Annotated in this window: 50 protein-coding genes (1 of these 50 running past the window's edge); 24 read left to right on the top strand and 26 right to left on the bottom strand. The window is 60.0% G+C overall.

Annotated features, from left to right (window positions below; all coding sequences use genetic code 11):
* From msrA to ACYQ1A_RS17275, 3 genes are all read left to right on the top strand, one after another.
* Positions 1–442, top strand: the 3' portion of a protein-coding gene (msrA, locus tag ACYQ1A_RS17285; RefSeq protein ID WP_062222246.1) for a peptide-methionine (S)-S-oxide reductase MsrA. It extends 101 nt beyond the left edge of the window; only the last 442 of its 543 coding nucleotides appear in the window; its start codon lies beyond the left edge, outside the window; the stop codon is at positions 440–442.
* A 146-nt stretch (positions 443–588) separates the two neighbouring features.
* The gene (gene dapD, locus ACYQ1A_RS17280; protein ID WP_053935812.1) at positions 589–1,410 is read left to right on the top strand and encodes a 2,3,4,5-tetrahydropyridine-2,6-dicarboxylate N-succinyltransferase; all 822 of its coding nucleotides are present in this window, start codon (positions 589–591) and stop codon (positions 1,408–1,410) included.
* A 120-nt stretch (positions 1,411–1,530) separates the two neighbouring features.
* A complete protein-coding gene (locus tag ACYQ1A_RS17275; protein ID WP_499363905.1) occupies positions 1,531–4,356 on the top strand; it encodes a M16 family metallopeptidase in 2,826 nt (941 codons plus the stop codon).
* Positions 4,357–4,513: 157 nt separating this feature from the next.
* Here ACYQ1A_RS17275 and rpoS read toward each other — a convergent pair whose 3' ends face one another.
* The 5 genes from rpoS to apaG form a co-directional block, all read right to left on the bottom strand.
* On the bottom strand, positions 4,514–5,482 hold the full coding sequence (gene rpoS, locus ACYQ1A_RS17270) for an RNA polymerase sigma factor RpoS (RefSeq protein ID WP_499363904.1): 969 nt from the start codon (positions 5,480–5,482) through the stop codon (positions 4,514–4,516).
* Between the two features lie 7 nt (positions 5,483–5,489).
* Positions 5,490–6,371: a peptidoglycan DD-metalloendopeptidase family protein gene (locus ACYQ1A_RS17265; RefSeq protein ID WP_499363903.1), complete on the bottom strand. Its 882-nt coding sequence runs from the start codon at positions 6,369–6,371 to the stop codon at positions 5,490–5,492.
* 322 nt (positions 6,372–6,693) lie between these two features.
* A complete protein-coding gene (locus ACYQ1A_RS17260; protein WP_499363902.1) occupies positions 6,694–7,365 on the bottom strand; it encodes a protein-L-isoaspartate(D-aspartate) O-methyltransferase in 672 nt (223 codons plus the stop codon).
* A complete protein-coding gene (gene surE, locus ACYQ1A_RS17255) occupies positions 7,350–8,093 on the bottom strand; it encodes a 5'/3'-nucleotidase SurE (RefSeq protein ID WP_499363900.1) in 744 nt (247 codons plus the stop codon). The genes ACYQ1A_RS17260 and surE overlap by 16 nt, the downstream gene beginning before the upstream one ends.
* Positions 8,094–8,208: 115 nt before the next feature.
* A complete protein-coding gene (apaG, locus tag ACYQ1A_RS17250) occupies positions 8,209–8,592 on the bottom strand; it encodes a Co2+/Mg2+ efflux facilitator ApaG/CorD (protein ID WP_062225123.1) in 384 nt (127 codons plus the stop codon).
* A gap of 119 nt (positions 8,593–8,711) precedes the next feature.
* Between apaG and rpe the strand changes: the two genes are divergently transcribed.
* Entirely contained in the window at positions 8,712–9,401 is a 690-nt protein-coding gene (gene rpe / locus ACYQ1A_RS17245; RefSeq protein WP_499363899.1) for a ribulose-phosphate 3-epimerase, read from the top strand.
* 2 nt (positions 9,402–9,403) lie between these two features.
* Positions 9,404–10,066: a phosphoglycolate phosphatase gene (locus ACYQ1A_RS17240; protein WP_499363897.1), complete on the top strand. Its 663-nt coding sequence runs from the start codon at positions 9,404–9,406 to the stop codon at positions 10,064–10,066.
* 79 nt (positions 10,067–10,145) lie between these two features.
* On the opposite strand, the gene ACYQ1A_RS17235 is transcribed toward ACYQ1A_RS17240, so the two are convergent.
* A complete protein-coding gene (locus ACYQ1A_RS17235; protein WP_499363895.1) occupies positions 10,146–10,646 on the bottom strand; it encodes a dihydrofolate reductase in 501 nt (166 codons plus the stop codon).
* 12 nt (positions 10,647–10,658) lie between these two features.
* Positions 10,659–11,285: a LysE family translocator gene (locus tag ACYQ1A_RS17230; RefSeq protein WP_499363893.1), complete on the bottom strand. Its 627-nt coding sequence runs from the start codon at positions 11,283–11,285 to the stop codon at positions 10,659–10,661.
* A 239-nt stretch (positions 11,286–11,524) separates the two neighbouring features.
* On the opposite strand from ACYQ1A_RS17230, the gene ACYQ1A_RS17225 reads away from it, so the two are divergent.
* Both ACYQ1A_RS17225 and serB read left to right on the top strand, forming a co-directional pair.
* Complete coding sequence (locus ACYQ1A_RS17225) at positions 11,525–12,253, top strand: UPF0149 family protein (RefSeq protein ID WP_499363892.1); 729 nt, start codon at positions 11,525–11,527, stop codon at positions 12,251–12,253.
* 34 nt (positions 12,254–12,287) lie between these two features.
* Positions 12,288–13,127 (top strand): phosphoserine phosphatase SerB, encoded by an 840-nt coding sequence (gene serB / locus ACYQ1A_RS17220; RefSeq protein ID WP_499363891.1) that lies wholly within the window; start codon positions 12,288–12,290, stop codon positions 13,125–13,127.
* Between the two features lie 77 nt (positions 13,128–13,204).
* Here the strand turns inward: serB and ACYQ1A_RS17215 are convergent, their stop codons facing one another.
* Positions 13,205–15,601: a penicillin-binding protein 1A gene (locus ACYQ1A_RS17215; RefSeq protein ID WP_499363889.1), complete on the bottom strand. Its 2,397-nt coding sequence runs from the start codon at positions 15,599–15,601 to the stop codon at positions 13,205–13,207.
* A gap of 55 nt (positions 15,602–15,656) precedes the next feature.
* Positions 15,657–17,666 carry a tetratricopeptide repeat protein gene (locus ACYQ1A_RS17210; RefSeq protein WP_499363887.1) on the bottom strand — a complete coding sequence of 670 codons (2,010 nt, stop codon included), beginning with the start codon at positions 17,664–17,666 and terminating at the stop codon, positions 15,657–15,659.
* A 345-nt stretch (positions 17,667–18,011) separates the two neighbouring features.
* Between ACYQ1A_RS17210 and ACYQ1A_RS17205 the strand changes: the two genes are divergently transcribed.
* Together ACYQ1A_RS17205 and ACYQ1A_RS17200 are read left to right on the top strand one after the other, a co-directional pair.
* The gene (locus ACYQ1A_RS17205) at positions 18,012–19,070 is read left to right on the top strand and encodes a glycosyltransferase family 4 protein (protein WP_499363886.1); all 1,059 of its coding nucleotides are present in this window, start codon (positions 18,012–18,014) and stop codon (positions 19,068–19,070) included.
* Positions 19,067–20,314 carry an O-antigen ligase family protein gene (locus ACYQ1A_RS17200; RefSeq protein ID WP_499363884.1) on the top strand — a complete coding sequence of 416 codons (1,248 nt, stop codon included), beginning with the start codon at positions 19,067–19,069 and terminating at the stop codon, positions 20,312–20,314. The genes ACYQ1A_RS17205 and ACYQ1A_RS17200 overlap by 4 nt, the downstream gene beginning before the upstream one ends.
* Positions 20,315–20,392: 78 nt before the next feature.
* On the opposite strand, the gene ACYQ1A_RS17195 is transcribed toward ACYQ1A_RS17200, so the two are convergent.
* From ACYQ1A_RS17195 to ACYQ1A_RS17185, 3 genes are read right to left on the bottom strand one after another with little or no spacing between them, the layout of a single operon-like run.
* On the bottom strand, positions 20,393–21,136 hold the full coding sequence (locus ACYQ1A_RS17195; RefSeq protein WP_499363883.1) for a transmembrane-type terpene cyclase: 744 nt from the start codon (positions 21,134–21,136) through the stop codon (positions 20,393–20,395).
* Positions 21,137–21,138: 2 nt separating this feature from the next.
* Positions 21,139–22,302 (bottom strand): oxygenase MpaB family protein, encoded by a 1,164-nt coding sequence (locus ACYQ1A_RS17190; protein ID WP_499363882.1) that lies wholly within the window; start codon positions 22,300–22,302, stop codon positions 21,139–21,141.
* Between the two features lie 12 nt (positions 22,303–22,314).
* Positions 22,315–22,500, bottom strand: a complete 186-nt coding sequence (locus ACYQ1A_RS17185; protein WP_499363881.1) for a hypothetical protein — start codon at positions 22,498–22,500, stop codon at positions 22,315–22,317.
* A gap of 86 nt (positions 22,501–22,586) precedes the next feature.
* Here ACYQ1A_RS17185 and ACYQ1A_RS17180 point away from each other — a divergent pair, with 86 nt between their 5' ends.
* The 7 genes from ACYQ1A_RS17180 (at position 22,587) to ACYQ1A_RS17150 (ending at position 31,591) form a co-directional block, all read left to right on the top strand.
* Positions 22,587–25,370, top strand: coding sequence for a hybrid sensor histidine kinase/response regulator (locus ACYQ1A_RS17180; protein ID WP_499363879.1), 2,784 nt, complete (start codon positions 22,587–22,589; stop codon positions 25,368–25,370).
* A 64-nt stretch (positions 25,371–25,434) separates the two neighbouring features.
* Positions 25,435–27,078 (top strand): phospholipid carrier-dependent glycosyltransferase, encoded by a 1,644-nt coding sequence (locus tag ACYQ1A_RS17175; RefSeq protein ID WP_499363877.1) that lies wholly within the window; start codon positions 25,435–25,437, stop codon positions 27,076–27,078.
* A complete protein-coding gene (locus tag ACYQ1A_RS17170; RefSeq protein ID WP_499363876.1) occupies positions 27,075–27,446 on the top strand; it encodes an SMR family transporter in 372 nt (123 codons plus the stop codon). The genes ACYQ1A_RS17175 and ACYQ1A_RS17170 overlap by 4 nt, the downstream gene beginning before the upstream one ends.
* Before the next feature lie 9 nt (positions 27,447–27,455).
* Positions 27,456–28,580, top strand: coding sequence for a DegT/DnrJ/EryC1/StrS family aminotransferase (locus ACYQ1A_RS17165; protein ID WP_499363874.1), 1,125 nt, complete (start codon positions 27,456–27,458; stop codon positions 28,578–28,580).
* An 88-nt stretch (positions 28,581–28,668) separates the two neighbouring features.
* Positions 28,669–29,613 (top strand): glycosyltransferase, encoded by a 945-nt coding sequence (locus ACYQ1A_RS17160; protein ID WP_499363873.1) that lies wholly within the window; start codon positions 28,669–28,671, stop codon positions 29,611–29,613.
* The gene (locus tag ACYQ1A_RS17155; RefSeq protein WP_499363872.1) at positions 29,610–30,551 is read left to right on the top strand and encodes a formyltransferase; all 942 of its coding nucleotides are present in this window, start codon (positions 29,610–29,612) and stop codon (positions 30,549–30,551) included. Before ACYQ1A_RS17160 ends, ACYQ1A_RS17155 begins: the two co-directional genes overlap by 4 nt.
* Positions 30,548–31,591, top strand: coding sequence for a bifunctional UDP-4-keto-pentose/UDP-xylose synthase (locus ACYQ1A_RS17150; RefSeq protein ID WP_499363870.1), 1,044 nt, complete (start codon positions 30,548–30,550; stop codon positions 31,589–31,591). The genes ACYQ1A_RS17155 and ACYQ1A_RS17150 overlap by 4 nt, the downstream gene beginning before the upstream one ends.
* A gap of 223 nt (positions 31,592–31,814) precedes the next feature.
* Here the strand turns inward: ACYQ1A_RS17150 and ACYQ1A_RS17145 are convergent, their stop codons facing one another.
* From ACYQ1A_RS17145 to ybaK, 4 genes are all read right to left on the bottom strand, one after another.
* Positions 31,815–32,327: a surface-adhesin E family protein gene (locus tag ACYQ1A_RS17145; protein ID WP_499363869.1), complete on the bottom strand. Its 513-nt coding sequence runs from the start codon at positions 32,325–32,327 to the stop codon at positions 31,815–31,817.
* 95 nt (positions 32,328–32,422) lie between these two features.
* Positions 32,423–34,171, bottom strand: a complete 1,749-nt coding sequence (locus ACYQ1A_RS17140; RefSeq protein WP_499363868.1) for an ArnT family glycosyltransferase — start codon at positions 34,169–34,171, stop codon at positions 32,423–32,425.
* A gap of 57 nt (positions 34,172–34,228) precedes the next feature.
* Positions 34,229–34,780, bottom strand: coding sequence for a cob(I)yrinic acid a,c-diamide adenosyltransferase (locus tag ACYQ1A_RS17135; protein WP_062223087.1), 552 nt, complete (start codon positions 34,778–34,780; stop codon positions 34,229–34,231).
* Positions 34,781–34,803: 23 nt separating this feature from the next.
* Positions 34,804–35,301: a Cys-tRNA(Pro) deacylase gene (ybaK, locus tag ACYQ1A_RS17130; RefSeq protein ID WP_499363866.1), complete on the bottom strand. Its 498-nt coding sequence runs from the start codon at positions 35,299–35,301 to the stop codon at positions 34,804–34,806.
* Positions 35,302–35,396: 95 nt separating this feature from the next.
* Here ybaK and ACYQ1A_RS17125 point away from each other — a divergent pair, with 95 nt between their 5' ends.
* A complete protein-coding gene (locus ACYQ1A_RS17125) occupies positions 35,397–36,851 on the top strand; it encodes a protein adenylyltransferase SelO (protein ID WP_499363923.1) in 1,455 nt (484 codons plus the stop codon).
* 154 nt (positions 36,852–37,005) lie between these two features.
* Entirely contained in the window at positions 37,006–38,481 is a 1,476-nt protein-coding gene (locus ACYQ1A_RS17120) for an inorganic phosphate transporter (RefSeq protein ID WP_499363864.1), read from the top strand.
* A gap of 84 nt (positions 38,482–38,565) precedes the next feature.
* Here ACYQ1A_RS17120 and ACYQ1A_RS17115 read toward each other — a convergent pair whose 3' ends face one another.
* The 3 genes from ACYQ1A_RS17115 to ACYQ1A_RS17105 form a co-directional block, all read right to left on the bottom strand.
* On the bottom strand, positions 38,566–40,545 hold the full coding sequence (locus ACYQ1A_RS17115; protein WP_499363862.1) for an AsmA family protein: 1,980 nt from the start codon (positions 40,543–40,545) through the stop codon (positions 38,566–38,568).
* Positions 40,546–40,782: 237 nt separating this feature from the next.
* A complete protein-coding gene (gene mdoH / locus ACYQ1A_RS17110) occupies positions 40,783–43,230 on the bottom strand; it encodes a glucans biosynthesis glucosyltransferase MdoH (protein WP_499363860.1) in 2,448 nt (815 codons plus the stop codon).
* Positions 43,231–43,460: 230 nt separating this feature from the next.
* Positions 43,461–44,966, bottom strand: a complete 1,506-nt coding sequence (locus ACYQ1A_RS17105) for a glucan biosynthesis protein G (protein WP_499363858.1) — start codon at positions 44,964–44,966, stop codon at positions 43,461–43,463.
* A gap of 332 nt (positions 44,967–45,298) precedes the next feature.
* Here ACYQ1A_RS17105 and ACYQ1A_RS17100 point away from each other — a divergent pair, with 332 nt between their 5' ends.
* Positions 45,299–45,958 carry an AbiTii domain-containing protein gene (locus ACYQ1A_RS17100; RefSeq protein ID WP_499363857.1) on the top strand — a complete coding sequence of 220 codons (660 nt, stop codon included), beginning with the start codon at positions 45,299–45,301 and terminating at the stop codon, positions 45,956–45,958.
* A gap of 100 nt (positions 45,959–46,058) precedes the next feature.
* On the opposite strand, the gene ACYQ1A_RS17095 is transcribed toward ACYQ1A_RS17100, so the two are convergent.
* Positions 46,059–46,358: a hypothetical protein gene (locus tag ACYQ1A_RS17095; protein WP_499363855.1), complete on the bottom strand. Its 300-nt coding sequence runs from the start codon at positions 46,356–46,358 to the stop codon at positions 46,059–46,061.
* A gap of 45 nt (positions 46,359–46,403) precedes the next feature.
* On the opposite strand from ACYQ1A_RS17095, the gene ACYQ1A_RS17090 reads away from it, so the two are divergent.
* Complete coding sequence (locus tag ACYQ1A_RS17090; RefSeq protein WP_499363854.1) at positions 46,404–46,652, top strand: hypothetical protein; 249 nt, start codon at positions 46,404–46,406, stop codon at positions 46,650–46,652.
* A 129-nt stretch (positions 46,653–46,781) separates the two neighbouring features.
* Here ACYQ1A_RS17090 and ACYQ1A_RS17085 read toward each other — a convergent pair whose 3' ends face one another.
* Positions 46,782–48,395 carry a methyl-accepting chemotaxis protein gene (locus ACYQ1A_RS17085; RefSeq protein ID WP_499363852.1) on the bottom strand — a complete coding sequence of 538 codons (1,614 nt, stop codon included), beginning with the start codon at positions 48,393–48,395 and terminating at the stop codon, positions 46,782–46,784.
* Positions 48,396–49,098: 703 nt separating this feature from the next.
* On the opposite strand from ACYQ1A_RS17085, the gene ACYQ1A_RS17080 reads away from it, so the two are divergent.
* A complete protein-coding gene (locus tag ACYQ1A_RS17080) occupies positions 49,099–49,821 on the top strand; it encodes a PEP-CTERM sorting domain-containing protein (RefSeq protein WP_499363850.1) in 723 nt (240 codons plus the stop codon).
* Between the two features lie 72 nt (positions 49,822–49,893).
* Here the strand turns inward: ACYQ1A_RS17080 and ACYQ1A_RS17075 are convergent, their stop codons facing one another.
* The 3 genes from ACYQ1A_RS17075 to ACYQ1A_RS17065 form a co-directional block, all read right to left on the bottom strand.
* Positions 49,894–50,772, bottom strand: coding sequence for a transporter substrate-binding domain-containing protein (locus tag ACYQ1A_RS17075; protein WP_499363848.1), 879 nt, complete (start codon positions 50,770–50,772; stop codon positions 49,894–49,896).
* Positions 50,773–51,010: 238 nt separating this feature from the next.
* Positions 51,011–51,217, bottom strand: a complete 207-nt coding sequence (locus ACYQ1A_RS17070) for a hypothetical protein (protein WP_499363847.1) — start codon at positions 51,215–51,217, stop codon at positions 51,011–51,013.
* A gap of 156 nt (positions 51,218–51,373) precedes the next feature.
* A complete protein-coding gene (locus tag ACYQ1A_RS17065) occupies positions 51,374–51,994 on the bottom strand; it encodes a hypothetical protein (protein ID WP_499363845.1) in 621 nt (206 codons plus the stop codon).
* Between the two features lie 485 nt (positions 51,995–52,479).
* On the opposite strand from ACYQ1A_RS17065, the gene ACYQ1A_RS17060 reads away from it, so the two are divergent.
* Together ACYQ1A_RS17060 and ACYQ1A_RS17055 are read left to right on the top strand one after the other, a co-directional pair.
* Positions 52,480–53,250, top strand: a complete 771-nt coding sequence (locus tag ACYQ1A_RS17060) for a class I SAM-dependent methyltransferase (RefSeq protein ID WP_499363844.1) — start codon at positions 52,480–52,482, stop codon at positions 53,248–53,250.
* Between the two features lie 65 nt (positions 53,251–53,315).
* Entirely contained in the window at positions 53,316–54,635 is a 1,320-nt protein-coding gene (locus ACYQ1A_RS17055; RefSeq protein WP_499363842.1) for a S41 family peptidase, read from the top strand.
* 186 nt (positions 54,636–54,821) lie between these two features.
* On the opposite strand, the gene ACYQ1A_RS17050 is transcribed toward ACYQ1A_RS17055, so the two are convergent.
* Entirely contained in the window at positions 54,822–55,352 is a 531-nt protein-coding gene (locus tag ACYQ1A_RS17050; RefSeq protein ID WP_499363840.1) for a riboflavin biosynthesis protein RibA, read from the bottom strand.
* A 260-nt stretch (positions 55,353–55,612) separates the two neighbouring features.
* Positions 55,613–56,356 carry a 3-oxoacyl-ACP reductase family protein gene (locus tag ACYQ1A_RS17045; protein WP_499363838.1) on the bottom strand — a complete coding sequence of 248 codons (744 nt, stop codon included), beginning with the start codon at positions 56,354–56,356 and terminating at the stop codon, positions 55,613–55,615.
* Positions 56,357–56,485: 129 nt separating this feature from the next.
* Here ACYQ1A_RS17045 and ACYQ1A_RS17040 point away from each other — a divergent pair, with 129 nt between their 5' ends.
* A complete protein-coding gene (locus ACYQ1A_RS17040) occupies positions 56,486–57,406 on the top strand; it encodes a LysR family transcriptional regulator (RefSeq protein ID WP_499363837.1) in 921 nt (306 codons plus the stop codon).
* Positions 57,407–57,671: the final 265 nt, after the last annotated feature.

The raw sequence follows: 57,671 nt of genomic DNA, 5'->3' as shown, positions 1-57,671 counted from the left end.
GGGCGGCCATGTCGACCATCCTGATTACAAAGCCGTCTGCACCGGCGAAACCGGCCATGCCGAAATCCTGAAGATCGAGTTTGATCCGGCCGAAGTCAGCTTTGAAGATTTGCTGGATGTGTACTTCACCATACACGACCCAACCACGCTGAACCGCCAGGGCGATGACATTGGCACGCAGTACCGCTCGGAAATCTTTTATCAGAACGCCGAGCAGGAACAGATTGCGCGCCAGAAGATAGAAGAACTGACCAAGGCCGGTGAATTCTCCAGCCCCATCGTCACCAGGCTGAGCGCTGCCCCGACCTTCTGGCCGGCCGAAGATTATCACCACAACTACTTTAACCAGCACCCCAACCAGCCTTACTGCATGGCGGTGGTGTCGGCCAAAGTACGCAAGCTGCTCAAGCACTTCCCCAAGCAAGTGGTTGAAAGCAAGTAACAAGCACCCGGCACGCGGGCCATGCTCATGGGTCGCGTGCCGCTGCGCTTCGGTTATACTCCGGGTTTTCCCTGGCGCGGCTCGACGCGCTGGCGCTTCATTGTTTTATCTATTTATTCCCCACGTTCAAGAGAGACAGGACCACCATGAGCAACCTGCAAACCGTCATCGACGCTGCCTTTGAGAACCGCGCTGAAATCACGCCGGGCAATGTGTCCGCCGAAGTGCGCGACGCCATCAACGAAGCCATCAACGGTCTGGATAAAGGCCAATGGCGCGTGGCAGAAAAAGTCGATGGCCAATGGCAGACCAATCAATGGCTCAAGAAAGCGGTGCTGCTGTCTTTCCGTATCAATGACAACGTCGTGCTGGATGGCGGTTGCACCCAGTACTTTGACAAGGTGCCGAGCAAGTTTGCCGACTACACCGAGGCGGACTTCCGCGCCGGTGGCTTTCGCGTGGTGCCTAACGCCGTGGCGCGTCGCGGTTCATACATCGCCAAAAACGTGGTGCTGATGCCGTCCTACGTCAACATCGGCGCCTTTGTTGACGAAGGCACCATGGTCGACACCTGGGCCACCGTCGGCTCGTGCGCCCAGATCGGCAAGAACGTGCACTTGTCCGGTGGCGTGGGTATTGGCGGCGTACTCGAACCGCTGCAAGCCGGCCCGACTATCATCGAAGACAACTGCTTTATCGGCGCGCGTTCAGAAGTGGTTGAAGGCGTGATCGTTGAAGAAGGCTCGGTCATTTCGATGGGCGTTTACATCGGCCAGTCCACCAAAATCTATGATCGCGAAACCGGCGAAGTCAGCTATGGCCGCATCCCGGCGGGTTCGGTGGTGGTTTCGGGCAATCTGCCGTCCAAAGACGGCAGCTACAGCCTGTACTGCGCCGTGATCGTGAAAAAGGTCGATGCCAAGACCCGCGGCAAGGTCGGCATCAATGAACTTTTGCGTGGCATCTAAGCCATAGCTGGCGGGCCGCCCTTCACCGTGCGGCCCCAAGCTTGTGCGTCGCCGCAGGGGCACGCGGCCGACGCAGAGCTGCATTACAGCTTTGTCGGTCCATAACAACCATGGTGTCTTATGCCCCTCTTGCACAAGCTCTTTGCCGGCAGCCTGCTGGCCGCCAGCCTTTCTGCCTTCGCGCTACCTGCGCTGACTGATTTCCCGCAAGACCATAGCGATGTAAAACCGGATCCAGCCGTCACTTTCGGCAAGCTCGATAACGGCATCCGCTACGCCATCCTGCCCAATAGCGAACCCAAAGGCCGCGCCAGCCTGCGCTTGCTGGTCAAAGCCGGCTCGATGAACGAGACCGACGATCAACAAGGCCTGGCCCACTTTCTGGAGCACATGGCGTTCAAGGGCAGCACCCATTACGCGCCCGGCACGCTGGTCCAGTATTTTCAGCGCCTGGGCATGGGCATGGGCAGCGACGCCAACGCCAATACCGGCTTTGAGCGCACCGTTTACGAGCTCGAACTACCCGACACCAAACCCGAAACCATGACGGAAGGCTTGCAGGTGTTTGCCGATTTCTCCGGCGGCCTGTTGCTCAAGCCCGACCAGATCGATGGCGAACGCGGCGTTATCCTCAGCGAAAAACGAGCGCGTGATTCGGTGTCTTATCGCGCTTATATCGCCGAGTCCAAACATCTGCTGCCCGACACGCTGCTGATCAAACGCATGCCGATCGGCCAGGCCGACGTGATTCAAAAAGCGCAACGCGAGCGCTTTGCCGACTTCTATAACACCTGGTATCGCCCCGATCGGATTACCGTGGTGGCCGTGGGTGACTTCAACCCCAAATCGACCATTGCGCTGATCAACAAGGAATTCGGCGGCATCAAACCGCGCGCGCCTGCCCGTGGCGATTATGACTTCGGCAAGGTAACGCCCCCAACCGGCGTTGACATCGGCTACCACTACGATGCCGAGGCTCCCGCCACCAATATTTCGATCGAAGCACTGCAGCCCTTCCCCGGTCTCGACCAGACGCAGATCCGCCTGAATGATGTGCGCATGCAGCTGGCACTCGACATCGTGTCGCGCCGACTGGATATCCTGGCGCATAAGGACGACGCCATCATCAGCGCCGGATATATAGGCGTAAACGACCTGATGACCGAGACGCGCGTGTCCAGCCTGGAAGTCACCACCAAGCCGGAGAACTGGCAGGCGGCGTTGGCCCTGGCCGAGCAGCAATTGCGCCAGGCCTATCAATATGGCTTTACCGCCGATGAGTTGCGCGTTGCCGTTGCCAATATGCGCACCTCGCTGCAACAAGCGGTCGATACCGCCCGCACGCGGCGCTCGCCGCAACTGGCGGGGGCCCTGACCGACGCGTTGAATGACCAGAATGTCTTTACCTCACCCGAACAAGATCTGGCGCTGTTAACCCCGTTGCTGAACAGCATCACGCCCGATCAGGCGCTGACCGCCTTCCGCGGCGCATGGACCGGCGGGCGCAAGCTGTTTGTGAGCGGCAATCTCAAACTGGATCAGGCGCAAGCGCAGATCGGCGAAGCATGGAAAACCAGCGCCGCCACGGCCGTCGCCGCCCCGGCCAAAGATGCGGCGGTGGAATTCCCCTACACCCGGTTTGGCACGGCCGCCGGCAAGATCACCACGCAGAAACAAGTGGACGATCTGGCCATCACGCAACTGACTTTCGCCAATGACGTGCGCGTCAATATCAAAAAGACGCCGTTTGAGGCCAACACCATCCGCATCAACGCACGTGTGGGCGCGGGCTTGCTGACCGAACCTGCACAGCAGCAACCGGGTCTGGCCTATCTGGCCAACCTGGCCTTCCGTTCTGGTGGCCTCGACAAGCTGAGCTGGGATGATCTGCAAACCGCATTGGCGGGCAAGCAAGTGGGTCTGGAATTTGGCGTGGGCACCGATGCACTGGAGTTCAGTGCGCGCACCAACGCGGAGAACCTCAAGCTGCAACTGCAATTGATTGCGGCCTATCTGACCCACGCCGGTTATCGCCCGGAAGCGCTGTCGGCAGCGCGCAAAGCCATTGCCCAGAACGCCATTTCGCTGGAGCACACGCCCGAAGGCATGCTGCGCTCACGCATTCCGCGTGAACTGGCCAGCAACGACCCGCGCTTTGGCATTCCGTCGCAAGAGCAGGCCAGCATGCGCACCCTGGCCGAACTGAAAGCGTGGCTGGATCCCCAATTGCAGCACGGCCCGCTGGAAATCTCGTTGGTCGGCGATCTGGACCCACAACAAGTGATTGCCGCGCTGTCCGAGACGTTGGGCGCCCTGCCCGCACGCGAGGTCAAGCCCGACTACACCGAGGCCCGCAAAGTCAGCTTTCCGTCGCCACTGACCGAAACTCTCAAGGTCAGCACGCAGATCGATCGCGGCGTGGTGTTTATGGTGTGGCAGACGCCGGATGCGCGTGACGTTAATGTGGCGCGGCGCTTCAACCTGCTGAGCGAGATCCTGCGTAACCGCCTGTGGGACACCATCCGCACGCAAATGGGCAGCTCGTATAGTCCAAATGCCTTTTCGCAACTGAGCGACACCTTTACCAATTACGGCATGCTGGGCGTGATGATTACGGTGGAACCGGGCGCGGCGCAGAAGGTGGCAGACGCGGTCAAGGGCATCGCGGCGGAATTGCAGAAGACCGGCATCAGCGATGACGAACTGGAACGTGCACGCGCGCCGGTGCTGACCGATATCCGCGACTCGGCGCAAAGCAACGGCTACTGGCTGCATGTGGTGCTGGATGGCTCGCAAGAACATCCGCAACGGCTGGATTGGGCGCGGACGCGTCTAAGCGGCTACGAGCACATCAGCAAGGCCGAGGTCACCGCTGTTATTCAGCAATACCTCAACCCAGCCAAGGTCTCGACCTTTATCGTGCAACCGGTGGCGCAAGCCGACTGAGGCCCGCTTGCTGGCGCCCCGGCCCGCGCTATAGGCGTGGGGCGTGGGGCGTGGCAGGCAAGGCCCAAGGGACAGATACAAAAAAGCCGGAGCATGTCTCCGGCTTTTTTTCGTACCGATCAGGCGATGTTCACCCGAGCGTGGCGATTTACTCGCCTTATAACACGATGTCGCGCGATACCCCATAGCGACGCAGGATGCGCCGCAACTGTTCCAGCGCCTCGATCTGGATCTGCCGCACCCGTTCGCGGGTCAGATTGAGATTGGCCGCCAGGTCTTCCAGCGTGCAGATCTCATAGCCATTCAGACCGTAGCGGCGCTCGATTACCATGCGTTGCTTGTCGTTCAACTGCTTGAGCCACTCACGCACATAACGCTCGATTTCGGCGTTCTGCAGCAAGGTCTCGGGACCGTCGTGCTGGTCATCAGGGATGGACTCACCGATGGTCAGCATCGGGTCGATATCCAGCGGAGCATCCAGCGAGGCCACGCGCTCGTTCAAACCCATGATCCGCCGCACATCTTCCACCGGCTTACCCACCAGCGCGGCAATATCCTCGACCGCAGGCTCATGCCCCAGATGCGCTTCCAGATGGCGTTGCGCACGCAGGTACACATTGAGCTCCTTGATCACATGCACCGGCAGGCGGATGGTCCGCGACTGGTTCATGATGGCGCGCTCGATGCTCTGGCGTATCCACCACGTGGCATAGGTCGAAAAGCGGAAACCACGCTCCGGGTCGAACTTTTCCAGCGCATGCATCAAACCGATATTGCCCTCTTCGATCAGATCGAGCAGGGTCATGCCACGGTTGATGTAGTGCTTGGCGATGTTTACGACCAGGCGCAAATTGTGCTCGATCATTTTTTGCCGGGCTTCAAAATCACCCTGCACCACGCGACGAGCCAGCGCACGTTCCTGGTCCGGCGTTAACAGCGGGCTGTGGCCAATTTCATTCAGATAAATCTGGGTCACGTCGCCGGTGCTTTCGTAGCTGGTGTTATCCGCTTCTTCAGCCGCGACGGCTTCGGCTTCGGCTTCTTTCTCGCCTTCACCTTCAATCAGCTCGAGGTCTTCCTCTTCGAGCATTGCTTCGTCTTCCAGGATATCGATTTGATCGTTCATGATTTATCTAGTGGATGTATTTGGCAGGATCGACCGGTTTGCCAAATCTGCGAATTTCAAAGTGCAGTTCAACCCGGTCGGCATCGGTGTTGCCCATCTCCGCGATCTTTTCACCCTTCTTGACGATGTCGCCCTCCTTGACCAGCAATTTGCTGTTATGTGCATACGCACTGAGGAATTCAGCGTTGTGTTTGATGATGATCATTTTGCCGTAACCGCGGAGACCGCTTCCGGCATAAACCACCTTACCAGACGCTGACGCAACCACAGACTGCCCCAATTTACCGGCAATATCAATACCCCGACTTTCCTCGCTGAAAGGTTTATCGCTATTGCCTGCGGTCGGTTTCAACCAGTCGCTGACCTCCGCATCCCCCGCTACAGCGGCCGAAGCCGCGCTGGCTGGTGCTTTCTCGTTACCGTTTGTTACATTGCCGCCAGCTTGCGGCGCTGCAACAATCGCTGTCGAAGCGGGTAAACTTTGATTGGAATTTTGTGGTTTCGGCGCAACTGCCGGGCCATCCGCAGCAGCGGCTATGCCACTGGCATTCTGCGCGCTAAAGGGCAATTTGACTGCCTTGGGGTAATGCGCGTTCGTGGCAATTGCAGGCGTGACCTGATTAGCGGCAGGGCTGCTGGTTATTGCACCGTTGCCCCCTGCGGGCGCGGCGGCCACGGCAACATCTTGTTTCAATGCATGAACTTCGACACCTGCCGGTGCATTGTCGTCACCTGGCGGCGTGGCCCCCGGCGCACCCGAAGCGCTCAGCTTGAGCGTCTGGCCCACCTTGATGCCATTGATGTCTTGCAGATTGTTCCATGCCGCCAGATCGCGATAAGCCACGCCATGATCCAGCGCAATGCGGTACAGGGTATCGCCCTTCTTCACCACATACGTGCCGCCCGGTGCGCCGCTGTCGGCGGCCGCCGTGCTGGCACTGCGGATAGGCGCGGCACTTGCAGCGGGGGCCGCTGCGGCAGACTGGTTGCGGTCGACAATCGGAGCGGGCGCGTCCGGCGTGCTGGCGCAGGCAGCCAGCAAGGTGGACAACAAAGCGGGAACCATCAGACGCTGCCAACTCACGAAAATCTCCTTGTTCTTGGTCATTGCTGTGCTTGTTCTCTGTACGTGTTTTAGATAAGGGTTCGGCCGGAAAACCGGCCGCTGAATGAGATTTGGGCGTACCACAGGCCGGATGGCCGCGCAGCGCTCAGGCCACGCCGGGCAAAAGCGGCACAAAGCGCACTTTTTCCAGCTTGCTTTCGAGGGGGCCCTCCGGCGTCATCTCGATCACGCGCAGTTCTTGCGTGTCGGTGCCAACCGGAAACACCAGGCGCCCGCCCGGCTTGAGCTGGGCAATCAACGCCTCGGGCACCACCGGCGCGGCGGCGGTCAGCATGATGGCGTCAAACGGGCCGGATTCCGCCAGACCCCGACTGCCATCGCCATGCCGCAGCCGCGTATTGAGAACGCCCAACGCCGCCAAACGTTCCCGCGCGTGCTTGGCCAGGCCACCGATGCGTTCGATTGAATATACGGTTTTAAAGAATTGCGCCAGCACCGTGGTCTGATAACCGCAACCGGTACCGATTTCCAGCACCCGCTCGCGCTGAGGCACGTCGATGGCCAGCTCGGTCATGCGCGCCACAATATAGGGTTGGGAGATGGTCTGGTTGTGTCCGATGGGCAGCGAATTATCGTCGTAGGCTTTGTGCGCGAAAGCCTCATCGACAAAGGCGTGGCGCGGCACTTCGCCCATTACGTTCAGGACATCGGCATCGCTGATGCCCTGCGCCTTCAGGCGTTCGATCATGCGGGCCCGCGTGCGCGCCGAGGTCATGCCGTTGCCCGGCAAGGCGTTGAAGTTCATGCGCATAGCCATGTCGCCACCGCATCCAGTTCTGACCATGCAGTCAGGTCGATCGACAACGGCGTAACCGAGACATAGCCTTGGTTGATCGTATGAAAATCGGTGCCCTCGCCGCCCACCGCCGCATCCCCGACCGGGCCTACCCACCAGATAGGCTCACCGCGCGGATTCTGCGCCTTGATCACCGCAGACGATTTATGCCGCCGTCCCAGCCGCGCCATTTTTTTGCCCTTGATCTGGTCATAAGGCAAATCCGGCACGTTGACGTTGAGCAAAACCGGATGCGCAAACGGATTGCGCTCGATGTGCTGCACCAGCTCCAGCGCAATCTGCGCCGCGCCCTCAAAATAAGCCGGATTGCGCGACGCCAAAGAAAACGCAATGGCTGGCACGCCCAGCAGATAGCCCTCGGTGGCCGCAGCGACGGTGCCGGAATAAATGGTGTCGTCGCCCATATTGGCGCCGTGATTGATGCCGGACACCACCAGATCGGGCAAGGTATCCATCAAGCCGGTTGCGGCCAGGTGCACGCAATCGGTGGGCGTGCCATTGACGTATAAAAAACCGCCAGGAGCCTGGCGCACCGTCAACGGCCGATCCAGTGTCAAAGAATTGCTGGCGCCGCTACGTTCGCGTTCCGGCGCGCAGACCATAATCTCGTAATGTGAACCTAGTGCACGGGCCAGAGCGGCAATGCCCGGCGCGAAATACCCGTCGTCATTTGATACCAATATGCGCATGTGGCCTCCACTGCTGCCGTATTCTAGCCGCATGCCCTGGCCGGGTGAACTGCCTTCCCGTGAGCGTTGCAATATCCGTCGTGACTGGCAAAAACCATGGTGTTTTCTGCAGATTTCAGTGCAAGGTGCGCGGAATCGACAGCACAAATTGCGGAATCCGCGCATCAAACACCGTGCCGTCGTGCGCGCGCATCTGATAACTACCGCGCATGGTGCCCACCGGGGTATCGAGCGTGGCGCCACTCATATATTCAAATGATTGCCCCGGCTGCAAGACCGGTTGCTCGCCGATCACGCCCATGCCGCTGACTTCCTGCACGCGTCCGTCCATATCGGTAATGAGCCAGTGGCGCGCAATCAGCTGCACCGGCACCTCGCTGCGGTTGGTGATGGCAATGCGATAGGCAAATACATAGTGGTGTTCGGCCTCATCGGATTGTTCCGGCACATAGTGCGCCACCGGCACAATCTCGATTTCATAACTGCTGGTTTTGCTCATGGCATCAATCCACAGAACGGCAAGTGGCGCAATCTTAGCAGCCCTCACCCCGGGCGGTACGCCAGGATGCGCTACAATCGCGGCATTGCGTCAAACACTAGACCTCTGGAGATCATCCCATGCCCGAATACCGCATCGCCCCCAGCATTCTCTCCGCCGATTTTGCCCGCCTGGGCGAAGAAGTGCGCAATGTGTCCGCCGCCGGCGCCAGCCTGATTCACTTTGATGTGATGGACAACCATTACGTCCCCAACCTGACTATCGGGCCCCTGGTGTGCGAGGCGATTCGTCCATATACCGATCTGCCCATCGATGTGCATCTGATGGTCAAGCCGGTTGATCGCATCATCCCGGACTTTGCCAAGGCCGGCGCCAATATCATCACCTTCCACCCGGAAGCCTCTGATCATATTGATCGCTCGCTCTCGCTGATCCGCGAGCACGGTTGCCAGTCCGGCCTGGTGTTTACCCCGGCCACCTCGCTGGATTATCTCGATTACGTGCTGGACAAGGTCGATATGGTGTTGCTGATGTCGGTCAACCCCGGCTTTGGCGGGCAGAAATTTATCCCCGCAATGATGGACAAAGCCCGCGCCGCGCGCGCCAAACTGGATAAATACAAAGAACAAAGCGGTCGCCATATCGCGCTGGAAATCGACGGCGGCGTCAAGGTCGACAATATCGGCGAACTGGCTGCCGCGGGCGTCGACACCTTTGTGGCGGGCTCGGCTATTTTTGGTCACCCCGATTACAAGGCCATCATCGCCGAGATGCACAAGCAGATTGAACTGCACACCCAAGCGCAATAACCATGAGCATCAAAGCCTACGCATTTGATCTGGACGGCACGCTGGTCGATTCGATCACCGATCTGGCCCGCGCCGCCAATGCCGCACGCGCCGACCTCGGCCTGGCCGCACTGGCAGAAGACGTGGTGGAAAGCTTTGTCGGCGACGGCGCGGCCTCGCTGGTGGCGCGCACGGTGGCGAACGATATCAACGCCGAATTCAGCGGCAGCGCGCAACAACAAGCGGGGCTGCAGGCGTTTAACCGGCACTATCTGGCCGGTTTGAGCATAGCCACGCGCTTCTATCCCGAAGTGCAAGCCACGCTGGCTACGCTGCACGAACGCGGCTACCCGCTTGCCATCGTCACCAACAAGCCGGAGCGGTTTACCCTGCCCTTGCTGCGCGAACTGGGTGTGCGTGAGCATTTTGATCTGGTCATCAGCGGCGACACGCTGGCCGAGCGCAAGCCGTCGCCGCTGCCCTTGTTGCACGTGGCGGAACAGTTTGGCGTTAATCCGGGCGAATTGCTGATGGTGGGCGATTCGATCAACGATGCGCTGGCAGCGCAAGCGGCCGGTTGCCCGGTGGTGGTGGTCAGCTACGGCTATGGCAGCGATGTGGAGCAGTTTAATGCTGACCATATCGTGCAGCGCTTCAGCGAGTTACTGGAATTCGTCGACGCCTGAACCGCGCGCGCCAGCGACAGGCATAAAAAAACCGGACAACCCTGCAGGGGGTGCCCGGTTTTTTTTAATGATCGGCGCGTTACGCTTTGCGATATTCGACAAAGGCGTAATGCACGCCGCTAGCGGCGTCGACGTGTGCTTCGCGACTGACCTCACGCCAGACGCCACGATCAAACGCCGGAAAATGCGCGTCGCCTGCGGGGCTGGCCGCTACTTCAGTCAGATACAGCACGTCGGCTTGCGCCAGCGCCTGGCTATAGATCTCGCCCCCGCCTATCACAAAAATCGCGCTTACCTCCGATGCCGCCGCCACAGCGGCGTCGATACTGGCAAACGCTTCGGCGCCGTCGGCCGCCCAACCCTGCTGCCGCGTTACCACCAGGTTGCGCCGCCCGGGCAAGGGGCGACCCAGCGAATCCCAGGTCTTACGGCCCATCAAAACCGGCTTGCCCAGCGTGAGCGCCTTGAAGCGCTTCAGGTCGTCCGGCAAACGCCAGGGCAGGCGGTTTTCAATGCCTATCACGCCATTGGCACCCACCGCAGCGATCAAGGCCAGTTCCGCTTGTTGCTTTGTGCTCATCTGCCGTGTTCCTTAGCGATCCGCAACCATCAAGGCACTGCCAGCAGCAACAAAAAAGCTGCCCGACAACTTGCGGAAGATCATCAGATTACGTTGCCGACCCAACCACGGCGAAACACGATGGCCGAGCATGGCATAGGTACTCATTGCGCCAAAATCGACCACCACCCACGTGGCCGCCAGCACCGCAAACTGCGCCAACTGGCCCTGGGCCGGATCAATAAAATGCGGAAACAAAGAGCCAAAAAACACCAGGTCTTTGGGATTGGAAATGCCGATCTTGTAGCCGGTGGTATACAGCTTCCACAGCGACATGCTGGCGCTGGCGCTGTCCGCTTGCGGCATGGCCATCACGCCGCGATCACGCCAGGCGCTGATACCCAGCCAGATCAAATAAGCCGCACCAGCATATTTGATGACCGCGAAAGCGGTATGCGAGGCCAGGATAATTGCGCCCAGGCCCGCCGCCGAAATACTCATCAAGGTAAACGAGGCGCTCATGCCGCCCAATACCGTCATGACGGTACGGCGCCCGCCATGCTGCACGCCATGCGTCATGCAGATCAGCGCCGACGGGCCGGGCACGCCAATGATCAGCGTGATGACGCCAAGATAAACCAACCAAAGAGACCAGCTCATAATCCCACTCCGCCAGCGCCGTACGCGCCGGATTCAATGCCGCCACCATGGCGGGTCGAGGATTGTCGCGTATTGAACGGGGTGGCGGCAATGCCCGGATTCCCGCACCCGCCGCCAGCAGCGGCCGGCCACCGGTCCAGCAGCGGGCGGCCACCAGTCCAGCAGCGGCGCGCCGGGAAAGTGGCAAGCCGCAAACGGGCAGGTACAATGGCGGCCGCAACCTTGATCCTGGAAATCGCATGAGCGCCCTACCGCAAGTCCAACCGCTGGACGACACCGAAATTGACCGCCTCGACACCTTTCTGATGTGCCCGCGCACGCCCGACGCCACCATGGACATCGAAATGCTCGATGGCTTTCTGGTGGCGCTGACCGTCGGCCCGGAAGCCGTGCCCGAGGAAGAATGGCTGCCGGCCATTTTTGATAATCAGCCGCCCGAGTTTTCTGATCAGGTCGAAGCGGACGACATCCTCGGCCTGATACGCCGCCACGCGGCGGTGATTGCCGATGCCTACTCCGCCAGAAACCGCAATCGCGCCACCGAAGAGCCGCTGTACTACCCGCTGGTGCTGCAAGACGAAGGCCTGGACGAAAAATGGCAAGAAACCGTCGGCGCGTATTGGGCGGCGGGCTTTCAGTCCGGCATCGGCGCGCGGCTGGATGCCTGGGCCGAATTGATGGATGCGGACGGTGAGTTTGTCGAGAACGTCTACAAGATCAGCGCGCTGCATCAAGATGCCAGCGACGCCGAAGGCGACGACGACACCGGCATCGAACCGCTGACCATCGGCCAGCGCGAACAACGCCTGGCTGAACTGCCATGGCTGGTGGAAGACATCATGTACACCTGGCTGGAAAAGAAATTCGGCCAGGTCGAACAAGTGGTCAACACCGAACCCAAGGTCGGCCGCAATGATCCCTGCCCCTGCGGCAGCGGCAAAAAATTCAAGAAGTGCCACGGCGCCTGAGCGCTGGCCGTTACCCATCGACAAAGTGAGCGTTATGCATCGTCTTGTGATCCAGGCCCCGGAAATCGCCACCCAGAACCTGAAACAACTGGCGCGCTTATCCGGCGCCGGTGAAATCCAGGCCATCCACCAACAGGCTTTCCGTTTGATTGGCGCTGACATCAGCAACCAGGAAGCCGTGGCTGATTTTTGCGAATCGGCACAACTGGATTGGGCCTTTATTCCGGAAGACCTGAGCGTGCGCGATATCGGTCTGGTGGTGATGGATATGGACTCCACGCTGATCACCATCGAGTGCATCGACGAAATCGCCGATATGGTGGGCATCAAGCCGCAAGTGGCCGAGATTACCGCGGCCGCCATGCGCGGCGAGCTCGATTTCAAGGCCAGCCTCACCCGGCGCGTGGCCTTGTTGGCTGGGCTGGAGGTGGGCGCGCTGCAACGGGTGTACGACGAGCGACTGCAGCTGATGCCGGGCGCCGAGAAGATGCTCAAAGGCTTTCAGCAAGCGGGCGCGCAAACGCTGCTGATCTCGGGCGGCTTTACGTATTTCACCGACAAGCTCCAGCCGCGCCTGGGCCTGACCCATACCATTGCCAATGTGCTGGAAGTGGCCGACGGCAAACTCACCGGTCGGGTGCAAGGCGATATCGTCGACGCTGACCGCAAACGCACCGAACTGCTGCGCCTGCGTGATGAGCTCGGCCTGGCCGCCCACCAGGTGGTGGCGATGGGCGATGGCGCCAATGATTTGCCCATGCTGCACGCCGCCGGCTTTGGGGTGGCCTGCCATGCCAAACCCAAGGTGCAAGCCGAAGCACCGTACTGCATCAATTACGTCGGGCTGGATGGCGTGCTGAATTACTTTCTGTAATGGCCACACTGCAATAAAAAAGGGTGACTCGATGAGTCACCCTTTTTTGCATCAGCACCAGGCTGCGCGCGCAGTGTTTATTTAAACAAATCCAGTATCTTGCTGCGATCTTCGGCCACATCCGAGGCGGCCGCCGGATCGCTGGCATCCTCATCGCTGGGCTCACCCACATCAACGCTAGCGACAAAGCCATTGCCCGGCGTTTTATCGGCAAAGTACAACTCGCCATTGATCACCGCCACGTCGTCAGGCGGCTGCGCTTCATACATCGGTACGTTGCGCAGTGCTTTATCCATAAACGAAATCCACAGCGGCAGCGCCAGTTGCGCGCCAAATTCGCGACTACCCAGGCTGCGCGGCTGGTCGTAGCCCAGCCAGGTAACCGCGACCAGGCTGTGCTGGTAGCCGGCAAACCAGCCGTCAACAGCATCGTTGGTGGTACCGGTTTTACCGGCCAGATCGGTGCGTTTGAGGATATTGGAATTGGCCGCCGTACCATGCTGCGCCACGCTTTGCAGCAAGCTGTCCATGATGTAGGCATTGCGTTCACTGATAATGCGCGGCGCATCTTTGCCCGCCATAGTCGGCTTGGCCTGCGAAATCAAGGTGCCGCGGGCATCGGCCACCTGCGCAATCAACCACGGCGCCACGCGATACCCACCGTTGGCAAACACGGCATAACCATTGGCCAATTGCAGCGGCGTGACCGCCCCCGCCCCCAGCGCCATGGTCAGATAGGCCGGGTTTTTGGCCGGATCAAAGCCGAACTGCGCGGCGTACTGCTGGGCATATTGCGGAGTGATGTAATTAAGCGTGCGGATCGCCACCAGGTTCTTTGACTTCTGCAAACCACGGCGCAAGGTGATCGGGCCTTCCGGCTCGTCATCGTCTTTGGGGTCCCATTGCTGGTTGCCGGTTTGTTCGGCGGTCAGACTGAAGGGCGCATCGTTGACCAGCGTGGCCGGGCCCAGGCCTTTTTCCAGCGCGGCCGAATAAATAAACGGCTTAAAGGTTGAGCCCGGCTGACGCCATGCCTGAGTCACATGGTTGAACTTGTTGCCGTCGGCCTCAAAACCACCGACCAGCGCACGGATGGCGCCATTATCAGGCGCAACCGCAATCAGCGCGCCTTCGACTTGCGGCAACTGGCTGATCTGCCACTCGCCCTTGGCGTCCTTGTTGATCCGCACCACCGAACCAACCTGAATGCGCAACCTGGCGCTGGCGTTGGCGCTGAGTGCTTTGGCGGCAAACTTGAGTCCATCACCGCTTAGCTCCACCGCATCACCTTCGCTCGGCTGCACCAGCAGCTTCTTCGACGTGGCCTGCAACACCACCGCGGCCAGCAGATCGCCGTTGTCCGGATATTGTTCCAGCGCGTCGTCTATGGCTTGCTGTCGGTCTTCGGCGGCGTCGGGCAATTGCACCAGACCTTCCGGGCCGCGATAACCGTGGCGGCGGTCATAATCCATTACCCCGGCGCGCACGGCTTTATAAGCGGCATCCTGATCCACCGAATTAATCGTGGTGGTGACTTCATAGCCGTGGGTATAGGCATCGTCCTTGTATTGCGCATACAGCGTCTGGCGCACCATCTCGGCCACATATTCGCCATGCACGGCAAACTGGTTGCTACTGGCCACCACGCGCACCGGTTCGGCCACGGCAGCCTGGTATTGCGCCTGGTTAATGTAGTTGAGCTCAAGCATGCGCTTGAGGATGTATTCCTGACGGATTTTGGCGCGCTTGTAGTTATTGACCGGATTGTTGGCCGACGGCGCTTTGGGCAGGCCGGCCAGCATGGCGGCCTGGGCCAGATCGATCTGGCGCAGGTCTTTACCAAAATAAACGCGCGAGGCGCTGGCAAAGCCATAGGCGCGCTGGCCGAGGTAAACCTGATTCATATACAGCTCAAGAATCTGGTCTTTGCTCAGCGCATGTTCGATCTTGTACGCCATCATCACTTCGTACAGCTTGCGCGTGGCCGTTTTCTCGCGCGTCAAAAAGAAGTTGCGCGCCACCTGCATGGTGATGGTGCCGCCGCCCTGGGTAGCCGCGCCGTGGGTCACGTCCGCCACCAGCGCACGCATCACGCCCACGTAATCAACGCCGCCGTGTTCATAAAAGCGACTGTCTTCGATTGCCAGCACGGCTTGTTTCATCACTGGCGGGATATCAGCAAACTTGACCACGCTACGGCGTTCTTCGCCAAATTCGCCAATCAATACGTGGTCAGCGGTGTATACGCGCAGCGGGACCTTGGGCTGGAAGTTGGTCAGCACATCCAGCGGCGGCAGTTTGGGCACCAGCAGCACGCCCACATAAGCAACGATCAAGCCGCCAAGGGCGATCAGGGCGGCCAGCAAACCAACAATAATGGCCAGAAAACCGGCCTGGCGGCGTGGCGCGGTAGCGCGCGATTGTGCGGGGTGTTGCGGCATCTTGTGCGTAATGAGCCTGGAAGACGGAGGCATGATCATACCGGCCTCTGTGCACCCTGTCAGAAACCGGCATCACCACGCCATTGGATTACGAGAAGCGTTGTTGCAGCATCAGGGCCAGCCGCTTGATCACGGCATCCCAGTCACGGCGCAAGGGCTGGCGCAGCAATTGCATATTCGGGTACCACGGGCTGTCATCGCGTTTTTCCAGCCAGCGCCAGTCGGTTTTATGTTTTGGCAATAATACCCAGCACTCCTTATCCATGGCGCCCGCCACGTGCGCGGCGGCAGTGTCGACGCTGATCAACACATCCAGTTGCGCCAGCAAGGCGGCGGTATCGGCAAAGTCGCTGATCTGGCTACCCAGATTAAACAGATCGCCCCGTGCCGCAGCGGCGACGGCCTCCTCTTCGCCACTGCCTTTTTGCACGCTGATCCAATGCACGCGGTCGCCCATCGCATCGAACAAGGGTTGCAAGGTGTGCAGACCAGGCAAAGAACGGTCGATGTCGTTGCGGTTGCCCGCGTTGCCCTTCCAGACCAGGCCTACCCGCGGTTTGCGCGGACCCGGGCCAATGGCGGCGTCCACACGCTCGGCCCATTGCGCCAACACTTCGGCCGAGGCCGCCAGATACGGCACGTCACGGGCAAATTCGTTTTCGGGAATTTGTGACCACAAGGGCAGGCTCAGTGGCAGCGTCCAGAAATCGTGCGGCACCAGCCGGTGCAGGCCGTCGCCCTGGGTCAGGATTTCATCCACGCCGGGCAAGGATTGCAGCAGGCGTTTGAGCGGCGTTTTGGTCACCAGCGTGATGCTGCGCGCGCCCATGCGCTTGAGCGCTGGCACAAATCGACAGAACTGGATCTCATCGCCAAAGCCTTGCTCGGCCCAGATCAATAAAGACTTGCCCGCCAGCGCTTCACCCCGCCACTGCGGAAACGGCAGCAGCGGCAGCAAGGTCGGTCGGTCGCGCATGCGCGGGTCGGAGCGCGATTCGTGTTGCACCCAGCCTTCGGCATAACGCCCCTGGCCGAGCAATAGATAAGACAGATTGAGCCGCACGCGCGCATGGTGCGGATCCAGTTGCAAGGCATGGCGAAAGGCCGCCTCGGCGCCCGCCGCATCACCCTGTTGCGCCAGCATCGCCGCCAGATTGCCCCAGGCGCGGCCGTCGGTGGCGTCTATCTCCAACGCGCGCGCATAACACGCGCAGGCTTCCTGATAACGTTCGGCATTGCCGAGCGCGTTGCCCAGATTGGACAGCACTTCGCCAGACAAGGGCGCACGCGCCAGCGCTTGCCGATGTTGCGTCACCGCCTCGTCATGACGGCCGGTTTCGTCATACAGAATGCCAAGATTGGTATACAAATCTGCGCGCCACGGCTCCAGTTCGAGCGCCCGCCGCAGCAAAGACTCCGCTTCGAGATAGCGCTCCTGCCACGTCAACATCACCGCCAAGTTGCACATGGCGGCGGCGTGGTCGGGGGCCAGCACCAGTGCGCGGCGGTGATGCCGCTCGGCTGCGTCATAGCGGGCCCGGTCCGCCAGAAAAACGCCAAAATTGGTATGGATGTCCGGGTCGCGATCGGCCGCTGCGGCCGCACGCAGATGCATCTGTTCGGCGTCTTCGTCGCGGCCGGCGGCGGCGTACAAGGCGGCCAGATTGGTCAGCGCGGGGGCGTGGTGCTCGTCTTGTTCCAGCAACTGCAAAAAGCAGGATTCGGCCACGCCCGGCTGTTGATGTTCGGCCAGCAAGATACCCAGGTTGAGCAAGGCCAGTGCATTGCCCGGGTCCGCCAGCAACGTCATGCGGTAATGCGCCTCGGCTTGCACTGCGTCGCCCAGGCTGCGGTACATCACGCCCAGATTGAAATGCACCACGGCGTTTCCGGGTTGCTGGTCCAGCACGCGTTCCCAATGCAGGCGCGCCTGTTCGGTATCGAGCAATTGCGCGGCGCACAGCCCGGCCAGGATCAGCGCATCAGTGTCATACGCGCCGCTGTCCAGCCAGTCCTGCAGCAAAGCCAAAGCGGCAGCGGGCTGGCCTTGTTGCCACAATTGGCGGGCGGGCAACAACGGAAGTGACGGGCTGGTCATAGGGGCAACATCCACTGGCAAGGTCATGGGGCATGATTGAAGCATAAACGCTGGCCGCGACAACATAGACTGATGTAATTGCGGCGGCGATCGTTGCAAGTGCCAGCATCAATCGGCCCATGCCCGGCGCAAGCGTCTGATCCGTACATAGCGATACCCGATGGCCGCGCCGGCAAGCATCCTGGCCGCAGCCAGCCACACCTGGCGGCAGCCGCCATTGTCCACGGGGCGCATTGGGGGTTATGCTCGCGGCCGTCCCCGTTTTGTGGGATGGCATGGTTGTTAGTCGCAGCAATCAAGAATATTTTTGGCGCACCCAACGCTGACGCCCTTCACAGGTCTGCAATGAAATTAGGTATTTCCTCCCACGCCTTGCGCTTGAGCGGCGGTATAGAGCGCTATGCAATGGACCTGGTCGACGGTTTTACAGCACTCGGCATCAAGCCGGTGTTTTTTGCCAAGCGCTTTGATCTCGCTTTGCCGGCCAGCCAGCAGGTGCAGCGCGAGCAGATCAATGTGCGCTGGCTGCCCGCGCGTTATCGCGACGCGTGGTTTGCTGCGCGCCTGCCCAAACGCCAACGGCAGGCGGGCGTGGATTTGCTGATCGGCTGCAATCGCATTGCTTCGGCCGATATCGCCATCTGCGGCGGCACGCATCTGGGCTTTATGCGCGCCACCCACAAAGCGGAAACCAGCAAGGACCGCATGCAGATCAAGCTGGAACGCGCGCATTACCAGAGCGCGCGCTTGATCGTGGCGCATTCCCGCGCCATGCAGACCGAGCTGATCGACGATTACGGGGTTGCCCCGGCTAAAATCCGCGTGATTTACCCGCCCGCTGCGGCGCAACGGTTTGCCCCGGTCAGCGCCGCGCAGCGCAGCGCGCTACGGCACAAGCTGGGCTGGCCTGATGATCGCATCGTGTTTGCCTTCCCCTCCTCTTCGCATGAACGCAAAGGCCTGCCCGCGCTGGCGCGTTTTTTTGAGTCGACGGATTTGCCGGTGATGCTGGCCGTGGTCGGCCGCCCGCTGCCGCGCACCTGGCGCAATGTGCAGTATTTTGGTTATCACGCGGATATCGAACAGATTTATCAGGCCGCTGATTTCACCGTGCTGGCCTCGAGCTATGAGCCGTTCGGCCTGGTCGGCATTGAATCAGTGCTGTGTGGCACGCCGGTGTTGTTGGCTAATGGCATCGGCAGCACCGAAGTGCTGGACGACGCCGCGCAGATCAATTTTGCCGCCGACGATGCCGCGGGCCTGGCGCGTGCAGTAGCCACGGCGGTTGCGCGCGTCGATCAGGGCACAGCCAGACTGGCGGAGCCCGCCAGCCATATCAGCTATGCCACCGGCACCCGTGCGCACGCGCAAGCACTGCTGAACGCCTGGCAGGAGGTCGCATGAACGCCGCCCTGCTCACGCGCCATCCGCGCCTGCAATCTGGCTTTAGCTTATGGCTGGGCGCGCTGCTCTTGCTCGGCTTGTTCAGCATTCTGTCTTTGCGTGGTGTAACCAATGCCTGTCTGGCATTGATGCTGCTGTCGAGCACGGCGTGGCTGATCATTGCGCGACCGCATATGCCACCGCGTCACTGGCGCTGGGCGCTGCTCGGCTTTGTGGCATGGCCACTGCTGGTGGCGTTTCAGGTGGGCACCATGCCCGGCGTGTTGCCCCGGGCGTTTGACGCGCAACTGCGCTTTCTGGGCGCAATCCCGGTTGCGTTTGCCATCGCCAGCCTGCCCGGCGTTAGTGTGCGTCTGCTGCGCGTGAGCAGCAGCATCGGCGCCATTGTCGCCCTGACGGTGGGGCTGTGGTTTATGCACAGCACCGGTGAGCCGCGCGCCGCCAATGCCTTTACCAACGCCATTCCTTATGGCGACATCGCCCTGTTGCTTGGCGTGCTGCCCTTGTATGGCATCAGCCGTTGGCGACAGCCGTCGCGCGTGGATATCCTGGCCATGATCGGCGCGGTGGCAGGTCTGGCCGCCAGCGTGCTGTCGGCTTCGCGCGGCGGTTGGGTCGCACTACCTTTGTTTGCGGTATTGCTGCGCATGCCGTGGCGCGCGTGGATGTCCTTGCTGCTGCTGATCTTGCTGACCGGCTTTTTGCTGGCGCAATTCGATCCGATGTTTGCCTCGCGCTTTCAGGCGGCATCCAGCGATTTACAGTTGATGGCGCACGGCAATCGCGACACCTCGATCGGCTTGCGCACGCAACTCTGGCAAAGCGCGCTGCATGTGTTTGCGCAACATCCGTGGCTGGGCGTGGGCAAAGGCCTGCTCAAGCCGACGCTGGAAACGCTGGCCCAGCAAGGTGTGATCAGCCCGCTGGCTTCGTCGTTTTCGCACGCGCATAACGAATTGATCTCGGCATTGGCCGAAACCGGTCTGATCGGCGCGCTGTGCTTGCTGGCCGTCTATCTGGGCCCGGCTTTGCTGTTCTGGCGTTTTCGCAACAGCCCGCTACCGCAAGTGGCTGGATTGGCGCGCATGGGGCTGGCTTTGGCGGGCGGTTTCTTTATCTTTGGCTGGACGGAAGTATTGTTTATCGTGGCGATGACCACTTCGTTCTACGCCATGGTGATGATGGCCTTGCTGGGGATGCTGGCGGCGGAACTGCGACGCCACGGCGCTTATCCCGCCGCCTGAGCGGAGCATACGGCGACAAAAAAAACGGGCGTCTGGCGGCATGGCCAGACGCCCGTTTTGTTGCGCACGCCCTTGCAATCAGGCGGCCGCTGGCGCAGCTTGCGTCGCCAGCGCCAAGCGCGCCGCCTTAACCTCGGCACCCTTCCAGTACAGCCAGCAATACGCCCCATCCAGCACGGTCGAGCCGGCGCACAACACCAGCAAGAACACGTCATGCGGGTAATGCAGCAGCATAAACACCGACACCAGCAAAGTGCCCAGGCTACGCAGCCATGTAATGCGCCAGGCATATCCGACGGTGGACGGTTGCTGCGCCAACAACACAAAGCACAGCACGCTGATCACAAACTGGCACACATACGCCGAGCGCGCGCCGATCGGGGTATCGATGCCCGACTGGGTCATGCCCCAATACACCAACACAAAGAACAGCACCGTCGCGCCGATAATCCAGTTGTAGCTGCGCTTGAACAGGGGTGTGGTGAACTGCTCGTGCCCCAGCTTGATGATTTGCCAGAAGATAAACAGATCAAAGAACAGCCAGGCGCGATAAGTCCAGACCAGGAACACGCCCATATCGGTGCGCAGCAAGACGCCCCAGACAAATTCCCATGCCAGATTGCTGGCGCCGGCCAGCACGGCCATTTCCACGACTTTGAATTTGTGCGCCTGTAGCAGCACGTACACATAGGCCACTACCCAGAGCAAACAACCTACGGCAAAAAAGCCCAGCTGCAGCAAAGTGTAATGACTGCCATCCACGCTGAGGGTATTAAACCAGGCGTTCGGGTCGTTGGCGGCGGTATTCAATAAAGCGGACATGATCAGACCTGTGCGGAAGCGGTGACGGGTGAGGTTGGGAGTACCGGATGCAAAGCCTGGTCCGGCAGCTGGAACGGCCGTCCCGGATTTGGCCCGGCCCAGTATTTTTGCAATGCTTCCATCAGCGTTTCGCCATAACGCCCCATAAAGCTTTCGACGCTATGCGAGCTACCGGCCAGGCGCGATTTGATGCGGAAGATCACGCGCGCCAGATCAATCAACCAATCCCACCACACGCTGGCACGCAAACCCAACATGGCGGCGACCTTGCGCCCCAGCAGTTGCGTCATCAGATCGGGCACCAGTCCGCGCATTTCGTGCGGCAGATTGTCTTGCAGAAAGGCGACGTGCGATTGCGTCAGCATGTGGCCGGCTTCGGACGGACCGAAGTTGCGCCGTCCCAGCGCCTTCCAGATCTGCTGGCCGTCGCTGGCGTGGCGCGGCATGGCCTGCGGCACGATGCCCAGCACCAGGCCGATGGTCTTCCACAGATAGAGCTGATCTTCTTCTTGCTGCTTGCTCACCTTGACGCCCATCGCGCGCAAACCGGCCACCGCTTCCAGCGAAAACGCCAGCATGGTGCCCACCAGTTCTTCCTGGTTAACCGGCTCGCCCCACTCTGCGGGCCAGTCTTTGGCGGGCCAACCGTGCGTGCGCTTGGCGTAATAGCGGATGGCCGCATGCATCAGACGCACTTTGCGGATGGTCAGCAAACCTTTGCCGCCGGGGGCCAGCCCGCCAGGTTCAGCGGCATTCAGAATAAAGCGCAAGGTCTCGGAGGCGCGGCGCTGGAACTGATTAGTCAGCTTGCCGGTGGACGCCAGCACTTGCGCGCCGCCTTTTTTGCCGGCGTACAACACCGGCAATGATCGGCACAGCAAGCTCACGCCAAACTGGACGCCAAACGCGGTAAAGAAAGCCTGGGCGCTTTCGATGCGGCGCAGATCCACGCTGGCGGGCAAACCGGCGGTCGCGTCGAGATACGCGCGTAATTCAGGCGGGATATCTTGCGGCCACGCTGCATCGGTTTCCATCTGGCTGAGCACGGCATTGGCGTGCGCGCTTTCGCCGTGGGCAATCAAAGCGGCCATGCAGGCGTCGGCCAGCGGGTCGCCGGTACGCTTCAAGGCATCGAGCGCGGCATCGGACCAGATCGGCTTACTCATCAGACAACACCCTTACAATAATTTTTTGTCGGCGGTGATGATAATGGGCATGCTGCTGCAAGCCATTGTCATTAAACGCAAGCGTTGCGTAGATGCCTCAATCAACGGGGTCAAACCGGCGTGGAACAACCCGCAGTACCCTTTGCGCAGTGCGCTTGCCGTGCCGTGTTGTTCCATGACAACGACATAGATAAGCATTGCTCGCCATGGCTAATCCATGTACACATGTCGCGCGGTAAGGCACAGCCTTACAATCAGACACTTTGAGAACACACGGGATCGGGATGGTTTTTTCAGGCTGGCGCTGGCGTTGCGCGTCATTTTGGGGTTTGTGGGTGCTGCTGGCGGCCTTGGCGCTACCGCAGCTGGCTTACGCCCTCGACGTCAGCCCGAGCACCGACGGCATCGAAATCGACCGCGACCTGACCCTGTGGCAGGACCCCAGTCGCAACGCCGACATCGAGCAAGCGGCGCAGCAATTGCAGCAAGGTCATTTCCGCGCGCCGCAGGGCATGGCGCGTTCACGCGGTTATAGCCGCGATGCCTGGTGGTTCCGCTTTGAATTGCGCAACAGCAGCGCCGCCAGTTTGCCGGTACGCGTGGAATACACCGACGGCCTGATCGGCCGCGTTACCTTGTATTCGCGTCCGGCCGGTAGCCAGCTTGCCTGGCGCAAGCAGGATTTTGCCAGCAGCGAAACCGAAGCAAGCCGCCCGCTGCCCACCATCCGCCCCGCCTTTCCTGACACCTTGCCGCCGCAAGCGCAAAACGAATATCTGATGCGCGTGGTCTTTAACGACCATGCCGACATGGCGGGCCCGATTTATTCGGCGGTGCGCATCTGGAGCCACAGCGCGTTTGCCCGCGCCAATACCCATGAGATGTTTTTGCTGGGCGGCATGATAGGCATGATGGCGCTGGTGGCTTTTGCCGCCTTCATCGGCTTTGCCGCCACCCGCGACAAAGCGTTTCTGTTTTACGGGCTCAATCTGGTGATGCTGACGGTGTCGTTCCACAGCGCCACCGGGGTCTGGCCGCTGTTGTTGTGGAACGGCCATTTCAGCTATACCGCGCTGTTTTTCTGCAGCGGCCTTTACTACATCTGCGCCGCGCAGTTTGTGCGCCACTATCTGCAAACCATCAAGCTCAGTCGCACGCTGGATTGGGCCTTGCAGATCATTGCGGCGGTCGGCCTGGTCAGCAGCATTGCCGCACTGACCGGGCATGACCAGTTTGCGCTGGAAGCGCTCAACCTGGGCGGCATCGGCTTTTTGATCTACATCGCCGCCAGCATCAAAGCCATCCGCGCGGGCATTGGCGGGGCCTGGTTGTTTCTGGCGGCGTGGGCCACTTATTCAGTGTCGCTGGTGGTGACCTGGGGTTTGCGCGATTACGGCCTGATCGAGCATACCGCCTTCACTTATCGCTTTATCTTCTACGGCATCATTATTGAAATGCTGCTGTTCAGCGTGGCGATGGCTTTGCGCGTGCGCGATCTGCGCCAACGCAAAGAAGCGGCCGAAACCGCCTACCGCCTGCATCTGGAAGCCCAGGCCGGCCACCTCGAAGCGCTGGTGCAGCAACGTACCGCCGAACTGGAAGCCGCGCGCTACGAGGCCGAAGCGGCCAATCGCGCCAAGACCACCTTCCTGGCCCACGTCAGCCATGAAATCCGCACCCCGCTGACCGCCATTCTGGGTTATGTGGAGCGCTTGCAGGACGAACGCGCGCTGACCACGCCGCAAGCACAGTGGCTGTCGCGCATCGGCGATAGCGGCGATTATTTGCTAAGCCTGATCGGCAACGTGCTCGACGCCAGCAAACTGGAAGCCGGTCACGTCAAACTGTATGAAACGCCGATGTCGATCAGCACGCTGGTGCGGCAATTGCACGGTTTGTTTCATGAACAGTCCGCGCGGCGCGGGTTGGCGTTTGGAATTAGCGTGGAGGCGCAGGGCTGGTTTCGGCTGGATGCCAATAAATGGCGCCAAATTCTGGTCAATCTGATCGGCAACGCCATCAAGCTGACCGACGAAGGCTCGGTCAGCGTGCACCTGGCGCATGAGGAACGCGCAGACGGTCATTGGCTGTGCGCCCACGTCAGCGATACCGGCCCCGGCATTTCGCGGCAAGACGCGGAACTGGTGTTCGCCCCGTTCGAACAAGCCGCCGCGGGCCGTCGCGCCGGTGGTGCGGGCCTGGGTTTGTCGATCTGCCGCGATTTTGCGCGCTTGATGGGGGGCCACATCCAGCTCGCCAGCGAGCCCGGCATCGGCACCACGTTTAGTGTGCATGTCCCGGTCACCCCCACCGCAGCGGCCGAAGAACGTTCGCCGGTGGCGCGCTGGCAAGACAAGCTGGAAGGTCGCACGGTGTTGATCGCCGAAGACCAGCCGATCAACCGTGATTTGCTCAGCGACATCCTTACCCGTGCCGGTGCGACCGTGCTGGCGGCCGAGGATGGCATCGATGCGCTCGGCTTGTGGCGCGAGCACCCCGAAATCGACACCATCGCCGCCGACTTCCACATGCCGTTCATGACTGGCGTGCAGTTTGCCCGCAGCGTGCGCAAGCTCGGCTTCAAGGGTGTGTTCTTGCTGGTCAGCGCCGGCCACTCGCTGGATGAAGCCGAGTTGAGCGAGGCCGGTGTCGATCGCTGGATTGGCAAGCCGTTTACTCGTGCCGCCCTGCTCGAAGCCATCGCGGGCAAGCCACGCAGCGGCAGCCCGATTCCACCTAGCTCGCAACCGCTCAACCTGGAAGAAGCGGCCGAAGCACTGGGCTACGACATCCCCAAAGCCATGAATTTTGCGCGGCGCGGGCTGGATCGCATTGCCGCTTTGATGGACGCCTTTGTGGATGACACCAGCACCGAAGATCGCATCCGCCACGCGCATAGCGCCAAAGGCATCGCCGGACAGATCGGCTCCAACCGGCTGATGCAAGCACTGGCCCGACTGGAGCAAACACCCGAAGCCGACCGTCTGGCCGCAGTGCAACTGGAATTGGCCGCAGCCGAAGCCGCATTGGCCAAACGCCAGCGGGATCAACAAGCAATAGCGGGCTAGCGCGGCGCCCGCCAAGGCCAGCGGCATCGGGTACAATGCGCGGTTTCGGCCACTCTCACTTCTTATGAATCAGTTTGTTCAGAGCCGCGCCGCGCGCTGGCTGGCCTTGCTGCTGTTTGCCGTGATCTGGTTCAGCACCCTGGGCTATCGCAAGGTGATTACGCCGGACGAAGGCCGCTACGCCGAGATTGCGCGTGAAATGGTGGTCAGCGGCGACTGGCTGACGCCGCGCCTTAATGGCATCAAGTATTTTGAGAAACCCGCACTGCAATACTGGGCCACGGCCGCCAGTTACAGCGTGCTGGGCCAGAACGAATTTGCCGCCCGCCTGTGGACCGGCCTGACCGGTTTTGCCGCCGTACTGTTCGCTTTTTTTGTCAGCCGCAAATTATGGGGCGAGCGCGTTGGCATGATTGCCGCCATGGTGCTGGGCAGCTGCACGTGGTGGATGGCCAACGGCCATTTCAATTCGCTCGATATGGGCGTGAGCGCCTTTATGAGTGTGGCCATGGGCGCGTTCATGCTGGCGCAACGCGACGCCGCCAGCAAAAACGAAAACCGCAATTACATGTTGTTGTGCTGGGCCGCAATGGCGCTGGCCATTTTGTCGAAAGGCCTGATCGGTCTGGTGTTGCCGGGTGCGGTTCTGCTGCTGTATTCGCTTATCAATCTGGATGCGCGACTGTGGCTTAAATTGCATATCGGCAAAGGTATATTGCTGCTGTTGCTGATTACCGCACCGTGGTTTGTGGCGGTTTCGCACGCCAATCCTGAATTCGCCTACTTCTTTTTTATCCACGAGCATTTCCAGCGCTTTCTGACCACCGAACACAATCGCACCGGCGCCTGGTGGTATTTCGTGCCGTATTTGCTGGCGGGTTCTATGCCATGGCTGAGCGTATTGCCGCAAGCATTACGCCAGGGCTGGGCTAAGTCTGCTGCGGAACACTTCCAGCCCAATCGATTTCTGCTGATCTGGGCGGTATTTATTTTTCTGTTCTTTTCGCGCTCTGATTCCAAATTGCCGTCGTACATCCTGCCCATTTTTCCGGCGCTGGCCATGCTGAGCGCGCAAGTGCTGGCGCGGCTGTCGTCGCGGGCCTTGCGCTGGCATCTGGGCTGGTTGTCGCTGGCCGGCGTGGCCACGCTGGTGGCCGTGCCGTGGGTGGCAAAGCTCAGTAGCGAAAAAACGCCGCAGATTTATAATGCCGCCTTTGCCGACTGGTTGATTCCGGCAGGCATCGTGTTATTGGCGACGGGGGTGGTTACTTTCTGGCTGGCGAATAAAGGCCGCAACTGCCTGGCGATTGCCACCATGGCCGGTGGCGCCTTGGTGGGATTGCAATTGCCGATGCTGGGCCATGAATCGTATGCGCATACCAATAGCGCGTTTTACCTGGCGCAAGACATGCAACGGCAGATGTCGCCGCAAACCACCTTGTATGCCATCGGCTATTACGATCAGAGCCTGCCGTTTTATTTAAAGCGCACGCTGCAGTTTGTGGAATACACCGATGAATTTGCCATGGGCCAAAAATCCGAGCCCGACAAGTTCATGACGCTGGATGCCTTTATGGCGCGTTGGAACAAAGAACCACAGCCGATGGCAGTGGTGTCAAAAGACATTTATCAACATTTGCAGCAGCGTGGCCTGGCCATGCGCGTTGCAGTCAGCGACCCGCGTCGCACTGTGATCGTCAAACCATGAAACTTGCTGAATTTGCACTGATTGTTTTTGGCGTATTGCTGAATGCCGCCGCTCAATTGCTGCTCAAAGCCGGCACCCGCCAGGTGGGGCATTTTGATTTTTCGATCAGCAATGCAGTGCCAATAGGCTGGCAGATTGCCACCAATCCCTTTGTCTTTGGCGGCCTGTGCTGCTACGCCATCAGCCTGGTGGTGTGGATCCTGGCGCTGTCGCGCGTGGAAGTGAGCGTGGCCTATCCCATGCTGTCGCTCGGCTACGTCGTCAACGTTTTTCTGGCCTGGCAGTTATTTGGGGAGGCGCTGTCTACTCAAAAGCTGTCCGGCGTGGCCATCATTCTTGTCGGCGTCTATCTGGTTGCCCGGAGCTAAGTTCAAATCATGACTGCATACCTGCCTTTTACCCGTCCCAGCATCGACGAAGACACCATCGCCGACGTCGCCAATGTGCTGCGCAGCGGCTGGATTACCAGCGGCCCCAAGGTCAAATTGCTGGAGGCTGGCCTGTCGGAATACTTTGGCGGTCGCCCGGTGCGCGTGGTCAATTCGGCCACTGGCGCCATGGAAATCGCGCTGCGTCTGATGCGCATCGGCGCGGGCGACGAAGTCATCACCACGCCGATGACCTGGGTGGCCACCACCAATATCATCATCAATGCCGGTGCCACCCCGGTGCTGGTGGATATTGATCCGGCCACGCGCAATATCGATCTGGACAAGCTCGAAGCGGCCATCACGCCGCGCACCAAGGCCATCCTGCCAGTGGATCTGGCCGGTTTGCCGGTGGATCGTGATCGCTTGTACGCCATTGCCCACAAGCACGGCTTGCGTGTGCTGGAAGATGCGGCGCAATCGCAAGGTGCCACCTGGCAAGGCCAGCGCGTCGGCAGCTTTGGCGATTTGTGTTCGATCTCGTTTCACCCCAACAAGAACATGACCACCACCGAAGGCGGCGCCCTGGTCATGAATAACGAGGAAGAAGCGCGCGAATTTGAAAAGTGGCGTCTGCAAGGCGTAACGCGCTTTGCCGACGGCACCATGGACTGCGATCTGCCCGGCGGCAAATACAATATGACCGATGTATCGGCCGCCGTCGGCCTGGGTCAGCTCAAGCATCTGGATGCCTTCAATGCCCGCCGCAAAGCACTGGCCGACATGTACTTCGCCCAGATCGACCGCAACCTGGGGCTGGAGCTGCCGCTGCAATCGGCCGATAGCAACTGGCATATGTTCCAGCCGCTGTTGCCGCTGGCGCAGATGAACACCGGCCGCGCCGACTTTATCGCGCGCATGCACGCTCAGGGCATCGCCGTGGGCATCCATTACCCGGCGCTGCATTTGTTCAGCCTGTATCGCGCGCGCGGCTTTGCCGAAGGCATGTTCCCGCACGCGGAACACGTGGGCGCCAGCACGATTTCGCTGCCCTTGTTCCCGGCCATGCAGGACAGCGATGTGACTCGCGTCTGCAGTGTGCTCAGCAGCGTGTTGCGCGCCGTCCTCAAATAAGCCTGGCCGCACAGAAACACCGTCGCGCCGCCCATGCCAGATGCCGGGCGGCCGCGACCTTTAATGACAATGCACTATAAAGCCTGATATGAGCGCACCCCTCGTTTCGATAGTTATCCCGGTTTACAACGAAGAATCCGGCCTGCAAGCGCTGTTTGACCGCTTGTACCCGGCGCTGGACGCGCTGGGCAAAAGCTACGAGATCATCTTTGTTAACGACGGCAGCCGCGATAAATCGCCCGCCATCCTGGCCGACCAGTTTCACAAGCGGCCCGATGTGACGCGCGTGGTGTTGTTCAACGGCAACTTTGGTCAGCATCGCGCCATTCTGGCGGGCTTTGAATATTCGCGCGGCAAACAGATCGTGACGCTGGACGCTGATCTGCAAAACCCGCCGGAAGACATCAAAACGCTGCTGGACCAGATGGACCAGGGCTATGACTACGTCGGCTCGATCCGCCGGCAGCGCAATGATTCGGTGTGGCGCCACGTGGCCAGCCGCGCCATGAACCGCCTGCGCGAGAAACTGACCCGTATCAAGATGACCGACCAGGGCTGCATGCTGCGCGCCTATGACCGTCGCATTGTCGATACCATCAATCAATGCGCCGAGATGCACACGTTTATTCCGGCCCTGGCGTATTCGTTTTCGCAAAACCCGACGGAAGTGACGGTGGGGCATGAAGAACGCCACGCCGGTGAATCCAAGTATTCGCTGTACAGCCTGATCCGCCTGAACTTTGACTTGATGACCGGTTTCTCCATCGTGCCGTTGCAGGCGTTTTCGATGGTGGGTATGGGGGTGTCGTTTGCCTCTTCGGTACTGGTGGTGGTGCTGATTCTGCGTCGCATCTTTATCGGGCCGGAAGTGGGCGGGCTGTTTACCTTGTTTGCCATCGCTTTCTTTCTGATCGGGCTGGCGCTGTTCGGCATTGGCCTGCTGGGTGAGTACATCGGCCGCATCTATCACGAAGTCCGCCAGCGCCCGCGCTACCTGGTCTCGGCCATCCTGCAGCAAAAGGACGCCGAATGAGCCGCGCCGTCGTCTTTGCCTATCACAATGTGGGCGTGCGTTGCCTCAAAGTGCTGCTGGCGCGTGGCGTCAAAGTCGAATTAGTGGTTACGCATCAGGACAACCCGGCTGAGAACATCTGGTTTGGCTCGGTCGCGCAGGTGTGCCAGGAAAACGATATTCCCTATATCACCCCGGCGGACCCGAATACGCCTGAGGTCGAGGCGCAAGTGGCCGCGCTCGATGTGGACTTTCTGTTTTCGTTCTATTACCGCCATATGCTCAAAGCGCCGCTGCTGGCCAGCGCGCGCCGCGGCGCCTATAACATGCACGGCTCCTTGCTGCCGCAATATCGCGGCCGGGTGCCGGTGAACTGGGCCATTATCCATGGCGAAAGCGAAACCGGCGCCACGCTGCATGTGATGAACATCAAGCCCGACAACGGCCCGATTGTGGACCAGCAAGCGGTGCCCATCCTGCCGGATGACACGGCGCAAGAAGTGTTTGAGAAAGTCACCGTTGCCGCCGAAATCTGCCTGTATCGCGCTGTGCCGCAATTGCTGGCCGGCACCGAACAATTGCGGCTGCAAGACTTGAGCCAGGGTGGCTATTTTGGGGGTCGCAAGGCCGAAGACGGCCGCATCGACTGGCACCAGGGCGCGGCGCGCATCCACAATCTGGTGCGCTCGGTAACCCGCCCCTACCCCGGTGCTTTTGCCGATATTCCGGCCGGCCGTCTGGTGCTGTGGCGCACGCGTGTCTTACCGTTACGTAACGCTACGGGCGATCAAGGTATGATTGCCGCCGATGATAAAAACCTGCTGCTGACCACGCCGGATGGCAGTGTGCTGCAGCTGCTGGATGCTGAACTCGACGGCCACAAGCTGTCCGCGTCCAGCCTTGCTCGCTATGCTGGCGGCGTGCTGCCGCTGTTGCCTACTAAGGAAGTGAACCCATGAAAAAAGTGTTGATCCTCGGTGTTAATGGCTTTATCGGCCACCATCTGACCAAACGCATTCTCGAAACCACCGATTGGGAAGTGTTCGGCATGGACATGTACACCAACAAGATTGGTGAGTTCCTGGATCATCCGCGTTTCCACTTCTTTGAAGGTGACATCACCATCAATAAAGAGTGGATCGAATACCACGTGAAGAAGTGTGACGTGGTGCTGCCGCTGGTGGCCATTGCCACCCCGTCCACCTATGTCAACGCCCCGCTGCGCGTATTCGAGCTCGATTTCGAAGCCAACCTGCCTATCGTGCGGCAGGCAGTTGAGTACAAAAAACATCTGGTGTTCCCGTCCACCTCTGAGGTGTACGGCATGTGCCATGACGAAGAATTTGATCCGGACAATTCGGAACTGATCTGCGGCCCGATCAACAAGCCGCGCTGGATCTACAGCTGCTCCAAGCAACTGATGGATCGCGTCATCCACGCCTATGGCATGGAAGCCGGCCTTAACTACACGCTGTTCCGGCCGTTTAACTGGATCGGCGCCGGTCTGGACAACATCCATACACCGAAGGAAGGCTCCAGCCGTGTGATCACCCAGTTCCTCGGCCATATCGCCCGCGGCGAAACCATCAAGCTGGTAGACGGCGGCCATCAAAAGCGCGCCTTCACCTATATCGATGACGGCATCGATGCGCTGATGAAGATCATCGAAAACAAGGACGGCATCGCCACCGGCCAGATCTACAACATCGGCAACCCGACCAACAACTATTCGGTGCGCGACCTGGCCAGCATGATGGTTGACCTGGCCAAGCAATACCCGGAATACGCCGACGGCGTGGCCAAGGTGCAAGTGGTGGAAACCACGTCCGCCGAGTACTACGGCAAGGGCTACCAGGACGTGCAAAACCGCGTTCCGAAAATCGACAACACCAAAACCGACCTGAACTGGGCACCCAGCACCAGCATGGCCGACGCGCTCAAAGGCATCTTTGACGCCTACAAAGACCAGGTGGGCGCAGCGAAAGAACTGGTGGATTGAGCCACTGCTGCACCACAAAAAAAACCACCCTGCGGGGTGGTTTTTTTATTGGGCCTTACGGACGGCCCGGAACATTGCCCGGGTCCTCTATGGCTGTCGGGAATACAGCCAATGCATCCTTCCCCCAAATCGTTGTAAAGGCGACCTTAACCATCCGTTTTGGGACGATTTCAGCCGGGGCGACCTCAACGGACCAAGGGACTTTCCAAGACGCTTCCGACTACTAATCGGACTGCATATTGCGCGCAGGCAAAGATGCCTCAAGGCGCTGTCGATACATAAAATCCTGAAACTTGTCCGGCGTCGTTCCCCGAATCCGCCCCTGCCCTAGCACGGAGCGCTTCGTGCGGCACAACGCCGTCGCCATCTGATCGCCTGTGCTGTCTGGAATCGGCTCAGTCCAAACGGAAGACACTACTTTCGAACCAACCACATTGCCCATAGCGTCATAAGAATAAAGCGCGTTAGAGCGGATCAAATTTTTTGCACAATCCACTTCAACCTTATTTCTCAAGCCTGTATGAGGCGGCTCGCCTTGCTCGCCTGATTGCGCAGGGCGGAACTCATACCCAAACCATGCCGACTCGATGCTTCCTGTCAGCCGAATCGATGCCAAGTCAATATAGAGAGAACGCGCTTCGTTGCCCGACAGGTACGCCCAATCAGAACCAAAAGTGAACGCGGATACGCCCCAGAACAATGACGCCAATATCCTCGCCATATCATTCCCTTCCAATGCAAACTCCCTAAATTGCTTATAGGTCGCAGATGAGCCGCTCGCTAGCTGATGGTCCGGCCCAACACGTCGGTTGGTGGGCCGGAGCACTGCAATTACTTACCCACCGCCCGGCGTATCTCATCTCGCGGCCACAGCGCATTCACTGTGTCCGGTAGCTTGAACAGCATAAAGCGATCGCGGGCGTCGCCCGGGCGGACCACTACTTGCACCGGTTGCAGCTGGTGCGCGGTCACCATGGCTGGCAGATCGCCGTCTTCGCTACCAAACAGCAGCCATTGGCAATCCCACGCCGCGGGCTGGGTTTCGATGCGCAGGGTGCGGAAGTGGTCGTAGTAGTCGAGCATGGCGCGTTGGGGTTCGCCAAAGCGGTAGCTGGCCACGCATTGGTGCTGTTGTTGCAGTTGCGCCAGGCGCGGTTGCAACTGCAAGAAGGTTTCGCGATAACGCATGACGTGATCAAACGCCGGCAGCCACAGCGTGGACAATCCGCCCCACAGCAGCACCACCGTCAAAAACCAACGCCAGACAAAGCCTGCGGGCGTGCCCGCGTTCACCCGTCGCCACGCGGCGGCCACCAGCAGCAGGATCAGGCCATAGGCCAGCCAGCCCTGCCAATGCCATTGCGGCTGCCAACCGACAAAGCGGCGCGTGGTAAGCCAGTGCGTCAATCCTGCCGGGGCCCCGCTGGCCAGGGCAAAACCGCAAACAATGATCAGCAGCACCAACACCACACTCAGCGTGAGTGCCACGCCCGAGGCTACGCGCCAGCGCAACATCGCTTGCGGATATTCCACCAGCGCGCCGACCGCCAGGATGGCCAGCGGCGCCAGCAAGGGCATGGTGTACAGCTCGCGCGCATCGGCGGCCAGGCTCAACACGGTCAGGCCCACCACAAATGCCAGTAGCACCGGCAGCAAGGCCGATCCGGCAATACGCACGGTGCCACGGCTGGCCCGCCACAGCGTCAGCAGCCCCAATGGCAAAGCGGGAAAGGCGTACCACGGCAAGGTGCGGAAATAAAACAGATGCTGCGCGTGCGGCCCAAGGTGCGCGGTGCCATTAAAGCGCCCGAGGTTATTGACCCAGAACCAGACATTGAACAGTTCAGGGCTGCGTTGATACAGGCTCCACATCCACAAGGCGGGCAGCGGCAGCCCCACCAGCACGGCCAGGCCCAGCGTCAGCGCATAGCGACGATTGCGCCAGGTCGGGCTCAATACCGGCAACGCCAGCGCCGTCAGGCCAATCAGGCCCGGCCCGAGCAAGCCTTTGGCCAGCAAGGCCACGGCACCCGCGCAGCCCAGCAAGACCCCGGCCAGCAGCGGCCGCGTGGGCGCAAGCAGCTTGGCGTAGATGCCCCAGGCCACTCCGGCAAACAATGCGATATCGGTAATCAGCTGGTGGCCACGCAGCGGCAGGCCGAGGCAACCCAGCAGCACCAGGATGGCCCAGCGCCCGGCCTGTTTGCCATACACCTGCCGCGTCGCCAGCGCGATGCCGGCCAGCGCCAACGTCAGCCAGAACCCGGCGGCCAGCCGCGCCGCATCATGCAGCGGCAACACGCCGCCAAACGCTTGCAGACACCAGCTGGCGGTGATGAAAAAGATCGGCGGCTTTTCCATAAAGGGCTCGCCCGCCAGGGTGGGCACCACCCAATCGCCCGTGGCTGCAATATGCTGCACCAGGCCAAAGGTGTAGCCCTCGTCCGGCTTCCAGGGCTGATGCCCGATCAGGCCGGGCATAACCCAGGCCAGCACCAACAGCAGCAGCAATACAGTGGGCACCACGGGCAAACGCGCCGCAGCGGCGGAACGCCAGCCGGAGAAGTTCATATCACGCATTATTCTTGTTTTGTCAGAGGCGGTTGTCGGTTCAGAAAGGCCAGCATCGCGCCGGCTTCAGGCGTTCAAGCCAGGCTGCCATAGCACATCCGCCAGGCCGACATGGCGGTTGGCCACGCGCGACAGCACAAACAGCAGATCGGACAGCCGATTCAGATAGCGCACGGTGTGCGGCGCTACCTCATCGGTCTGCGCCAGGCTAACCACGGCGCGCTCCGCCCGGCGACATATACAACGCGCCACATGCAAGGCGGCTGACCCACGGCTGCCGCCGGGCAGAATAAATTCCTTGAGCGGTGGCAGCGTGTCATTGAAGGTCGCCACGGCGTCTTCCAGCCGTTGCAGCTGGGCGTCAGTCAGCGCCACGCGGCCGGGGATGCACAACTCGCCGCCCATATCGAACAGATCATGTTGCACCCGCACCAGCACATCGCGGGCGGCGGCGGGCAAATCTTCGGCCAGCACAACGCCGATCTGGCTATTCAGTTCATCCACTTCGCCCAGCGTGTGCACACGTTGGTGATCTTTGCGCACGCGGCTGCCATCACCCAGGCCGGTGGTACCGTCGTCGCCAGTACGGGTGGTGATTTTGCTCAGTCGATTGGCCATAACTTCTTGATCTCTTAAAGGGTTCAGACCGCGTCGCCGTGGCGGATGGCCACGTCGACCAGCGTCGGCTGCAAAATGCGCTGGACATCGGCCGGGCTCATGCCAAGCAGAAAGCCGCGTTTGCCGCCATTGATATAGATGCGCTCCAGTTGCAGCACACTGTCCTGCATATACACCGGCATTGCTTTGCGCGTGCCAAAAGGCGAAGTGCCGCCGACCATATAACCGGAGTGTTTGTTGGCAATGTCCGGGCTGCACGGGTGAATGCTCTTGCAGCCGCGCAAACGTGCCAGGTTTTTGGTGCTGACTTCGCAATCGCCATGCATCAACACCACCAGCGGTTGCTTGTTTTCGTCTTCCATGACCAGCGTCTTGACCACAGCGTGTTCGGCTACGCCGAGTTCACGCGCCGATACGGTCGTGCCGCCTTTTTCTTCGTAGTCATACAGATGTTCGGTATAGGGCGCCTTGAACTGGCGCAATACGCGGATTGCAGCGGTAACCGGGGCCTTTTCGCTCATGGGTCGAACTCGTAAACGTTGGATGCTACAATACCCGACAATTTCACTCAGGTTTGAGCGCTACTTTGGAAAACCGCAAGCATACCTTCGACCGCATGCCGCTGGCATCCCGATTCATCGCTTTGCCGGGCCGTTTTTATTCGCTGGTGCGCCCCACACCACTGCCCGAGCCGCAATTGCTGCTGTGGAATGCCGAACTGGCCGAGTCGCTCAACCTCGATCCTGATCCCGCCGCCCACCCCGCCCTCGCCGAATATCTGGCTGGCAATCGCTTGCCCGCCGACAGCCAGCCGCTAGCTACCGTGTATTGCGGCCATCAATTTGGCGTATACGTGCGGCAACTGGGGGATGGCCGCGCCATCCTGATTGCCGAAACGCCTGACCGCGACGGTGTCATCCAGGAAATCCAGCTCAAGGGCGCGGGCCCCACGCCCTACTCGCGCCACGCCGATGGCCGCGCGGTCTTGCGCTCCAGCATTCGTGAATATCTGTGTTCCGAAGCCATGTACGGCCTCGGCATTCCCACCACGCGCGCACTCAGCCTGATCGGGGCTCCGGAGCCAGTCTGGCGCGAAACAGTAGAAAGCGCCGCCGTGGTGGCCCGCACCGCACCCACCTTTGTGCGTTTTGGCCATTTCGAGTTCTACAGCCACCATGGTGACCACGAAGGCCTGCGCGCCTTGGCGGTCTGGACCATCGTCAACCATTACCCGGAATGCAAAGAGGCCGCCAATCCCTACCATGCCTTGCTTGAAGCCGTGATCAGCCGCACCGCCAGCTTGATGGCGCAATGGCAGGCGGTGGGCTTCTGCCACGGCGTGATGAACACCGACAATATGTCCATTCTTGGTCTGACCATCGACTACGGTCCGTTCGGTTTTCTGGATGGCTACGACGCGGGCCATATCTGCAACCATTCCGACAGCGCGGGCCGCTACGCTTATAACCAGCAACCGCAGATCGGCTTGTGGAATCTGCAAGCGCTGGCGCAAGCCTTGCTGCCGCTACTGGATAGCAAAGAAGCCGCGATCGCCGCGCTGCACCAGTTCCAGCCGCAATTTGAAGCGGCCTTTGCCGAGCAATTCCGCGGCAAGCTGGGCTATACGGATTGGCAAGAAGCCGATTGGGAACCGCTCACGCATCTGTTCAATCTGCTGCAAGCGGGCCGCACTGACTGGACCGTGTTCTGGCGCACGCTGAGCGATTACGCCGCATTTGCCGAAAGCGGCAGCGTACCGCCGCAATTGCGTGACATGGTGCTGGACCGTAACGGCTTCGATGCGTGGTTTGCCCAGTGGCAAAGCCGGGCAGACCGCAGCGATCCCACCGCATTGCGCGACCGCATGCGCGCGGCCAATCCCAAATACATACTGCGCAATCACCTGGCCGAACAAGCCATCCGCAAAGCACGCGACGAAGGCGACCTGAGCGAGTTGCAACGGCTGGCCGCATGCCTGCGCCACCCCTTTGACGAACAGCCGCAGTTTGACGATTACGCCGCACTACCGCCCAGCTGGGCGAATGATTTGTCGGTGTCTTGTTCGTCTTGATGCGGTTGCGGCGGATTTCTTGCTGGCTTTGCGGCGCGCCTTGCAATCGGGTTTGATCCCTGTCAACCGCCCATGACAATTTTGTTACGTAGTTCAACGTTCGTCGCCGACTTCTGGGATAATCGCGGCCATTCTCGTTCTTTGCTGTTTCTAAATGCCTGATCTCTTTAGCGGAATTCCGCTCCACGTGGCGTGTAGCCTGGCCTTGGCGCTGTTGTTCGTGCTGGCTTTCGAATTTATCAACGGCTTTCACGACACGGCCAATGCCGTTGCCACAGTGATCTACACCAAGGCCATGCCGCCACATCTGGCGGTGGTGCTGTCCGGCCTGTTCAACTTTGCCGGGGTGCTGCTGGGTGGTCTGGGCGTGGCCTATGCCATCGTGCATTTGCTGCCGGTGGATTTGCTGATCAATGTCAGCACCAGCCACGGTCTGGTGATGGTGTTTGCCCTGCTCGCCTCGGCCATTTTGTGGAATTTCGGCACCTGGTATCTGGGCCTGCCGGCCTCCAGTTCGCATACCCTGATCGGCTCCATCCTCGGCGTGGGCCTGGCCAACGCCTGGCTGACGCATACCTCGATCCGCGATGGCATTAACTGGGGCAAGGCGGTGGATATCGGCTTGTCGCTAGTGGTATCGCCCCTGGTCGGTGTGGTGGCCGCTGGCGGCTTGTTGTTTGCGCTGAAAAAACTGCGGCCGCTCTCCGGCATGCACAAGACGCCCGAGCAACGCAAACTGGTTGACGGCAAAAAGCACCCCCCGTTCTGGACGCGGCTGGTGCTGGTGGTTTCGGCCATGTGCATGAGCTTTGCCCACGGCTCCAACGATGGCCAGAAAGGCATCGGCCTGATCATGCTGGTCTTGATCGGCATCGTACCGGCCAAGTTTGTGGTGGACCTGGATGCCACCGCATACCAGATCGAGCGCACGCGCGACGCCGCCATCCATTTGCGCCAGTTCTATCAACGCAATCCGGCCACGCTGGGCGATTATCTGGCGCTGGGCAAGGCGCCCACCAGCGAAGTGCCCGAGCGTTTCCGTTGTGACCCCAAACTGAATGAACCGCTGATTGCCGATTTGCTGACCACGCTGGATGGCGTGCACTCGTATCGCGATCTGACCGCCAATGACCGTAACCGGGTACGCCAGACGCTGTTGTGTCTGGATGACACGGCCAAAAAGGTCGGCGGCCTCAAAGGTATTTCGACTGAGGACAAAGAGGATCTGAGCCGTCTGCGCAAAGACCTGACCTTGACCACCGAATACTCGCCGTTCTGGGTCATTCTGGCGGTGGCGCTGGCCTTGGGTGTCGGCACCATGATCGGTTGGCGTCGGGTGGTAAAAACCGTGGGCGAAAAAATCGGCAAGACCGGCATGACCTACAGTCAGGGCCTGTCGGCACAAATTGTGGCCGCCTTGTCGATTGCCGTAGCGAATATGTTTGGCTTGCCGGTTTCCACCACGCATGTGCTGTCATCTGGCGTGGCCGGCACCATGATCGCCAATCGCAGCGGCCTGCAGGTTTCCACCGTACGCAATATCGGTCTGGCCTGGGTGCTGACGCTGCCCGCTTCGATGGCGTTGGCGGCGGGCCTGTTCTGGGCTGCCACCCTGCTCATCGGCAGCTAAACCGCTTGCCGCGCTCGTTAAAAAGCCCGATCAGCACTGCGCTGATCGGGCTTTTTGTTGCGTTTGCCAGGGCTGGCGGCGCGCTTACTTCAGTTGCGGCTTGACCTTGTTGCTGGCCTTGTCGGCCGAGTCTTTGGTGGAATTGCTCGAAGCCTGGTGGATCATCGCGCCGCAATCGGTGTCTTTGGCGCCGCCCAGATCGATCAGCGGAATCAGCGCCGCAATCGGGTTCACCAACACACCCAGCGCCACGGCTACGCCACTGCGCCCCGCCAACTGGCCCACCGCAGGCCGTGCGCTCGGATGTTTGAAGGTGCCGTCCACCAGAATCGGACCACGGAACGCCGCCAGGCTCTTGTCTTTGGGCGTGCTGGTCAACTGGATGTCCATCTTTTCATCCTTGAAGTTGATGCTGCCGGTGCCGTTGATCACCTGCTTTTCCGTATCCAGAATCAGCGTGCGGATGGTGGCATCACCGTTCTTCACCCCCAGATCGCCCACAAAGCAACGCACCGGCACTTCTTTATCACCCGTCAACAAAATCGGCAGCGTATTGGCCAGATCAAGGTTAGACAAACGCAGTATCAATTTACTGACCGCGCCGCCATTCATGATCACCGCCGCATTGCCATTGGCCGCGCCCAGCATTTGCGCCACCGAATTACCTTGAGTAGCGATGGTGGCCTGGCCGCCGACGGTGCCGACGTTGGCTTTCTGGATTTTCATTTCCGGGAACAGCTCACGCAGTTGCAGCTTGGCCGCCTTTACATCGGCTTTTACCTTCAACGGCTTGGCACTGGTATCCAGCCCGATACTGGTGTTGACCTGGCCACTAGCCACTTCCACATTCAGCGGGTCCAGCGTCAGGCGGCCGTTATCCAGCACCATATGCGCCACCAGATTATTCAACGGCAGGCGATCGGTTTTTAAATGCTGGCCTTTAAACCAGATATCACCGTTGGCGGCATTGATTTTTTCCAGATCAAATTCGGATTGCGGCAAGACTTTGTCGCCCGCCGGAACCTCGGTTTTGCCCTTATCGTTACGCGCGCCGATAAAGCCGGACAAATCCTTCATATCCAGATTTTTTGAGGTCAGATTGGCTTTGATATATTGCGGCTTGGGCGCGCGATCAATCGAGAAATCGCCATTCAGATCGCTATTGCCGACGCGGCCGCTAAAGCCTTGCAGATTCCACACATCGGCATGGTGTTCCAGCAAACCGGCCAAGGAGTAAGCCGGGGTGGCGGGCAATGGCACATGCGCAATCTGATACAGCTGGCTCAAGCTGGCGCCGCTGATTTTAAAATCCAGATGCATGCCGCTTAAATGGCCCGGATCAGTGACCGTACCTTTGGCGGCGAATCTGGTTTCGCCCACGGTACCACTGGCGTCCAGCGGATACGGTTTGGAAGGATCACGCAAATCGAGCAAGGCACCGCCGGTGCCGCCCAGATTCAGTTTCATTTGCTGGAACTGGCCATTGGCGCTGACGCGGATCATGTCTTCCTGACCTGCGCCGGGGCTGAAGGTGCTGATGGTGCCGTCCACCACGTCTTTCGGCATCGGGTCTTGATAATGCACTTTGCCGTTATGGATTTGCAGATGGCCCAGCGCCACTTTATTGCTGCTGGCCGAGCTGGCCGTTGCAGGCGCAGGTTTGCCGTCCGCGGTCATATTCCAGCTGGCCAAGGTGCCGTCGGCGTTTTTCTCCACCGCCACCACCGGGTTTTCCAATACGATTTCGGGCAATTCCACTTTGCCGCTCAATAGCGGCCAAAAGCGCAATTGCAGCGCCAGTCTATCGGCGGTAAACATGTTTTTATTGGTGGCCCAATCCGGGTTGCCTAATTGCACGTTATCGGCAGTAATCCACGGTGATTGGGTAAACGATAATTTGACGTGCAGGTCGCCATTGATGGCGGCACTGCGTCCGGTGGCTTCGGTGACTTTGCGCGCAATCGGGCCGCGCAATAAATTCCAGCTGAATAGCCAGGCCAGGATGGCCAATATCACCAACAGCACAATGACCACTTTGGGCCATATTCTCCGCGTGCGCGCCATGGGGGCGGTCTCCCTCGTTATTGTGGTTATGGTGGATTGTGGAGACAGTGCGCCGACACCGCTGTCGGCGAGTGGCGCAGCTTTGCGGGGGCAGACGCCCTACAGGCCTGGCGCGGCAAAAAACGCCGGCGACCCCAAATGGCATAGGGTGGGTCATGACCCACCATCCAAAGCAGCATGCCAGGAACAGCGACGCGAGACATAACTTTGAATGGTGGATCATGATCCACCCCATGATTACGCCGGTTTGATGCTGTGCAGCCAGTCGGGATGCGCGTCTTTGGCGCTCCACACGGCGTAATGCAGTTCGGCCAGCGCGGCGGTGTCGTTGAGCAGATGGTTCTTTTCTTCCACGCTCAAAGCTTCCGGCCCGGCGGTCAAAGCGTGGCGGATGCGCTTGTCGCGGTGATGCCGCACGATGCCCGAACTCTTGCGGCGCAGACTGCCAGCCGCACACACGCTGGCATTGATGATGGGGTCCGCCACCGCATCGACAAAGCCCGGGCCCTCGCCTGCTTTACGTGTGTAATACGCGGTACGCGCGGTTTCGATGGGCGGGCGCATTTCTTCCGGGATAACAAAGTGACCGGCCTTGCGCAAACGCTTGCCCACATGCGCGCCGCTGGTAAACACCGCCAGCGGAATCGACAGCACCAGCGCAATCAGAATCGGGAACATCCACCAGAAGTAAGAATGGCTTAGCCAGTACACCCCCACCGCCCAGACCAGACCGAGCAACGTAGGCAATGCAAAGCGGCGGCCCGCCTGGCCCCAGGTCAGGGCTGCGTCTTCACGCGCGGGCGACTTCCAGCGGATTTTCTGCCCCATTACCGCGGCCAGCACAAAGCGGGAATGGAACAGCATCCGCACCGGCGCAAACAGCATGGAGAAAATAATCTCCTCCAGCATATTGCCGAACAGCGTAAACATGCCGCCAAAGCGTTTACCTTCGCCGCGTAAGCCAATCAGGATCAGGCTTAACACTTTCGGCACGTACAGCAAAGACGCCGTGGCAGTAAACAAGGCAATCGCTTCGCGCGGTTTGAATTGCGGCCATTGCGGAAACAGTTGGTCGGGATGCGAAAAATAATCTGGCACTACCAGAATATTAATGGCCAGCAATGCCGTCGAAATCATCAAAAAGCAGAACCACAGTGGCGCCGAGAAATACGACATCACGCCCGACACAAACACGCCGCGTTGCGACGATTGCAAACCACGCGCCAATACAAAACGCGCGTTCAGCATATTGCCGTGACACCAGCGCGCATCGCGCTGCAATTCTTCGATCAGATTGGTGGGCACTTCTTCGTAACTGCCTTCCAGATCATAAGCAATCCACACGCCCCAGCCGGCACGGCGCATCAAGGCCGCCTCCACAAAGTCGTGCGACAACACTTCTTCGTCATTGGGCAATTTGCCTAATGCGCACAATTTGACGAAAGGGTCGACCCGGATAATGGCGTTATGGCCCCAGTACAAAGCCTCGCCCAATTGCCAGAAATGCACGCCTGCCGCAAACATCGGGCCATATGCGGCATTGGCAAATTGCTGGATGCGCGCATGCAAAGTATCGCGCCCTACACAGCGCGGTTGGGTCTGGATAATACCGGCGTCGGGGCAGGCTTCCATACGGCGCACCAGCCCGGTCAGACAATCCCCGGTCATGACGCTGTCGGCATCCATCACCACCATATAGCGATAATTGGCACCCCAGCGGCGGCAGAAATCCGCGATATTGCCGCTTTTGCGGCGCAAGCGATGTTTACGCCAGCGATAGAAGATACGGCCAAAGCCATCGACGTTTTTGCACAAATCCAGCCAGGCCGCGGTTTCGGCCGGGCGCAAATCGGGATCGTTGCTGTCGCTCAGAATAAAGAAATCAAAATGCGAGGCCTGGCCGCTGCGCTGCAGGGATTCCCAGGTGGCGCGGATCCCGGCAAAGACACGGCCGACATCTTCGTTGCAGATCGGCATCACGATGGCGGTACGGGCGTTTTGCGGGATGGCTTTGCGCGTATCCACCAGCTTGCTCAGATTGTATTTGTCCGGCAGCACCGTCAGCGTCAGAAAACCCGCCACAGCGGTCCAGAAGCCGGTGCAGACCCAGCCGAACAGTATCGCAAACAGCAACAAAGCCGGGGCTTCCAGCTTGCCATAGCCCTGATACGGCATGACCTTGGCCATGCTCCAGGTGGCGGCACCGTCCTGCAGCACGATCAACAGCATAAAGACGATGCGACGGATCAGCGCCGCGCGTTTCCAGTGCGCCCACGGCCCGGCGGGCGGCTTGATGCTGGCGTGGTCACGCTTGTGCGCTTTGTTGGCGACATGCGGCGCGCCAAACGGCCATAGCCGTGGCGCCATCGACGTCCGCTTGATCGGTGGCATGGTCCGCAATACGCGGTGATACGCCGGAATCGCCGTTTCGCGGCCGCTGGCATCGCGCCCGCTGGCACGTTTGAGATCATCCAGCCCCAGTTTGTGGCTGAGTGACAAGCGCGCCACCACCGATTCCACCGGCACCGCGTTAGGTAGCATGTACATGCCGCCACGTAGCTCACGGTGCGGCCCAGCCAGCGGGATGGTGTCGGGGTCGCCCGCTTCGATGCGTTCGCGCAGACGTTCGCGCTCATCCGCCTCTAACGGCAATCGCTGCAAGTAAGCCCGCAGCGAATCGGGCATAGCCATATCCATTTGCTTTTTCCTCATGTGACACCGCGCGTGGCCGGGTCGGCCCTGGTAATGCGCGTGTGTACGACTGCCCGGCCGCGGTGATGGCGCGACCAGCAGGATGTGCGTAACCCCGGAGCCACGCACGGTACGTCCCTTGCCCAACTGATTTTTATTGTGTTGGCGGCGGCGGTCTGCAGCTGCAGCCGCGCCGTTCTTGATTTACCTGGTCTGTGACGGGCTTATTGGCCCGGCACCAGGTAACTCCAGGTTTCTGTGGCGACCTGGTTACTGGATTTGAGTGCGGCGCGTAACTCGATCGGTTTGGCCGGATCAATGCGCTTGAGACGGATGACCAGACGCCAGCCATTGCTGACATCGTTCTTGAATACGCGTTTTTCCAGAATCTGGCCGTTGGCATCGACCGACACATCCGGTTGCGGCTCGCCCTGTATTTTGGCGAGGCCTGGACCGGCAAAATCAACCGCGTATTCCAGATTGTCATCCGGCTTGTTCATATAACCACGGCCCTGGCGGGTTTGCGCCACCCACGCCAGCGGCGGATGCGTGTCGACATTCTTTTGCCACGACAAACGATAAGCAAAGTCGAAGGCCTTCTTTGGCTCCAGCGGCTTGGCCGGCACCCAGTAGGCCACGATGTTGTCGTTGGTTTCATCGCCTTCGGGGATCTGCACCAGTTCCACCCGGCCCGCGCCCCATTTGCCTTGCGGCTCGATCCACGCGCTCGGGCGTTGCTCGTAGCGCGCTTCAAGGTCTTCATACTGATCGAAACCGCGCGAGCGTTGCATCAGCCCGAAGCCTTTAGGGTCTGTAGTCGCAAACGAAGTCACGCTAAGGCGGGTTGGATTGGTCAGGGGTCGCCAGATCCACTCACCATTGCCAGCGGCCACTGACAAACCTTCAGAATCATGCACTTGTGGGCGATAGTCTTCGTAGCGCGCATGCTGGTTGGCGCCAAAGAAGAACATGCTGGTCAGCGGTGCGATGCCCACTTTGTCGATCTTGTCGCGGGTATAGATACGGGCTGTCACATCCATCGTCGTGCTGACGTCAGGCTTGAGCACAAAGCGGTAAGCTCCGGTCACGCGTGGCGAATCAAGCAAGGCGTACACCACAATCTGCTTGTCTTTGGCGGCGGGCCGCACCAGCCAGAATTCCTTGAAGCGCGGAAATTCCTCGCCCGATTGCGCCCCGGTATCGACCGCCAGGCCGCGCGCGGACAAGCCGTAATGCTGGCCTTTGCCCACGGCGCGGAAGTAGCTGGCGCCCAGAAAGCTGATTACTTCGTCTTTGTAGGCCGGGGTGTTGATCGGGTAATGCAGGCGGAAGCCGGCAAAACCGACATCCTTTAACGCTTTGGTATCCAGCTTGTTCTTGCCGTAGTCGAACAGAGCCGGATCAAAGTGGATGGGCTTGACCTGATTACCCACCACCTCGTTGATATGCACTGGGGCGTCGAAATAACGCCCCAGATGGAAGAAAGCCATTTCAAACGGCAGTTTTTCTTTCTTCCAGTAATTGTTCTTGGGGTTCCAGCGGATATCGCGCAACTGATCGTAATCAAGCTGCTTGAGCGCATCCGGGATGGCCTCCGGTTTTTCATACGATTTGTTTGCCAGCGCCTGTGCTTGCGCGGCAACCGTATTGAAATCAAGTGCGTACGCGCCGGTTGACGTCAGCGCAATAGCGGCCAGCAAGGCGGCCGGGGTTAGCAAGTGCGGTTTCATTGGGCACCCATTTTTTGAAAACCCCCCGATACTGCTTTTGCTGCACTGCGATAACCAGCAAGGCACGACTGATATCTCTGTAGGACCCAACCGACGAACGGCGCAGCCAGCGCGCCCGTAAAACTCCGCCAAACCATTGGTTTTATTGACATTTTTTATTTTAAGGCATTGTAGGAATTGTCCTGGTGGCGAATGCGAGCCAGGCCGTCAATCCAGGCTTCTTCGCCGCCTACATCATGCACTGCGGGTAATCCCTAAAGTACGGTCAACCAAACCCGATAGCGCTTACGTCCCCGTGGGCCAGCTGACAACAAGAGCGAGGAACTAGACCAATGACTACGCTGAAAACTCTCCGCGATGACATCCTTCACAACTGCAATGATCTGGTGCGCGTGATGCGCCAATGTCATCGCCTGGCCGTCGAGTCAAATGTCAAACAGGTTCGCGACTGGCTGGAGCTTGAGCTCAGCGGCTACCCGCTCAACAAGGCACTGCCTTCTTATCGCGTGGTGCAAGTGCAGTCTTATGCGCAATTGCGCGGCAACCATATTCAGGTAAGCCGCGTGATGGTACCGGCGGAATTTGTGCCGGAAGAACTGCGTGATGGCGTGAACAAAGCGCAACTGCGCAACGGCATTGCCGACTACCTGCCGCTGTTGCATGGCCGCCGCGATGACGAACTGCAAGATATCTGGCCGCAACATCATCTGCGCAAGCTCGATGACGGCCAACCGTTTGCCGCCGGCATGCGCTGCGTGGCGGCCTGGCGTTCGATGAATCGCCATGCCATTCATGATCTGGTCAATGCCATCCGCGCGCGTTTGCTGCGGGCGCTGACCGAAATCGAAATTCATAGCCGTGCACTGGCCGCCGATGCGCGTCCGGGCCGCTTGGGCGCCACCGTACGCCAGCCCGATTTTGCGCATCTGGCCTCGGCCAACAGCGCACAACCGGCTGCGGTATTTGCGCGACAAGGTCGAGCCGTTGCCTGACCCGTTACATGGGAAATCGAAACAACACCGCTCACGCCGTGTGTCGGACTAGGTCGCAGCGCGTACGCATGTTTGCAATATTGACGTGAGACGTTACGACTCACCTATAAAAGTTGACGTCAGCATTACAATGATAAACATTGATTTCATTCCAACGGGTCATCAGTCCCTGAGCGCCGTAGTCGAAGAAAAGGTTGCGGTGGATGCGCAAGGCCGGGTGGCCGGGCGTTTGGGGTTTGTGGTCAAAAGCCGTAGTGGTGACGTATTGGCAGGGCCGTTCGAATTTATCGGACAGGCCCACGATGCAGCCGAATACGTTGATATCGCGCGGCAGCCGCGCTTTGCACCGCCGCCCCGGCGCGGTGCCGATTTCCGGATGCCGCGCTAAGCGTGGCAACAAAGCAGGCTTTCAGGTCGAGTTAAAGGGCGAGGAGGCAGTATGGCAATGACGCGATGGTCTAAAGCTTATCGGCGCGATAACGGTTACGAGTTGCGCGAATGCTTGCGCGTGGACGAATCGGGCATCGGGCGCTTTGCCGGTCTCTATCTGTTCCAGCACAACCGTGAAGTGGGCGGCCCGTACGCCAGCCTGCAACGCGGTGACGCGGCGATTGTGTTACACGCCGCCACATTGAGCAGCATGGCGATGAACGCTAACGTCATGAACGACGCCGCAGTCGGCCAGGCGTGCTAGGGTCGCTGCGGATTCGGGGCAACACAGAATAAACAAGAGCCAGCCTTTGGGCTGGCTCTTTCACGTCCAGACTGGGGTGCGCTGGGCAGGCACGCGGCGACGTGCGCACTGTCAGGCCCACTGCCGGCTTTACGCGATACGGAAGCGCCCCACCCCCGCTTGCAACGTCCCGGCCAGATCGCGCAAGCGCCGGGCTGCTTCGTTGATTGCGGCTACGACCGCAGTATTCTCGTCGGTCATTTGCGATACGCGTTCCACCTGTTGCGCAATCAATTGCGCGCCCGCCTTGTGTTCTTGTAATGCCTGGGCAATGCCGCCAATGGCGCTGCCGCCCGCATGCACATCGCGATGGATTGCTTCGATGGCGGCACCGGCGCGTTCAGCCGTACTGGCGCATTCGTGCGCGCGTTCCACCGTCGCTGCCATCGCCCGGGCCACATCCTGACTGCTGTTGCCTATCTGATCGACCGTATTGCGAATATCAACGGTGGCCAGCGCGGTACGCTCGGCGAGCTTGCGCACTTCATCGGCCACCACCGCAAAACCACGGCCCTGCTCGCCTGCGCGCGCGGCTTCGATTGCGGCGTTCAGTGCCAGCAAATTGGTCTGGTCGGCCACATCTTTGATCACCGCCACGATGGCGGTAATGCGCTGCGTATCGTCGCCCAGCATGCCGACCATGCGCCCGGCCTCGGCAATGGCGTGATCGATTTCGCGAATATTGGAAACTGTCGCCACAATCTGATCGCCGCCACTGCTGGCGCTATGGCGCGCGGCCTCGCTTAACTGGCGCGCGTCGTTGGCGTTATCGGCCACGTGCGCAATGCTCACCGTCACTTGCTCGACTGCCGCCGCCATACTGCTGGTCGATTCGGCGCCCGCCGCTGCGGCGCGATTGATTTGCTCGGTGGTGTCGGCCAACTGGCCCACTTCGCGCGACACCGTGCTGACTGCGGTCGACACCGATTGCACCAGCGTCTGCATATTGTCGGCCAGCGCGTTATACGCCCGCGCAATGCTGTCGATCTCGTCCTTGCCCGCCACCGGCACCCGCACCGTCAGGTCGTTATGATCGCGCGCCTGGCCGAGCGCATGGTTAAGCCGCCCGATTTTGCTGGCCAGGGTTTTGACGATGCTGATGGACCAGATGGCGGCGATTACAATCGCAGCGGCAATCAAGGCGATCGAAAGCGCCTCGGATTTCTCGTAATCAGCCTGGCTTTGCGCAAAATTGGCTTTAGCGATATTGAGTTGCAACGTAATCAGCTTGTTGACGCTTTGCTGTACCGGCTCGATGCTGCTGTAAACGTCGTTACGGGCAAAGGTATCGAGGCCAACCCGGTCTTTCTCTGCAATCAGTTTTTCCAGCCGCGAAATCGCGGCATCCGCCGCCTGGATATTGGCGCTGGCTTCAGTAAACAGCGCCTTCTCTGCGGCCGGCATCTGCGTAGCGCTATAGGCTTTCCAGTCGCGGCCGATATTGCTGCGCGCCTCCGCCAGATTGGCCGTCGCGCGATCCCAGCTCATGCTGCGCGCATTCAGTTTTTGCGCCGTACCGATCACATTGACGGTGTACATCTCGGCCACGTTCTTGAGCTGGCCCAAACACACCACGCGATCTTTATACGTGGTGGCAAAGGCGCTCTGGATATTGCTCATCCAGTACAAGCCGTTCAGGCCCAACACCAACAACAACACCAAGGTCACGACAACCATCGAAACCAGTTTCGATTTGATACTCATGGGCTTACTCCGCTTTCCATACTCTGGGGGTCTTGTACGGACTTGCGCGGCATGCTCTATCGGCTGCCTGACGTCATGGCACCGGGTCTGCACTGACCGGCGCCGTCCGCTTTTTTGTGAGAATCCGCAGAATAAAACAGTTGGCGGCGTTGGCAGGGCTAAATCTGCACGGCGTAACGCGGATGATACAACTCATACAAACTGACTGATTTGGAAAGCATTTTTGCGCCAAGCGCGGCCGGGCCGGGCCGCCAACGCGGCACTGGCCCCTCGGCTGGCACCCACCCAGGAATGGTCCCCAGGCATCGACCTGGCTCCCATTCGGCGTCGCCCGGCGCATGATGACTTTCGACGCGCAGGCAGGCGCGTCATCTCCGTGTTTGTCTGGTTGGATATTTGGGCCCGCTTCGTTTGAAGCGGGCTTTTTCTTTTTCCGGGCGCGGTCTTCTATGGCCGCGCGACGGCGGCGCGGCCGGACGGCGGACTATTTCTTTCTAGAAAATAATTATGACAGACATCTTTCCGACAGACGCAAGACAGTAAACGCAAACTTGTCCGATACTGAGTTGCAACGGGCGCCTGCCTGTCCGTTATGCGACCGGCCGCAGCGGGCCTTTGGCACGTCGCCGTGCATTTAAAGCATGCGCAAGCGATCTCGTCGGCCCGGTCAGCCTTTATCAGCCTCTGACCCGGAACAGCCAATATGAGAACCAGCCTCAAGCTCATCCTCCTTACGCTTTCGGCGTTGCCCGCATGGGCAAGTGCGAAGACGCTCAACGATCGCGGCGTGAGCATCACCTACAGCGACAATATGACGATTACGTCGCCGCATTGGTCCGCCTTGTCCACAGGTGTTTATCGAGGGCCCGATAATGTGGGCTATCCCTATGTTGAATCCCGCGTGGGCGCCTATGTCATCGTTGATCCCGTGGCGAGTGGAGACGATGTTTCGGCCACCTACTCGGTGACGTTCAACCTGCAACCGGGCTGGATGATCGAAGAGGTAGACTTGGTGATTTCTGGCTCTGTGAGCGGCAGCAGCGTTCCGACCGTCATCGGGAACCCGACGACGGTACAGACGGGGTCAGCCACCTCGTATGACAAAATCCAGCCGTGGTTTGCCACAAGCACTCAGCCGGGCAATCCCGATCAGGTCAACTGGGAATCCTGGGTGGCCCTCGATTCAACGCCTGCGCCGCCGTCAACCGGATACACCTCGGAGACGGCGACCATCGTACTGAACTGGAGCGGCACCAATCAGAACATCAGTTTTAACAACACTAACTTTGGCATTAATTTGATCAAGTTCGGCAATCCAATCGGCACCCTGCCGCCGGTTCCGGAACCGGAGACCTGGGCCTTGATGGGCTTGGGTGTGATTGGACTCATCGCGCGGCAACGCAAGCAAAAAGCCGCCCACGATTGATATGCCCCGGCGGATTTAAGCGAGTCCCGCTTCGCATGAAGCGGGCCTTCTTCTTGAGCGCTATGCGGCCGATCAGCAAGTCACTGCTTCGAGCATGCTGCATTCGTGGCTGCGCGAAGGATTGCGGATTGCATCACGGGTCAAGGCATTGATATCTGCGCCCATTTGCGTGCTATAGCCCTGCAGCAAAGCCACGGTGGCTTCTGAATGCGAAAACGTTTTGCGCAGCCCGAGGTCGATCAGCTTCTCCAGCGCCGTGTCGCCTTTGCGCGTGACGATGGCAAACGGCTCCACCGATAACGACGTACCCATGCTGAAATCCGCCGCCTGCATATGGTTGGACTTGATGGCGCCCAGGATCAGATTCTCCGCATCGACATAGGCTGCGGCCTTGCCGCTGGCCACGGCCTCCACGCCATGCGCCGCATCCGGCACTTGCAGCAAGCGGGCGCCGCCCAGCATTCTGGAAATCAACTCGGCATGGCTGGAGCCCGTCTGTACCGCCAAAGTGCGGCCGTTCATGCTCGACAGGTTAAGTGGGCCGGTCTTCTTAAGACTGACCAGGCGCGAGGTGGTGATATAAGTCGCCAACGAAAAATCTGCCTGCTTCATCCGTTCCAGCGTCACTGTGGTCGAACCACACTCCATATCTATGGCCTGCTGGTCCAGCAACTGAAACCGTGTCTGCACCGTCACCGGCACATAGGTAATCTTGATTGGCTTATGCACGGCCGGGCTGATCTGCTCCGTGACGATTTTTTCACACAGCGCCACCATAAAGCCCGTCGGGGTGCCGTCCGCCGACCACGACAGCGGCATGGATGAACTCCGGTAGCCGATCTTGATTTCACCGCTGCTTTTAATCCGGTCCAGCGTATCGGCGTGGCCAATTGCGGGAGCGAGGCAAACAGCCACGGCCAGTATGGAAGCTACGGTTTTGCTTATGCCCATCAATCAATGCTCCTGCTGCAATTTTCTGTAATAAATAAACGGAATCACACGAATATCCGCATCCAATGCGCCGCCAGGGGCGGCCCGCGCCTGCCGCACCAAGGCCGTATAAGCCATTGAGCACATTGGATTTTGGGGTCGAATGATAACGTTAGCCGCCAGACCGTTGCCACCGACCAGATCAAACCATGGCGGGCCGTTTTGTGCTTAGGGCCGACGCGTATGCGGGCCATTGATGCTAGAAGGCGGTGACGGCAACCAGCCAGCCGTACAAATCGCCCATCCGTCCGGCGATCAGCAGATAAAAGGGCGACTGAAATTTTTGCGGGATGCGGTCGCAGTGATCCAGTTGGTCAGCATCCCAAGCAAGCGGGTGCTGCTGGACCAACCCCAGGAGCGGTCCCCAGGCATCGACCTGGCTGCCATGCGCCCCGGCCAGGCGCATGATGACTTCCGACGCGCAGGCAGGCGCGTCATCTCCGTGTTTGTCTGGTTGGATATTTGGCCCGCTTCGAATGAAGCGGGCTTTTTTCTTGCGCGATGCCCCAGCGCGGGCGGCACTTGCGCCGCAGCGCAAGCAGGTGCGGGCGTAGCCTCAAGCTCAGGGCTTGTCCATAAATTGCTGGATGCTCGTTGCGTTTTGTTGCCGCCTCTGATCAAGCCGCGCTTGCAAATTGCGCGCCCGCTGCAGCACGTCGAAGACCTTTGCCTTCAGTGTGTTGAAGTGATCCAGATCGGCTTGATCCATAAAAACCAGATGCGGCTTGCCGTCTGTACTCATCGCATAACGCCCGTCAGCGCCGTCCATAAAATCAACAAAATCCAGAACCACATCAAGGCAGTCCTGATCGTTCCGCGGAATGGCCAGGATTTGCTTGGCATCGACTTCATTGGCGCGGTCATAGCCCTTCAGGAACGCTGCGGCCACGGGGCGCAGGTCCGGGCCGTCTACGATCGCCTTCATGCGCGCCGCGCTGCCCTGCAGCAACTCGGAAATCCGGCGTGCATACAGATCCAGCGCGGTCTGCCAGCGCGCCAGTATTTCGCGCATGTCGTCGCGCGCCTGCGGCGAGCTCAACTGCGCAGGGTTACCCAGAAATTGCTGCACTCGCTCCGCCTGCACCGCTTGTGTGTATTCCGTGTGCATAGCACGAATGCGGGCATTCTCTTCTGCGATTTCTACAACCACCGGCTCCAGCGGCCCTATCTGCGCCGCACGCACGTCTGCCACCGAAGGCGGATTGCCCTGATTAATACGCTGCAACACGGGTAATGCTTTGCGTACCGATGCATCCAGTTCTGCCCGTGAGGGCGGTGGTGTGGCAGCGGCGGTATTTGCCAGGCCCAGCATCAGCAGCGCACTGATCAAAACCAGTTTGATGCCGCTTGCTAGCAGAGGGGACGGTCGAACATTGAATCGGGTTACCAGCGGGTGCATTGCGCGTTCCGGATATCAAAATGTAGTTATTGGTGGCTTAAACCTGGCAAAGCGGAAATTTAGCATGATGCGGACGGCATAAAGCGCAAAGCCATGCCGATATGGCATCGATACAACGCCGATACATTTGCCCGCGCCGCCACCCGCCGCAGCCCACCGCAAAACTTCAGCACCATGATCAAGGTGGTTTCAATACCAGCATAAACACTGGTCTGTTTAAGCCTGCATGGCGGGTTTAAGGTGTCCGCACCCACCACGGAGCCCACACCATGAGCACTCAAGCCAACCACGACCAACAAGTCACCCAACAATTTGATCCCGTCGCCAGTGCCTATCTGACCAGCGCCGTACATGCGCAAGGTGAAGATCTGCAATGCCTGGCTGGCGTGGCCGAGCAGCAAAAACCGGCGCAGGCGCTGGATATCGGCTGTGGCGCCGGGCACGCTGCATTTACCATCGCGCCGTTTTGCGGCCAGGTGATTGCCAGCGATATCACACCCGGCATGCTGGCCACCGTGGCCGAAGCGGCCGCCGCGCGCGGATTCAACAATCTGATTACGCAACAAGCGGCCTCGCAGTCGCTGCCATTTGCTGATGCCCAGTTTGATCTGGTCTGTAGCCGTTACAGCGCGCATCACTGGTCCGATATCCCGGCCGCATTGCGCGAGGCACGGCGCGTCATCAAAGCAGATGGCCAGTTTGTAATGATGGATATTCTTGGCCCGGCCAGCCCGGTGTGCGATACCCATTTGCAAGCGATTGAATTGCTGCGCGACCCCAGCCACGTGCGCGATCTGAGCGAAGCCGAATGGCGCGCCGCCGTCACCGCCGCTGGCTTTGCAGTGACCGGCTTTCGGGTGCGCCGGGTGCGGCTGGAATTTGCCTCGTGGATTGCCCGCATGCGCACGCCCGAGGTATACGTCAATGCCATCCGTACGCTGTTGCAAGGCGCGTCGCCCGAGGTCAAAGCGTATCTGCAATTAGAAGACGACCTGAGCTTTAGCCCGGAAAGCATGGTGTTGCTGGCGCGCCCGGTTTAAGCCGCTTGCCCGACCTGGCCGCAGCCGATTACGCTGCGGCTTCTTTCTTTTTGCAGAATGCGTTTATGCGCTTACTGGTTAGCTTGCTGCTGTTGGTTTTATCGGGCTGTGCCGTGGTCGATTCGCATCATCTGATTGCGCGCGAACTCAGTCGCCAGCTTGCCCCCGGCACGCCCGCCCCGCAGATGACCCCCGCCCTGCGCCAGGCCGCCTTCGATCAGGTCTGGACCACATTGCGCGACGATTACGTCGACCCGAAATTGCATGGGCTGGACTGGAAAGCGGTGCGCACGCGTTACCAGCCGTTGGCGCTCGATGCGGCCAGCGATGAAGATTTCTGGAAAACACTCAACCGCATGGCGGGCGAGCTGAACGATGCGCATACGCGCGTGGAAACGCCGGCGCAGTACGCCGAAATCCGCCAGCAGCAAGCCGCCGGGCTGGGCATTGGCGTGCAGATGATCGATGGGCATTTTGTGATACGCGGCGTCTCCCCGGTGACACAAGCGGCGCTGTTGGGCGTGCGCGCGGGCGACCGCCTCGAGCAGGTTGATGGCGAGCCGGCCGACGCCTGGTGGCAGCGCACGCTGGCCAATACCCGCGGCGGTTCCACGCCGTGGACGCGCATCATTTACGCCGAACGCGAGTTGAATGCGCCCACCCTGGGCAAAACGCGCACGCTGGCGTTGCAGCGGCCGGATGGCTCGCATTACCAGGTGACTTTGCGCAACGAAGAATCCGAAGCGCCGCCCTGGTTAATCCATCACAAGTTGGCCAATGGCGTGGTGTATCTGCGCTTTTCCGGCTTTGAGCGCGGCTTACGCCCACGGTTGATGGAGCAACTGGATAAGGCCGTCGACGCGCCTGGCGTGATTATCGATTTGCGTAGCAATGGCGGCGGCGATGCGGCCATGGCCATGGATTTGCTCGGCCGCTTTATCAGCACGCCGCAGGCGGGTGGACATGTAATCACGCGCAACGGCGGCTCGGTGCGTTTGTTTGGTTTCAGCCTGTGGGACGCCGACCCGGTGTTACATCCGCTCGGCAAAACGGTAACCGCACCGTTGGCGATTTTAACGGACCTGCGCTCGGCCAGCGCGTCCGAGCTGGTGGCGGGCGCGGCGCAAGCCATAGGCCGGGCTCAGATATTCGGCAGTACCAGTTGCGGCTGCTTGTTGGGATTTATGGGCTACGACCCGCTGCCGGGTGGTGGCGCATTGGCCTATTCCGAAATCGATATGACTTTGCCCGGCGGCAAACGCATTGAAGGCGTCGGCGTCATCCCGAATCAGACCGCCATTCCCACCGCACAAGACATTGAGCGCCACAACGATGTGGCGCTGAATGCAGCTTTGGCGTGGTTGGCCACGCAAAAGCCGAGGTAGCAAATCGCGCACGCACCCCACGCGCGCTCCACCGCATAGGGTGGGTCTCGACCCACCACTCAAAGCCATTTCCAGGCACTGCTATCCTGGCAAGCCACTTTGAATGGTGGGTCACGACCCACCCTATCCGCAGCTTGCTGCTTGACCGTAGGGCGCGTTACCCCGCAGCAGTCCACGGGCTGGCGCTTAGGCCGAGCGCACCACGTCGTTGGTCATGTTACGCAGCACGCGCAGTGCGGCATCGGCCTGGCGGGCCGAGCGCGGGTGCGCCACCACGGCCCAACGGCCACCCTGCACCGCTTCACGTACCGGCGTAATCACCATCTGATGATCCGGCCGCACGGTCATTACGCCACCAATCAGCAAGCCAAACACCATGCCAAAAAAGGCGCAGCAAGCGGCGGCGGGCAGCGGGTTCGACACGATGGCAGGCAGGTCTTGCGTATACAGCACGCCAAACAGGGCCAGGCCCAGCACGATGCCCACGCTGGCAAACAACGTGTGCGCCCGCACGGCGGTACGGACGATGCCGCGGGTTTCGGGTTCGAGTTTGCGGCCGAAGTGGGCTTCGTGCGGCTGCACCACTTCGACTTGCGGTGCATCCATGCCGGTGTCGGCGCGCAGGCTGGCGGCGGCGGTAGCGGCCAGCGATTCAGAATCAAACATGGCCGCCACGTGGGTGCGGCTGTCTTCGCCAGAAAAAAGATTGCCAGTCATTGCGGGCTCCTTGATATGCGGGTGGTCAGTTGACCGTTGCGCTGATCATCGCGCAGACAAGGCGCCCGGCGCTGCCGGGGGAGGTTGGATAGCGCTGTAGTCCATGCGGGCAGCGCGCTGTGAGGCGCCTGCCCGCTCAACCCTCAGCCGATTTACAGGGGTGAGACCCGGTGTCCCCCATCAATGCCGGCAGCAACCACGCAATTCCATGCGCATTGCTTAGCGGCTTTGCGGGGTGGGTGACCACCCTGTGCACGCGCTCAAGCGCTGAAGCCACCGTCGATATAGTGCTGACCGCCGGTGATATAGCCTGCATCCGGGCCCGCCAGAAAGGCGACAAAATCCGCCACTTCGCTGGCATGGCCGTAGCGCCCCACCGCCATCATTCCGATCAGGCCACTGGCAAAATCGCTATCGGCCGGGTTCATATCGGTATCAATCGGGCCGGGGTGAACGTTGTTCACGGTGATGCCGCGCGGGCCCAGATCACGCGCCAGGCCTTTGACCAGCCCCACCAGCGCCGACTTGCTCATCGCATACACCGCGCCGCCTTCAAACGGCATGCGGTCGGCGTTGGTGCTGCCGATATTGATAATGCGGCCGCCCTCGCCCAGATACTTGGCCGCCGCCTGCGTGGCGACAAACACGCTGCGCACATTAACGGCGATGGTGCGATCAAAGTCTTCCAGCTTGAAATCATCCAGCGCGCCCAGATGCAGCACACCGGCGTTATTGACCAGAATATCGAGGCGGCCAAAGGCTTCGACCGTGGCATCCACGGCCTGGCGTACCGCCTCGGCGTTGCTGCTGTCGGCCTGAATGGCCAGTGCCTTGCCGCCTGCCGCCTGGATTTGCGCCACCAGTGCGTCGGCCTTGGCCGGGCTGCTGATATAAGTAAACGCGACGGTGGCGCCCTCGCTTGCCAGTTTCTGTACCACCGCAGCGCCGATACCGCGCGAGCCGCCCTGAACCAACGCGACCTTGCCTTCAAATTTGCTAGCCATGATGTTTATCTCCAGTGCTATCAGGGCGGGATGCCCTGTTTCGTTAAGAAGCAGTATCCACCTGCGATTAGGCCGTGATAAGCGCATAATCCGGCACATCAGCCACAACCCAAGGTTACGAATATCGCTATGGAAAGCTTTGCCAGTATCGAGTGCTTTGTGCGTAGTGCAGAACTCGGCAGCTTTGCCGAAGCCGCGCGCCGGCTGGGTTTAAGCGCGGCGGCGGTCAGCAAGAATGTGGCGCGGCTAGAAGCCAGTTTAGGCATGCGTTTGTTTCAGCGCAGTACCCGGCATCTGGCACTGACCGAAGCGGGCCAGCAATTTCTGGACGAAGTGGGCGGCAGCCTCGCCACCATCCAGAATGCCGTCGCCAATCTGGCCAGCGCACAAGGCCGGCCCAGCGGCACTTTGCGCGTGAGCGTGGGGCCGGGGTTTGGGCGTTTGTATCTGGTGCCCTTGCTGGGCGAGTTTCTGATGCGCTATCCCGATATCCGCCCCGACTGGCATTTTGATAACCGCCAGGTCGATCTGATTGCACAGGGTTTCGATGCCGCTTTGGGCGGCGGTTTTGAACTGCCGCAAGGGGTGGTAGCGCGCAAACTCGGCCCGGCGCATCGCGTGCTGGTGGCCGCGCCCGCCTATGCCGCTGCCCATCCATTGCACGACCCGGCACAGTTACGCGACTGCCGCGGCATCGTCATCCGCTCGCCACAATCGGGGCGGGTGCGTAGCTGGCCGCTGACGCACCGGAACCAGAGCACCGCCGCGCTGGAACTGCGCCCGGACATCGCCATGAGCGACTCCGACGCCGCATGCCTGGCCGCAGCGCAGGGCTTGGGTGTGGCGCTGGTCAGCATGCCCTTTGCTAGCGCCTACATCGCCAGCGGCCACGTGGTGCGCGTGCTGCCGGACTGGTATGTCGACAACGGCAATCTATCGATCTACTACGCCGCCCAACGCCTGCTCCCCGGCAAAACCCGCGCCTTCGTCGACTACGTGGTCGAACAATTCGCAGCGCAAAAACTCTCCGAAAAATTCAGTGCGGCATAGGGTGGGTCAAGACCCACCTATCAAAGCCGCGAAGAAGAACCCTGCAAACAGCGGGGTTTATCTCAATGGCTTTGTATGGTGGGTCTCGACCCACCCTATGAGTCAATCACGCCTTCGTCGACTACGTGGTCGAACAATTCGCAGCGCAAAAACTCTCCGAAAAATTTAACGCGGCATAGGGTGGGTCAAGACCCATCTATCAAAGCCGCGAAGAAGAACCCTGCAAACAGCGGGGTTTATCTCAATGGCTTTGTATGGTGGGTCT

This window comes from Silvimonas sp. JCM 19000 (genome assembly GCF_054652575.1).
This window is presented reverse-complemented; position numbering and strand designations above follow the sequence as displayed.

Bases quoted from the DNA above. Each gene is read 5' to 3' on its own strand.
- ACYQ1A_RS17175 (WP_499363877.1), top strand. From the start codon at position 25,435: ATGAATCAGTTTGTTCAGAGCCGCGCCGCGCGCTGGCTGGCCTTGCTG.
- ACYQ1A_RS17105 (WP_499363858.1), bottom strand. From the start codon at position 44,966: ATGAAACCGCACTTGCTAACCCCGGCCGCCTTGCTGGCCGCTATTGCG.
- ACYQ1A_RS17195 (WP_499363883.1), bottom strand. From the start codon at position 21,136: ATGTCCGCTTTATTGAATACCGCCGCCAACGACCCGAACGCCTGGTTT.
- ACYQ1A_RS17155 (WP_499363872.1), top strand. From the start codon at position 29,610: ATGAGCCGCGCCGTCGTCTTTGCCTATCACAATGTGGGCGTGCGTTGC.
- ACYQ1A_RS17115 (WP_499363862.1), bottom strand. From the start codon at position 40,545: ATGGCGCGCACGCGGAGAATATGGCCCAAAGTGGTCATTGTGCTGTTG.
- ACYQ1A_RS17190 (WP_499363882.1), bottom strand. From the start codon at position 22,302: ATGAGTAAGCCGATCTGGTCCGATGCCGCGCTCGATGCCTTGAAGCGT.
- ACYQ1A_RS17090 (WP_499363854.1), top strand. From the start codon at position 46,404: ATGACGCGATGGTCTAAAGCTTATCGGCGCGATAACGGTTACGAGTTG.
- ACYQ1A_RS17275 (WP_499363905.1), top strand. From the start codon at position 1,531: ATGCCCCTCTTGCACAAGCTCTTTGCCGGCAGCCTGCTGGCCGCCAGC.
- ACYQ1A_RS17050 (WP_499363840.1), bottom strand. From the start codon at position 55,352: ATGACTGGCAATCTTTTTTCTGGCGAAGACAGCCGCACCCACGTGGCG.
- ACYQ1A_RS17210 (WP_499363887.1), bottom strand. From the start codon at position 17,666: ATGACCAGCCCGTCACTTCCGTTGTTGCCCGCCCGCCAATTGTGGCAA.
- ACYQ1A_RS17260 (WP_499363902.1), bottom strand. From the start codon at position 7,365: ATGGCTATGCGCATGAACTTCAACGCCTTGCCGGGCAACGGCATGACC.
- ybaK (WP_499363866.1), bottom strand. From the start codon at position 35,301: ATGAGCGAAAAGGCCCCGGTTACCGCTGCAATCCGCGTATTGCGCCAG.
- ACYQ1A_RS17045 (WP_499363838.1), bottom strand. From the start codon at position 56,356: ATGGCTAGCAAATTTGAAGGCAAGGTCGCGTTGGTTCAGGGCGGCTCG.
- ACYQ1A_RS17070 (WP_499363847.1), bottom strand. From the start codon at position 51,217: ATGCGCCTGGCCGGGGCGCATGGCAGCCAGGTCGATGCCTGGGGACCG.
- ACYQ1A_RS17235 (WP_499363895.1), bottom strand. From the start codon at position 10,646: ATGAGCACAAAGCAACAAGCGGAACTGGCCTTGATCGCTGCGGTGGGT.
- ACYQ1A_RS17180 (WP_499363879.1), top strand. From the start codon at position 22,587: ATGGTTTTTTCAGGCTGGCGCTGGCGTTGCGCGTCATTTTGGGGTTTG.
- rpoS (WP_499363904.1), bottom strand. From the start codon at position 5,482: ATGAACGATCAAATCGATATCCTGGAAGACGAAGCAATGCTCGAAGAG.
- ACYQ1A_RS17075 (WP_499363848.1), bottom strand. From the start codon at position 50,772: ATGGGCATAAGCAAAACCGTAGCTTCCATACTGGCCGTGGCTGTTTGC.
- ACYQ1A_RS17170 (WP_499363876.1), top strand. From the start codon at position 27,075: ATGAAACTTGCTGAATTTGCACTGATTGTTTTTGGCGTATTGCTGAAT.
- ACYQ1A_RS17125 (WP_499363923.1), top strand. From the start codon at position 35,397: ATGCCGCTGGCATCCCGATTCATCGCTTTGCCGGGCCGTTTTTATTCG.
- ACYQ1A_RS17060 (WP_499363844.1), top strand. From the start codon at position 52,480: ATGAGCACTCAAGCCAACCACGACCAACAAGTCACCCAACAATTTGAT.
- ACYQ1A_RS17040 (WP_499363837.1), top strand. From the start codon at position 56,486: ATGGAAAGCTTTGCCAGTATCGAGTGCTTTGTGCGTAGTGCAGAACTC.
- ACYQ1A_RS17165 (WP_499363874.1), top strand. From the start codon at position 27,456: ATGACTGCATACCTGCCTTTTACCCGTCCCAGCATCGACGAAGACACC.
- surE (WP_499363900.1), bottom strand. From the start codon at position 8,093: ATGCGCATATTGGTATCAAATGACGACGGGTATTTCGCGCCGGGCATT.
- serB (WP_499363891.1), top strand. From the start codon at position 12,288: ATGCATCGTCTTGTGATCCAGGCCCCGGAAATCGCCACCCAGAACCTG.
- ACYQ1A_RS17055 (WP_499363842.1), top strand. From the start codon at position 53,316: ATGCGCTTACTGGTTAGCTTGCTGCTGTTGGTTTTATCGGGCTGTGCC.
- ACYQ1A_RS17230 (WP_499363893.1), bottom strand. From the start codon at position 11,285: ATGAGCTGGTCTCTTTGGTTGGTTTATCTTGGCGTCATCACGCTGATC.
- mdoH (WP_499363860.1), bottom strand. From the start codon at position 43,230: ATGCCCGATTCGCTGCGGGCTTACTTGCAGCGATTGCCGTTAGAGGCG.
- dapD (WP_053935812.1), top strand. From the start codon at position 589: ATGAGCAACCTGCAAACCGTCATCGACGCTGCCTTTGAGAACCGCGCT.
- ACYQ1A_RS17150 (WP_499363870.1), top strand. From the start codon at position 30,548: ATGAAAAAAGTGTTGATCCTCGGTGTTAATGGCTTTATCGGCCACCAT.
- rpe (WP_499363899.1), top strand. From the start codon at position 8,712: ATGCCCGAATACCGCATCGCCCCCAGCATTCTCTCCGCCGATTTTGCC.
- ACYQ1A_RS17160 (WP_499363873.1), top strand. From the start codon at position 28,669: ATGAGCGCACCCCTCGTTTCGATAGTTATCCCGGTTTACAACGAAGAA.
- ACYQ1A_RS17120 (WP_499363864.1), top strand. From the start codon at position 37,006: ATGCCTGATCTCTTTAGCGGAATTCCGCTCCACGTGGCGTGTAGCCTG.
- ACYQ1A_RS17185 (WP_499363881.1), bottom strand. From the start codon at position 22,500: ATGCTTATCTATGTCGTTGTCATGGAACAACACGGCACGGCAAGCGCA.
- ACYQ1A_RS17215 (WP_499363889.1), bottom strand. From the start codon at position 15,601: ATGCCTCCGTCTTCCAGGCTCATTACGCACAAGATGCCGCAACACCCC.
- ACYQ1A_RS17225 (WP_499363892.1), top strand. From the start codon at position 11,525: ATGAGCGCCCTACCGCAAGTCCAACCGCTGGACGACACCGAAATTGAC.
- ACYQ1A_RS17200 (WP_499363884.1), top strand. From the start codon at position 19,067: ATGAACGCCGCCCTGCTCACGCGCCATCCGCGCCTGCAATCTGGCTTT.
- ACYQ1A_RS17085 (WP_499363852.1), bottom strand. From the start codon at position 48,395: ATGAGTATCAAATCGAAACTGGTTTCGATGGTTGTCGTGACCTTGGTG.
- apaG (WP_062225123.1), bottom strand. From the start codon at position 8,592: ATGAGCAAAACCAGCAGTTATGAAATCGAGATTGTGCCGGTGGCGCAC.
- ACYQ1A_RS17240 (WP_499363897.1), top strand. From the start codon at position 9,404: ATGAGCATCAAAGCCTACGCATTTGATCTGGACGGCACGCTGGTCGAT.
- ACYQ1A_RS17100 (WP_499363857.1), top strand. From the start codon at position 45,299: ATGACTACGCTGAAAACTCTCCGCGATGACATCCTTCACAACTGCAAT.
- ACYQ1A_RS17135 (WP_062223087.1), bottom strand. From the start codon at position 34,780: ATGGCCAATCGACTGAGCAAAATCACCACCCGTACTGGCGACGACGGT.
- ACYQ1A_RS17080 (WP_499363850.1), top strand. From the start codon at position 49,099: ATGAGAACCAGCCTCAAGCTCATCCTCCTTACGCTTTCGGCGTTGCCC.
- ACYQ1A_RS17205 (WP_499363886.1), top strand. From the start codon at position 18,012: ATGAAATTAGGTATTTCCTCCCACGCCTTGCGCTTGAGCGGCGGTATA.
- ACYQ1A_RS17140 (WP_499363868.1), bottom strand. From the start codon at position 34,171: ATGCGTGATATGAACTTCTCCGGCTGGCGTTCCGCCGCTGCGGCGCGT.